General features: G+C 71.0%; 52 protein-coding genes (2 of these 52 cut by a window edge). 30 read left to right on the forward strand and 22 right to left on the reverse strand.

What is annotated here, in order from left to right; genetic code table 11:
• Nucleotides 1-2,789 carry the 5' portion of an aconitate hydratase gene (locus ACQPZF_RS18025; protein ID WP_433273051.1) on the reverse strand. Its footprint begins 79 nt before the window's first position, so 2,789 of the gene's 2,868 nt are visible here — the first part of the coding sequence; it begins with the start codon at nt 2,787-2,789; its stop codon lies beyond the left edge, outside the window.
• Between the two features lie 151 nt (nt 2,790-2,940).
• On the opposite strand from ACQPZF_RS18025, the gene ACQPZF_RS18030 reads away from it, so the two are divergent.
• Nucleotides 2,941-3,684, forward strand: a complete 744-nt coding sequence (locus ACQPZF_RS18030) for an ABC transporter ATP-binding protein (RefSeq protein ID WP_433273053.1) — start codon at nt 2,941-2,943, stop codon at nt 3,682-3,684.
• Nucleotides 3,681-4,328 carry a hypothetical protein gene (locus ACQPZF_RS18035; protein WP_433273056.1) on the forward strand — a complete coding sequence of 216 codons (648 nt, stop codon included), beginning with the start codon at nt 3,681-3,683 and terminating at the stop codon, nt 4,326-4,328. The genes ACQPZF_RS18030 and ACQPZF_RS18035 overlap by 4 nt, the downstream gene beginning before the upstream one ends.
• A 511-nt stretch (nt 4,329-4,839) precedes the next feature.
• Here the strand turns inward: ACQPZF_RS18035 and ACQPZF_RS18040 are convergent.
• Together ACQPZF_RS18040 and ACQPZF_RS18045 are read right to left on the reverse strand one after the other, a co-directional pair.
• Nucleotides 4,840-6,378 carry a flagellar basal body protein FliL gene (locus ACQPZF_RS18040; RefSeq protein WP_433273058.1) on the reverse strand — a complete coding sequence of 513 codons (1,539 nt, stop codon included), beginning with the start codon at nt 6,376-6,378 and terminating at the stop codon, nt 4,840-4,842.
• Entirely contained in the window at nt 6,362-6,802 is a 441-nt protein-coding gene (locus tag ACQPZF_RS18045) for a hypothetical protein (RefSeq protein ID WP_433273060.1), read from the reverse strand. The genes ACQPZF_RS18040 and ACQPZF_RS18045 overlap by 17 nt, the downstream gene beginning before the upstream one ends.
• 62 nt (nt 6,803-6,864) lie before the next feature.
• Here ACQPZF_RS18045 and ACQPZF_RS18050 point away from each other — a divergent pair, with 62 nt between their 5' ends.
• The 4 genes from ACQPZF_RS18050 (at nt 6,865) to ACQPZF_RS18065 (ending at nt 11,351) form a co-directional block, all read left to right on the forward strand.
• A complete protein-coding gene (locus ACQPZF_RS18050; RefSeq protein ID WP_433273062.1) occupies nt 6,865-7,638 on the forward strand; it encodes an SIR2 family NAD-dependent protein deacylase in 774 nt (257 codons plus the stop codon).
• 61 nt (nt 7,639-7,699) lie between these two features.
• Entirely contained in the window at nt 7,700-8,281 is a 582-nt protein-coding gene (locus ACQPZF_RS18055) for a carbonic anhydrase family protein (protein WP_433273065.1), read from the forward strand.
• 119 nt (nt 8,282-8,400) lie between these two features.
• Entirely contained in the window at nt 8,401-9,930 is a 1,530-nt protein-coding gene (locus ACQPZF_RS18060) for an AMP-binding protein (RefSeq protein WP_433273067.1), read from the forward strand.
• A 155-nt stretch (nt 9,931-10,085) separates the two neighbouring features.
• Nucleotides 10,086-11,351, forward strand: a complete 1,266-nt coding sequence (locus ACQPZF_RS18065) for an NlpC/P60 family protein (RefSeq protein WP_433273069.1) — start codon at nt 10,086-10,088, stop codon at nt 11,349-11,351.
• A gap of 84 nt (nt 11,352-11,435) precedes the next feature.
• On the opposite strand, the gene ACQPZF_RS18070 is transcribed toward ACQPZF_RS18065, so the two are convergent.
• Both ACQPZF_RS18070 and ACQPZF_RS18075 read right to left on the reverse strand, forming a co-directional pair.
• Nucleotides 11,436-14,243 (reverse strand): BTAD domain-containing putative transcriptional regulator, encoded by a 2,808-nt coding sequence (locus ACQPZF_RS18070; RefSeq protein WP_433273071.1) that lies wholly within the window; start codon nt 14,241-14,243, stop codon nt 11,436-11,438.
• A 40-nt stretch (nt 14,244-14,283) separates the two neighbouring features.
• Complete coding sequence (locus tag ACQPZF_RS18075; protein ID WP_433273073.1) at nt 14,284-16,740, reverse strand: ATP-binding protein; 2,457 nt, start codon at nt 16,738-16,740, stop codon at nt 14,284-14,286.
• 346 nt (nt 16,741-17,086) lie between these two features.
• Between ACQPZF_RS18075 and ACQPZF_RS18080 the strand changes: the two genes are divergently transcribed.
• The gene (locus ACQPZF_RS18080) at nt 17,087-18,067 is read left to right on the forward strand and encodes a hypothetical protein (RefSeq protein WP_433273075.1); all 981 of its coding nucleotides are present in this window, start codon (nt 17,087-17,089) and stop codon (nt 18,065-18,067) included.
• Nucleotides 18,068-18,091: 24 nt separating this feature from the next.
• On the opposite strand, the gene ACQPZF_RS18085 is transcribed toward ACQPZF_RS18080, so the two are convergent.
• On the reverse strand, nt 18,092-18,586 hold the full coding sequence (locus ACQPZF_RS18085; RefSeq protein ID WP_433273077.1) for a hypothetical protein: 495 nt from the start codon (nt 18,584-18,586) through the stop codon (nt 18,092-18,094).
• 151 nt (nt 18,587-18,737) lie between these two features.
• Here ACQPZF_RS18085 and mobA point away from each other — a divergent pair, with 151 nt between their 5' ends.
• The 5 genes from mobA to ACQPZF_RS18110 all read left to right on the forward strand — a co-directional run bounded on the left by mobA (nt 18,738) and on the right by ACQPZF_RS18110 (nt 22,922).
• Nucleotides 18,738-19,247: a molybdenum cofactor guanylyltransferase gene (mobA, locus tag ACQPZF_RS18090; protein WP_433273080.1), complete on the forward strand. Its 510-nt coding sequence runs from the start codon at nt 18,738-18,740 to the stop codon at nt 19,245-19,247.
• Between the two features lie 75 nt (nt 19,248-19,322).
• Nucleotides 19,323-20,363, forward strand: coding sequence for an AAA family ATPase (locus ACQPZF_RS18095; protein WP_433273086.1), 1,041 nt, complete (start codon nt 19,323-19,325; stop codon nt 20,361-20,363).
• 59 nt (nt 20,364-20,422) lie between these two features.
• Nucleotides 20,423-21,304 carry a DUF58 domain-containing protein gene (locus ACQPZF_RS18100; RefSeq protein ID WP_433274597.1) on the forward strand — a complete coding sequence of 294 codons (882 nt, stop codon included), beginning with the start codon at nt 20,423-20,425 and terminating at the stop codon, nt 21,302-21,304.
• Entirely contained in the window at nt 21,304-22,269 is a 966-nt protein-coding gene (locus ACQPZF_RS18105) for a VWA domain-containing protein (protein ID WP_433273088.1), read from the forward strand. Before ACQPZF_RS18100 ends, ACQPZF_RS18105 begins: the two co-directional genes overlap by 1 nt.
• 80 nt (nt 22,270-22,349) lie before the next feature.
• Nucleotides 22,350-22,922: a DUF5655 domain-containing protein gene (locus ACQPZF_RS18110; RefSeq protein ID WP_433273090.1), complete on the forward strand. Its 573-nt coding sequence runs from the start codon at nt 22,350-22,352 to the stop codon at nt 22,920-22,922.
• On the opposite strand, the gene ACQPZF_RS18115 is transcribed toward ACQPZF_RS18110, so the two are convergent.
• The 3 genes from ACQPZF_RS18115 to ACQPZF_RS18125 are packed head-to-tail and all read right to left on the reverse strand — an operon-like array spanning nt 22,919 to nt 25,839.
• A complete protein-coding gene (locus ACQPZF_RS18115) occupies nt 22,919-23,806 on the reverse strand; it encodes a TAXI family TRAP transporter solute-binding subunit (protein ID WP_433273091.1) in 888 nt (295 codons plus the stop codon). The genes ACQPZF_RS18110 and ACQPZF_RS18115 overlap by 4 nt on opposite strands.
• Complete coding sequence (locus tag ACQPZF_RS18120; RefSeq protein WP_433273093.1) at nt 23,803-25,161, reverse strand: ATP-binding protein; 1,359 nt, start codon at nt 25,159-25,161, stop codon at nt 23,803-23,805. Before ACQPZF_RS18120 ends, ACQPZF_RS18115 begins: the two co-directional genes overlap by 4 nt.
• A complete protein-coding gene (locus ACQPZF_RS18125; RefSeq protein WP_433273095.1) occupies nt 25,162-25,839 on the reverse strand; it encodes a response regulator transcription factor in 678 nt (225 codons plus the stop codon).
• A 56-nt stretch (nt 25,840-25,895) separates the two neighbouring features.
• On the opposite strand from ACQPZF_RS18125, the gene ACQPZF_RS18130 reads away from it, so the two are divergent.
• Nucleotides 25,896-26,621 carry an ANTAR domain-containing response regulator gene (locus ACQPZF_RS18130; RefSeq protein WP_433273097.1) on the forward strand — a complete coding sequence of 242 codons (726 nt, stop codon included), beginning with the start codon at nt 25,896-25,898 and terminating at the stop codon, nt 26,619-26,621.
• 60 nt (nt 26,622-26,681) lie between these two features.
• On the opposite strand, the gene ACQPZF_RS18135 is transcribed toward ACQPZF_RS18130, so the two are convergent.
• On the reverse strand, nt 26,682-27,062 hold the full coding sequence (locus ACQPZF_RS18135) for a YchJ family protein (RefSeq protein ID WP_433273099.1): 381 nt from the start codon (nt 27,060-27,062) through the stop codon (nt 26,682-26,684).
• Nucleotides 27,059-27,238 carry a hypothetical protein gene (locus tag ACQPZF_RS18140; RefSeq protein WP_433273101.1) on the reverse strand — a complete coding sequence of 60 codons (180 nt, stop codon included), beginning with the start codon at nt 27,236-27,238 and terminating at the stop codon, nt 27,059-27,061. Before ACQPZF_RS18140 ends, ACQPZF_RS18135 begins: the two co-directional genes overlap by 4 nt.
• Before the next feature lie 70 nt (nt 27,239-27,308).
• Here ACQPZF_RS18140 and cutA point away from each other — a divergent pair, with 70 nt between their 5' ends.
• Nucleotides 27,309-27,629, forward strand: coding sequence for a divalent-cation tolerance protein CutA (gene cutA, locus ACQPZF_RS18145; RefSeq protein WP_433273103.1), 321 nt, complete (start codon nt 27,309-27,311; stop codon nt 27,627-27,629).
• A 9-nt stretch (nt 27,630-27,638) separates the two neighbouring features.
• Here cutA and ACQPZF_RS18150 read toward each other — a convergent pair whose 3' ends face one another.
• The 4 genes from ACQPZF_RS18150 to ACQPZF_RS18165 all read right to left on the reverse strand — a co-directional run bounded on the left by ACQPZF_RS18150 (nt 27,639) and on the right by ACQPZF_RS18165 (nt 33,139).
• The gene (locus ACQPZF_RS18150; protein ID WP_433273105.1) at nt 27,639-27,830 is read right to left on the reverse strand and encodes a hypothetical protein; all 192 of its coding nucleotides are present in this window, start codon (nt 27,828-27,830) and stop codon (nt 27,639-27,641) included.
• A 35-nt stretch (nt 27,831-27,865) separates the two neighbouring features.
• Nucleotides 27,866-28,399, reverse strand: a complete 534-nt coding sequence (locus ACQPZF_RS18155) for a hypothetical protein (RefSeq protein ID WP_433273107.1) — start codon at nt 28,397-28,399, stop codon at nt 27,866-27,868.
• Between the two features lie 32 nt (nt 28,400-28,431).
• Nucleotides 28,432-30,342, reverse strand: coding sequence for an eCIS core domain-containing protein (locus ACQPZF_RS18160; protein WP_433273109.1), 1,911 nt, complete (start codon nt 30,340-30,342; stop codon nt 28,432-28,434).
• A 121-nt stretch (nt 30,343-30,463) separates the two neighbouring features.
• Complete coding sequence (locus ACQPZF_RS18165) at nt 30,464-33,139, reverse strand: FAD-binding and (Fe-S)-binding domain-containing protein (protein WP_433273111.1); 2,676 nt, start codon at nt 33,137-33,139, stop codon at nt 30,464-30,466.
• An 85-nt stretch (nt 33,140-33,224) separates the two neighbouring features.
• Between ACQPZF_RS18165 and fabG the strand changes: the two genes are divergently transcribed.
• From fabG to ACQPZF_RS18205, 8 genes are all read left to right on the forward strand, one after another.
• Nucleotides 33,225-33,929, forward strand: coding sequence for a 3-oxoacyl-ACP reductase FabG (fabG, locus tag ACQPZF_RS18170; protein ID WP_433273113.1), 705 nt, complete (start codon nt 33,225-33,227; stop codon nt 33,927-33,929).
• 32 nt (nt 33,930-33,961) lie between these two features.
• Nucleotides 33,962-34,729: an enoyl-ACP reductase FabI gene (gene fabI / locus ACQPZF_RS18175; protein WP_433273114.1), complete on the forward strand. Its 768-nt coding sequence runs from the start codon at nt 33,962-33,964 to the stop codon at nt 34,727-34,729.
• An 80-nt stretch (nt 34,730-34,809) separates the two neighbouring features.
• Nucleotides 34,810-35,826: a ferrochelatase gene (locus ACQPZF_RS18180; protein WP_433273116.1), complete on the forward strand. Its 1,017-nt coding sequence runs from the start codon at nt 34,810-34,812 to the stop codon at nt 35,824-35,826.
• Nucleotides 35,827-36,027: 201 nt separating this feature from the next.
• Entirely contained in the window at nt 36,028-36,501 is a 474-nt protein-coding gene (locus tag ACQPZF_RS18185) for a YcxB family protein (RefSeq protein WP_433273118.1), read from the forward strand.
• A 32-nt stretch (nt 36,502-36,533) separates the two neighbouring features.
• The gene (locus ACQPZF_RS18190) at nt 36,534-37,331 is read left to right on the forward strand and encodes a hypothetical protein (RefSeq protein ID WP_433273119.1); all 798 of its coding nucleotides are present in this window, start codon (nt 36,534-36,536) and stop codon (nt 37,329-37,331) included.
• A 166-nt stretch (nt 37,332-37,497) separates the two neighbouring features.
• Entirely contained in the window at nt 37,498-38,277 is a 780-nt protein-coding gene (locus ACQPZF_RS18195) for a TylF/MycF/NovP-related O-methyltransferase (protein WP_433273121.1), read from the forward strand.
• A gap of 82 nt (nt 38,278-38,359) precedes the next feature.
• The gene (locus tag ACQPZF_RS18200; protein ID WP_433273123.1) at nt 38,360-39,745 is read left to right on the forward strand and encodes a sigma 54-interacting transcriptional regulator; all 1,386 of its coding nucleotides are present in this window, start codon (nt 38,360-38,362) and stop codon (nt 39,743-39,745) included.
• A complete protein-coding gene (locus ACQPZF_RS18205; protein ID WP_433273125.1) occupies nt 39,742-41,676 on the forward strand; it encodes a vWA domain-containing protein in 1,935 nt (644 codons plus the stop codon). Before ACQPZF_RS18200 ends, ACQPZF_RS18205 begins: the two co-directional genes overlap by 4 nt.
• Here ACQPZF_RS18205 and ACQPZF_RS18210 read toward each other — a convergent pair.
• Nucleotides 41,642-41,983 carry a hypothetical protein gene (locus ACQPZF_RS18210; protein ID WP_433273127.1) on the reverse strand — a complete coding sequence of 114 codons (342 nt, stop codon included), beginning with the start codon at nt 41,981-41,983 and terminating at the stop codon, nt 41,642-41,644. The two genes, ACQPZF_RS18205 and ACQPZF_RS18210, sit on opposite strands and share 35 nt — an antisense overlap.
• Before the next feature lie 144 nt (nt 41,984-42,127).
• Between ACQPZF_RS18210 and ACQPZF_RS18215 the strand changes: the two genes are divergently transcribed.
• The 3 genes from ACQPZF_RS18215 (at nt 42,128) to ACQPZF_RS18225 (ending at nt 43,819) form a co-directional block, all read left to right on the forward strand.
• Nucleotides 42,128-42,973 (forward strand): helix-turn-helix domain-containing protein, encoded by an 846-nt coding sequence (locus tag ACQPZF_RS18215; protein WP_433273129.1) that lies wholly within the window; start codon nt 42,128-42,130, stop codon nt 42,971-42,973.
• Between the two features lie 16 nt (nt 42,974-42,989).
• Complete coding sequence (locus ACQPZF_RS18220; protein ID WP_433273130.1) at nt 42,990-43,166, forward strand: DUF397 domain-containing protein; 177 nt, start codon at nt 42,990-42,992, stop codon at nt 43,164-43,166.
• Between the two features lie 86 nt (nt 43,167-43,252).
• Complete coding sequence (locus ACQPZF_RS18225) at nt 43,253-43,819, forward strand: hypothetical protein (protein ID WP_433273132.1); 567 nt, start codon at nt 43,253-43,255, stop codon at nt 43,817-43,819.
• Nucleotides 43,820-43,955: 136 nt separating this feature from the next.
• On the opposite strand, the gene ACQPZF_RS18230 is transcribed toward ACQPZF_RS18225, so the two are convergent.
• Nucleotides 43,956-44,612 carry a class I SAM-dependent methyltransferase gene (locus ACQPZF_RS18230; protein ID WP_433273134.1) on the reverse strand — a complete coding sequence of 219 codons (657 nt, stop codon included), beginning with the start codon at nt 44,610-44,612 and terminating at the stop codon, nt 43,956-43,958.
• A gap of 33 nt (nt 44,613-44,645) precedes the next feature.
• On the reverse strand, nt 44,646-46,127 hold the full coding sequence (locus ACQPZF_RS18235) for a flavin-containing monooxygenase (RefSeq protein WP_433273136.1): 1,482 nt from the start codon (nt 46,125-46,127) through the stop codon (nt 44,646-44,648).
• Between the two features lie 51 nt (nt 46,128-46,178).
• Between ACQPZF_RS18235 and ACQPZF_RS18240 the strand changes: the two genes are divergently transcribed.
• Entirely contained in the window at nt 46,179-46,772 is a 594-nt protein-coding gene (locus ACQPZF_RS18240; protein WP_433273138.1) for a TetR/AcrR family transcriptional regulator, read from the forward strand.
• 456 nt (nt 46,773-47,228) lie between these two features.
• Here the strand turns inward: ACQPZF_RS18240 and ctaD are convergent, their stop codons facing one another.
• Nucleotides 47,229-49,016: an aa3-type cytochrome oxidase subunit I gene (gene ctaD / locus ACQPZF_RS18245; protein WP_433273140.1), complete on the reverse strand. Its 1,788-nt coding sequence runs from the start codon at nt 49,014-49,016 to the stop codon at nt 47,229-47,231.
• Between the two features lie 69 nt (nt 49,017-49,085).
• Entirely contained in the window at nt 49,086-49,898 is an 813-nt protein-coding gene (locus tag ACQPZF_RS18250; RefSeq protein ID WP_433274599.1) for an SPFH domain-containing protein, read from the reverse strand.
• A gap of 83 nt (nt 49,899-49,981) precedes the next feature.
• On the opposite strand from ACQPZF_RS18250, the gene mshC reads away from it, so the two are divergent.
• Nucleotides 49,982-51,220, forward strand: coding sequence for a cysteine--1-D-myo-inosityl 2-amino-2-deoxy-alpha-D-glucopyranoside ligase (gene mshC / locus ACQPZF_RS18255; protein WP_433273142.1), 1,239 nt, complete (start codon nt 49,982-49,984; stop codon nt 51,218-51,220).
• Nucleotides 51,221-51,303: 83 nt separating this feature from the next.
• Here the strand turns inward: mshC and ACQPZF_RS18260 are convergent, their stop codons facing one another.
• Nucleotides 51,304-53,112: a S8 family peptidase gene (locus ACQPZF_RS18260; protein ID WP_433273144.1), complete on the reverse strand. Its 1,809-nt coding sequence runs from the start codon at nt 53,110-53,112 to the stop codon at nt 51,304-51,306.
• A gap of 217 nt (nt 53,113-53,329) precedes the next feature.
• Nucleotides 53,330-53,809, reverse strand: coding sequence for a GbsR/MarR family transcriptional regulator (locus ACQPZF_RS18265; RefSeq protein WP_433273146.1), 480 nt, complete (start codon nt 53,807-53,809; stop codon nt 53,330-53,332).
• Between the two features lie 102 nt (nt 53,810-53,911).
• Here ACQPZF_RS18265 and ACQPZF_RS18270 point away from each other — a divergent pair, with 102 nt between their 5' ends.
• The 3 genes in view from ACQPZF_RS18270 to ACQPZF_RS18280 are tightly spaced (at most 53 nt apart) and all read left to right on the forward strand, a layout consistent with a single transcriptional unit that may run on beyond the window.
• Nucleotides 53,912-54,811 (forward strand): ABC transporter ATP-binding protein, encoded by a 900-nt coding sequence (locus ACQPZF_RS18270; protein ID WP_433273148.1) that lies wholly within the window; start codon nt 53,912-53,914, stop codon nt 54,809-54,811.
• On the forward strand, nt 54,808-56,409 hold the full coding sequence (locus tag ACQPZF_RS18275) for an ABC transporter permease (protein WP_433273150.1): 1,602 nt from the start codon (nt 54,808-54,810) through the stop codon (nt 56,407-56,409). Before ACQPZF_RS18270 ends, ACQPZF_RS18275 begins: the two co-directional genes overlap by 4 nt.
• A gap of 53 nt (nt 56,410-56,462) precedes the next feature.
• Nucleotides 56,463-56,902 carry the 5' portion of an ArsR/SmtB family transcription factor gene (locus ACQPZF_RS18280; RefSeq protein ID WP_433273152.1) on the forward strand. The gene runs 118 nt beyond the window's last position, so the window shows 440 of its 558 coding nt (coding positions 1-440); the start codon lies at nt 56,463-56,465; its stop codon lies off the right edge, out of view.

Here is a 56,902-nt window from a genome sequence, read left to right on the forward strand (position 1 = left end):
ATGCGGACGAGGGCGTCGAATTCGATCTTGGGTCCGTCGTGTTTGGTGGCGGTGACGTGCACGGTGCGTGGTGTGGTGCCGTCGTTGAGTGCGGTGATGCCGGTGAAGTCGAACGTCTCGGTGCCGTCGAGGCCCAGGTCCGCGGCGGTCTGGCCGTCGGGGAACTGGAGTGGCAGGACGCCCATGCCGATGAGGTTGGAGCGGTGGATGCGTTCGAAGGATTCGGCGATCACGGCGCGTACGCCGAGGAGTGAGGTGCCTTTGGCGGCCCAGTCGCGGGAGGAGCCGGAGCCGTATTCCTTGCCTGCGAGGACGACGAGGGGGATGCCGGCTTCGGCGTAGGCGACGGAGGCGTCGTAGATGGTGGTCTGTTCGCCGTCGGCGAGGAAGTTGCGGGTGTAGCCGCCTTGGACGTCGTCGAGCAGGAGGTTGCGCAGGCGGATGTTGGCGAAGGTGCCGCGGATCATGACTTCGTGGTTGCCGCGGCGTGAGCCGTAGGAGTTGAAGTCCTTGCGTTCGACGCCGTGTTCGGTGAGGTACTTGCCGGCGGGGGAGTCGGTTTTGATCGCGCCGGCGGGGGAGATGTGGTCGGTGGTGACCGAGTCGCCGAGCAGGGCCAGCACGCGCGCGCCGCTGATCTCGGTCACCGGCTTCGGGTCCATCTCCATGCCCTCGAAGTACGGGGGCTTCCGGACGTAGGTCGACTGCGCGTCCCACTCGAACGTCTTGCCGGTCGGCGTCGGCAGCGACTGCCAGCGCTGGTCGCCCGCGAACACGTCCGCGTAGCCCTTGGTGAAGCCCTCCGGCGAGATGGCCGACGCGACCACCTCGGAGATCTCCTGCGGCGACGGCCAGATGTCGGCCAGGTACACCGGCTCGCCGGCCTGGTCGGTGCCCAGCGGCTCGGTGGTGATGTCCTTGTCCATCGAACCGGCCAGCGCGTACGCCACCACGAGCGGCGGGGACGCCAGGTAGTTCATCTTGATGTCCGGGTTGATCCGGCCCTCGAAGTTCCGGTTGCCGGACAGCACCGACACCGCGGCGAGGTCGCCGTGGCCGATGCCCGCCGAGATCTCGTCCTGCAACGGGCCCGAGTTGCCGATGCACGTGGTGCAGCCGTAGCCGACCAGGTGGAAGCCCAGCTTCTCCAGGTACGGCAGCAGGCCCGCGCGCGCGTAGTAGTCCATGACGACCTTGGAACCCGGCGCGAGGGTGGTCTTCACCCACGGCTTGCGCTCCAGGCCCTTCTCCACGGCCTTCTTCGCCAGCAGCGCCGCGCCGATCATCACCGACGGGTTGGACGTGTTGGTGCACGAGGTGATCGCGGCGATCGCGACCGCGCCGTGGTCCAGCTCGAACTCGGCGCCGTCCAGGGTCACCTTCACCGGGTTGGACGGACGCCCGTTCGCGCCCTCGGCCGCGGAGTGGAACACCCGCGGCGCGCCGCCCGCGTCGCCGTTGGACACCGAGACCGGGTCGCTGGCCGGGAACGTCTCCTCCACGCCCTCGTCCACATTGGACTTGGAGGCGTCCTCGGTGTTGGCCACGTACGCGCCGAGCGCCTGGCGGAACGCGGCCTTGGCGTCGGTCAGCTCGATGCGGTCCTGCGGGCGCTTCGGGCCGGCGATCGACGGGACCACCGTCGACAGGTCCAGCTCCAGCGTCTCGGAGTACACCGGCTCGTGCGCCGGGTCGTGCCAGAGGCCTTGCTCCTTGGCGTACGCCTCGACCAGTTCGAGCTGGTCGGCGGTGCGGCCGGTCAGCTTCAGGTAGTCGATGGTCTCGCCGTCGATCGGGAAGATCGCGCAGGTGGAGCCGAACTCGGGGCTCATGTTGCCGATGGTGGCGCGGTTGGCCAGCGGCACCGCGCCCACGCCGGAGCCGTAGAACTCCACGAACTTGCCGACCACGCCGTGCTTGCGCAGCATTTCGGTGATGGTCAGCACGAGGTCGGTGGCGGTCGCGCCGGCGGGCAGCTCGCCGTGCAGCTTGAAGCCCACCACGCGCGGGATCAGCATGGACACCGGCTGGCCGAGCATCGCGGCCTCCGCCTCGATGCCGCCGACGCCCCAGCCCAGCACGCCGATGCCGTTCACCATGGTGGTGTGCGAGTCGGTGCCGACCAGGGTGTCCGGGTAGGCCTGCGGGAGCGTGCCTCCGCTGCCGGCGGGCAGGTCGCGGACCATCACCACGCGCGCGAGGTGCTCGATGTTGACCTGGTGCACGATGCCGGTGCCGGGCGGGACGACCTTGAACTCGTCGAACGCGGTCTGGCCCCAGCGCAGGAACTGGTAGCGCTCCTTGTTGCGCTGGTACTCCAGGTCGACGTTCAGCTCGAACGCGTCCGGGCGGCCGAAGATGTCCGCGATGACCGAGTGGTCGATGACCAGCTCGGCGGGCGCCAGCGGGTTGACCTTGGTCGGGTCGCCACCCAACTGGGTGACGGCCTCGCGCATGGTGGCCAGGTCGACCACGCAGGGCACGCCGGTGAAGTCCTGCATCACCACCCGGCCGGGGGTGAACTGGATCTCCGTGTCCGGCTCGGCGGACGGATCCCAGCCGCCCAGCGCGCGCACGTGGTCGGCGGTGATGTTCGCGCCGTCCTCGGTCCGCAGCAGGTTCTCCAGCAGGATCTTCAAGCTGTACGGGAGCCGCTCCGCTCCCTCGACCGCGCTCAGTCGGAACACCTCGTACGAGGCGTTCCCCACGGTGAGCGTGCCGCGGGCGCCGAAGCTGTCCTTACTAGTGCCCCCGGTGCCGGCAGGCACGGGCTTCCCTGGTCCAGTCACGTGAAACTCCATCTGTGACGCGCAAGTCGGTTGGGAACTTCTGCTGAGTCTTCCGCACCCTGCGGCGCGGCGCCCTCTCGCCCTAAACAGTACGCGTGTCCTGTATTCCGCTTCAACCCGGCCCTACCGAGATCAGGGCATCATCACACCCGTGGTCCGTCTTGATCGAATCGGCAAGCGGTACGGGCGGGGCCCGTGGGTGCTGCGCGACGTGTCGCTCGCGGTGCGGCCCGGCGAGGCGGTCGTGGTGACCGGCGGCAACGGCTCCGGGAAGTCCACCCTGCTGCGCATCGCCGCCGGGCTGAGCAGCCCGACGTCCGGGCGCGTCGAGCGGTCCCGGTCGGTGGGCTACCTGCCGGAGCGGTTCCCGCCCGGTGTCAAGCTGTCGGCCCGGGACTACCTGCGCCACCTCGCGGCCGTGCGGGGCGTGCCGGCGCGGTGGGACCTGGTGGAGGCCCTGGGCTTCGTCGGCGATGCGGACGCGCCGATGGCCACCCTCTCCAAGGGCAACACGCAGAAGATCGCCCTCGCACAGGCCTTGTCCGCCACCGGCTTGCTGGTGCTCGACGAGCCGTGGTCCGGCCTGGACGCCGCCGCCGGGGCGGTGCTCGCCGAACTGGTGACAGCGGGCGAGGCGGCGGTGCTGCTCACCGACCACCACGGCCACGACCTGCCCGGTGCCCGCGAGCTGCCGTTGGGCGCGGCGCGGACCGGGGTGGTGATCGAACTGGACCGGGTGGGAGAGCTGTTCGACAAGGTCAGCTCGCTGGAAGGGGTCGTGGTGGCACGGGCCGTCGGGGGAGGGGCGCGGGTGGAGGTCGAGCCCTCGTACAGCGACCTGGTCCTGGCCGAGGCCCTGCGGCTGGGCTGCTCGGTGCGGAGCGTGCGCTCATGACGGCACTGGTGCGCTACCTGCTGGCGGACGTGCTGCGCACCCAGCGTTACTTGCCGCCACTGCTGGCCTTCGCCGCCGTGCTGGCCATGTTCAACGCCGGCGACGCCGGACCACCGTTGTCCGCCTACGCCGGTCCGTCCGCGTTCTTCTACCCGGTCGCGGTGTGGCTGACCATCGTGATCGCGACCGCCGAGGACCCCGTGCGACGTGCGGTCACCGTGACGACAGCCGGCGGCTGGGGCCGGGCACAGGGAGCAGTCACCGCGCTGTCGTGCCTGGCGGTGACGGTAGTAGCGGCATTCGCGGCCTTGGTGCCAGTCCTGACCCAGTCCCGCCCTTATCCGTTGACCACGATCGCGTCCGGATTCGCCGCACTGCTGGTGTGCGGCCTGACCGGAGTCGGAGTAGGCGTCCTGTGCACCCGGCCGATCATCACCCAACACGGCTGGTCGGTACTGACCGCCGCCGCACTGATCCTGCTGACGTTCCTGTTCGGCCAAACACCCCCGATCGGCAACGTCCTGGGCGCACTCGGCCACGAAACCAACCTCGCCCAGAATCTGGCAATATCCGGGACAGCAGCCGGATTTCTCGTAGCAGCCGCCACCCTGGCCGCACGAACACTAGGCCCACGCCGAAACTGACAGACAACAGAGCAAGCAAGGCTTTTACGAAAAAGGACGGCAGAAGGGCAACCACGGACTCAAAGCGCCCTGTAAGCACGCAGGTCTGGGCTCAAGCCGGGGACAGCACGCAACGGGACCACATCATCGGGAGCCCTAAAGGCTGTCGGGGGACCGGTGTCAGCGCAACACGCCGCCCGCAGAGTGACCCGCCCAGCGTGCCAGGCCGCGTGCCTTCGGCCCGAAGAGCACGCGACCTGGCAGCCGCAAGTGCGCGATCCGTAGCGCGCGTGGCGTTCCAGCCGTCCCTGGCAGCATCAGGGCTTAGCGATGATGTGGTGCCGCTGCTTAGCGTTCCCGGCTTGAGACCAGACCTGCGTAGGTACTGGTCGCCTTGCGTTGTGGTTCCGCTGCGGTGGTGCCGTTGCGTATCTCTTCGTGCTTTTTGTGCTTTTGTGTTTTCGTGCGAGAGCCCCGCCGGGCTTGCCGGCGGGGCTCTCCGTGTTGCCTTACTTGTTGCCTTGTGGGGCTCTTACTTGGCGAGCTTGAGCAGCTCGTCGATGTCCTTCGGCTGGAGACCGCGCATCAGCGTCAGGAAGATCTCGCTGTAGCTGCGGATCGGGCTGACGTACCACTTGCCGTCGACCTCGGTGGTGACGACGCCGATGCCGTCCTTGAGCACCTGTGCACCGACGCGGGCGATCACGTCCACGGCGGCCGGTGGGATGTCGCCACCGCCCTGCTGCTCCGCGAGTTGCGCGATCTCGTCCGCGCACAGCCGCTGCGTCTGGCCGTCGGCCTTCGCGGTGTAGCAGTCGCCGTCGCGGGAGACCTCGCCCTTCTCGCCCTTGACCTCCAGGACGAGCTTGCGCACGGTTAGCTGCTTGCCGCCCGTGACGTCCTTCGAGTCGGTCTCCAGCTCGACCAGCTTCGCGCCCGTGTTGGGCACGCGGCCGATCTGGTCCAGGATCACCGGGCCGACGTCCTGGATCACGCCCATCTCGTCCGGCGGCAGGAGTGCGATGACGCCCTTGACATCACCGGCGAGCGCCTTGTCCACCATGCCCTTGGCCGCCGCCTCCGGGGAGTCCGCGCCGGCCGGCGCGATGCCCTGGGCGGGCCACTTGAGGTCTTCCTCCTCCAGCGCGGCGTTCGCGAGCGTGTAGAACAGCGACGGGTACCAGTCGCTGCCGACCTTGATCGTCGCGATGCCGATCGGCTTGCCCTTGCGCTTCTCCTTCTCCTTGGCGAAGTCGAGCGTGTCGGTCTCGGGCTCCTGGTCCAGCTTCGCGCCCAGCGCCTTGACCAGCTTGTCGGTCAGCGGGATCTGCTTGACGTCCGAGGTGACCGTGATCTTGCCCTCGACCACCTTGTTGATGGTCAGCCGGTCGTTGACCTTCTCGGCGGCGGCCTCGTCGAACTTGATGCCCTCGCTCTTGATCTGGACGCCGCTGATCTTCTGCGGGTCGGCGTCCTTCTTCAGGATCTCCAGCCGCTTGGCCTCGCTGACGGTGGCCTCGGTGTAGTCCTTGCTCAGCTTCGCCTCGGCGGGCGCCAGGCCGTTCATGATGCCCAGGACGTCACCGCTGCCCAACGCGCTGAGCAGGTTGTTCGCGGCGGTCTGCGGGTTCTCGGAGCCGGCCGCGACGGAGTCGGAGCTGCGCAGCGCGCGAACCGTGAAGAAGGTGCCGGCGGCCAGTGCCAGGACGGCCACGATCGCCGTGATCACCAGGCCGGTGCGCTTCTTCTTCGGCGGCTCGCCGCCCGCGAAGCCGTAGGGCGGCTGGCCGTACGGCGGCTGGCCACCGCCGAACTGCTGCTGGGGGTCGCCGAACTGCTGCTGGTACCCCTGCTGGGGGAAGCCCTGCGGGCCGGTCTGCGGGTAGCCCTGTTGCGGCTGCGGGCCGGTCTGCGGGTAACCCGGCTGCGGGCCGGTCTGCGGATATCCGCCCTGCTGCGGGTAGCCGCCCTGCTGGGGCTGCTGCTGCTGCCACCCGCCTTGCTGCTGGGGCTGGCCGTACGGGTTGTTCTGCGGCGGCCACTCGCCTCCGCCGCTACCTGGGTGGCTCACGGTGCTCCTCCTGGACTGATCGCTGTGCGGGTTTCGCGGTGAGCACGGTGATCGCACCCGCGACCCCCAGCACGGCACCACCGAGGGTGACGACCGGTCCGGTCAGGCTGATCCCGACCAGCGCACCCTCGTTGCCCCCTTGGACGGCGGCAAGGGCCGCCACCGTTCCCGCAATCGTGCCAAAGAGCAGAGCAAGAAAAGAGGCAAACCTGTGAAATCGCATCAACCAGAGCACCACGCAGCACACCGCCAACGGGGTGATCCCGACCCAGACACCCCGGATCACCTCGCCGGAAGGGCCGTCCAACCCGGCGAAACCACGCAGCGCGAGCACCTCGTAACTGTCTCTCGTGACCGTTCCAGAACGCAGCCACGGCAGGAAGGTTCCCGCCACCGCTGTGATCAAGCCGACAACCCCGAACACCGCGCCCCATGTCCTCCGCACGTGCCCATGCTCGCAAACACCCGACGTGGAATGGTGGGGGAATGGACGCACGGGACGCGATGGCCACCGCGCGCCGCATCACCGTGCTCACCGGCGCGGGGGTCTCGACGGACTCGGGCATCCCGGATTTTCGCGGCCCGGCCGGGGTGTGGACGGCGTTCGGGCGCGAGTTCACGCTCGACGACTACCTGACCGATCCGGCGGTGCGGCGGGCGGCGTGGCAGGCGAGGCTGCGGCATCCGGTGTGGACGGCCGCGCCGAACGTCGCGCACCTGGCGTTGGCGGAACTGGAGCGGACCGGACGGGTGCGGGCGTTGCTGACGCAGAACGTGGACGGGCTGCACCAGCGGGCCGGGTCTTCGGCGGTGGTCGAGTTGCACGGGTCTTTGGCGGGGACCGTGTGCGCGGCTTGTGGTGCCACGGGTGCGATGCGTGACGCGTTGGCGCGCGTGCGCGCGGGGGAGGACGACCCGGATTGCCTTGTGTGCGGCGGGATTCTCCGGTCCACGACGGTGGCTTTCGGTCAGGCGTTGGACGCCGACGTGTTGCGGGCGGCGCGGACGGCGGCGTTGGACTGCGATCTGATGTTGGTGGCCGGGACGTCGTTGTCGGTGGAGCCGGCGGCGGGGTTGGTCGAGTTGGCGGCGCGGGCCGGCGCGGCGGTGGTGATCTGCAACGCGGAGCCGACGCCGTACGACGGGATGGCGACCGCCGTGGTGCGCGGTCCGGTGGGGGAGTCGGTGCCGGAACTGGTCGCGGTGCCGGTCGTGGTGTCCGGGCCGGTGCGGACGTGGGGCGACCCGAGCACGTGGTGATCACCCGAACGTGATCGTCTTTCACTCACCTGGTGAGGGCGTGAGCTGGGAAGATGATGCCATGGGGGAACAACAGTCACCGATCAACATCACCACCCGCGCGGCGATCTCCACCGATGCCATCACGCTCGACGTCGGCTGGGCGGACCACGCGCAGGAGTTCGACTTTCGCGAGGTGGCGGACGGCCACCGGTTCGACCCGCGCGCCGAGAACTGGGTGCGGCTGGGAGCGGGCCGGTTCAACCTGGAGAACGTGCACTTCCACAGGCCCGCCGAGCACTGGGTCGACGGCGTGCGGAACGAAGTCGAGATGCACGCCGTGCACATCCGTGCGGACGACGGTCTCCGGATCTGTGTCGTCGCGGTCTTCCTGACGCTGCCGGAGGTGAGCCTGGCCGCCGAGGGCGAGTCGCCGTTGCCGAAGAAGTTCAACCTGCGTGGCCTGCTGCCGGCCGATCGAAGGTTCCACCTGTACGAGGGCTCGCTGACCACGCCCGGCTTCGAGGAGAACGTGAGTTGGGTGGTCATGCGGGAGTCGGTCGCGGTGACCGATGCCGATCTCGCCAGGTACATCCGCGCCCATGCGGACAAGGCTCGGGCGCCGCAACACCTCAATAGAAGGTTCGTGCTGGCCTCCCAATGAGCCGAGGCCCGGCCTCGTGCCGGCGATTCGCGTCGGTGGTCGTGTCGCCCGCCGCCCGGTTCAGGTGTCGGTGACCGATCGGTAGCCGAGTGTGAGCCCGCTCAATAAGGTCCTTGCGTATGCGCGTACCCCTGACTGTCGCCGACTTCCTCGACCGTGCCGCGCACGTCTTCGCGGACACCACCGCCACCGTGGACGAGCCCGACCAGCCCGCCACCCCGGTGCCGACCACCACCTACGGGCGCCTCGCCGACCGCGTCCGCGCCTGGCAGGCGGGCCTGGACGCGTTGGGGGTCGGCGAGGGGGAACGGGTCGCCGTGGTCAGTCACAACTCGGCCCGGTTGCTCGAACTCCTGCACGCGGTGCCCGCCGGCGGCCGGATCTGCGTGCCGGTGAACTTCCGGCTCCGGGCCGACGAGGTCGCCTACATCGTGGAGCACAGCGGCGCGTCGGTCCTCTTGGTCGACCCCGAGCTGCGCCTGGACCAGGTGACCGCCCGCCACCGGTTCACGCTCGGCGCGGAGAGCGACCAGTTGCTGCGCTTCGACACCGAGCCGCGCCCGTGGTCCGCGCCGGACGAGGACGCTACCGCCACCATCAACTACACCTCCGGCACGACGGCCCGGCCCAAGGGCGTCGAGATGACGCACCGCAACATCTGGCTCAACGCGGTCACCTTCGCCATGCACACCCGTGCCTGGGAGCGCGACGTCTACCTGCACGTCCTGCCGATGTTCCACTGCAACGGCTGGGGCATGCCGTTCGGGCTGGCGGGCCTCGGCGTGCCGCAGGTCGTGCTGCGCAAGGTCGACGGCACGGAGATCCTGCGCCGGGTCCGCGACCACGGCGTCACGCTGATCTGCGGCGCGCCCGCCGTGTGGAACGCCGTGCTGGACGCCGCCCAGACCTGGGACGGCGAGATCCCGGGCCGTGACCGGGTCCGGATCGTGTGCGCGGGCGCCCCGCCGCCCAGCCGCACCATCGCCCGCGTCGGCGACGAACTCGGCTGGGAGTTCCTCCAGCTCTACGGCCTGACCGAGACGTCGCCGCTGCTCACCTTCAACCGCACCCGTCCGGGCGATGACGCGCTGCCGTCCGACGAACGCGCCCGCAAGCTGTCCCGCGCCGGCGCGCCCGGCCTCGGGGTGCGGCTCCGGATCGCCGAGAGCGGCGAGGTGCTGGCCCGGACGAACAACGTCATGGCCGGCTACTGGGAGAACCCGCAGGCCACCGCCGAGGCGATCGAGGACGGCTGGTTCCGCACCGGGGACGGCGGCACGCTGGACGAGGAGGGGCACCTCACGATCTCCGACCGCAAGAAGGACGTGATCATCACCGGCGGTGAGAACGTGTCCTCGATCGAGGTGGAGGACGCGTTGTTCGGCCACCCCGCCGTGGCCGAGGCGGCGGTGATCGGCGTGCCGCACGACAAGTGGGGCGAGACGATCAAGGCGCTGGTCGTCCTCGCCGAGGGCGCGCGGGTCACCGAGGCGGAGCTGATCGCCCACTGCAAGGCGCGGCTCGCCGGGTTCAAGGCGCCCACGTCCGTGGAGTTCCGGGACGCCATCCCGCGCACCGCGACCGGCAAGGTGCAGAAGTTCAAGCTGCGCGAGCCGTACTGGGCGGGGCTGGAGCGCAAAGTCAACTGAAAGTGGGTTTAGCGCGACTCCTGTGACCCATGTGGTTGAAGTTCTTGCCGGGTCAATTGGAAACCTTGGTGCTGTAGTGGCACAGTCTCGGAACGTGTCCAGTTGACGCCATTCGGTGGAACGCGGATCGACCGAGCGGGTGGGAGGCGCGTGTCGTGACTCGATGGGTGATCATGGCGGTCGCGGCGTTGGTCCTGTTCCCGGGCGTGGCCTCGGCGGTCCCGCCGCCACCGCCCAACCCGGGTGACGACGCGATCAGCGCCGGTCGGCAGCAGGCCGACGCGAAGGCCGCCAGGGTCGGCGAGCTGACCAGCCAGCTCACCGAGGCGGAAGCCCGGCTGCAACGGCTCACCGACGACGTCGCGTTCAAGATGGAGCTGGTCAACAAGGCCCGCGTCGACCTGGAGGCCGCCCAGGACGAGGCGGTCCGGGCCCGGCAGGACGCCGACTTCGCCCGCACCGAGGCGGACGCCGCCGGCCGGGCCGTGGACGACGCGCGCCAAGAGCTGGACGAGTTCGCCGCCGCCAGCTTCCAGCAGGGCAGCACGATCGGGTCGCTGTCCGCGTACTTCGGCGCGGCCAGCCCCGAGGACGTGCTGGCCCGCGAGCAACTGCTGGCGGCGGTCGGCGACGCCGGCCTGAACGCGCTGGACGACGTGGAACGGGCGAGGTCGGAGAAGTCCAACAAGGACTCCGCCGCCCGCGCCGCGCTCGACCTCGCGAACCAGCGGCAGGCCGCCGCCGACCAGGCCAGGAAGGACGCCGACGCGGCCCAGCAGGAGGCCGTGCGGGCGCAGCAGGACCAGGCGGGGCAGGCCGCCGCGATCGAGGGCGACAAGGCCAGGGTCGAAGGCGAGCTGACGCAGGCGCTGAACGCCGTCGAAGGCCTGGAAGGCCAACGCGCCCAGTACCACCAGTGGCTGGACGACAAGCGCCGCGAGGAGGAAGCCGCGCTGAACGCCTCGCAGCCCTCCGCCCGCCCCGTGGTCACCGTGCCCGGCGGAGACGGCGTGGAAACCGTCGTCGGCCGCGCGCTGGCGCAACTGGGCGTGCGCTACTCGTGGGGCGGCGGCAACTACGACGGCCCGACGGTCGGCATCCGCGACGGCGGCGTGGGCGACTCGCACGGCGACTACTACAGCGTGGGCTTCGACTGCTCGGGCCTGATGATGTACGCGTTCGCGGGTGTCGGCGTCTACCTGCCGCACTACAGCGGCTACCAGTACAACGCCGGCCGCAAGGTGCCGCTGAGCCAGGCGCAACGCGGCGACATGCTGTTCTGGGGGCCCGGTGGCGGCACGCACGTCGCGCTCTACCTGGGCGGCGGGATGATGGTCGAGGCGCCGTATTCGGGTTCGTCGGTCCGCATCGCACCGGTCCGCTACGGCGGCATCATGCCGTACGCGACCCGCCTCCTCTGACACCCGCGCTCGGAGGTATCGCCCGCGCGCACGGACTTCGCCTCCACCCGGCCAGCACCTCGACGGGCGCACCGGAGCGACACGTCAGGACGTGGTGCCGGTGTGGTCCTTCTCGTCCAGGGTGTCGAGTTGGTGTTGGACGCGGTCGGCGTAGTCGTGGCGGCCTTGATCCCGGTACAACTGGAGTGCTTCTCTCCACACCGCCCGGACGTGCTCGTACTGGCCGAGGGAGGCGTGTGGGTGGCCCAGGTAGTCAAGGGTCTTGGCGGTCTCGTAGGTGCTGCGGATGCCGCGGTAGATGGTGAGGGCCTGCTGGTAGTGGGCGATGGCCTCGTGGTGGTGGCCGGTGTGGTGGTCGATGTAGCCCAGGCTGTCCAGGGTGGCCGCCTCACCATCGGGGTAATCGTGGCGGCGGTACAGGGTGAGGGCTTGTCGGCAGTGGTCGCGGGCGGTGTCGTAGTCGCCGACCTGGGCGGCGAACCATCCCACCGCGTTGAGCGCGCTGGCTTGCCACACCGGGTTGTCGATGGTGCGGAAGAGGTGCAGGGCGCGGGTGGCGTGCTCCAGCGCCTGCTGGAGATCCCCCTGCGGTCCCCGTCCCCAGGCCAGCGCGAGCGCCTGGTGGGTGTGGGCCTGCTCAACGGTGTCGTGGTGGTGTTCGGCCAGGTCGAGGGCGTGGTGCGTGTGCTCCATCGCCTCCTCCTGCCGCCCCAGGTCCCAGTAGGCGCGGCCGAGGAACCGGTGGATGTGGATGCGGGTGGTGGGGTCGGGCAGGTGGGCGGAAGCGTCCAGTGCCGCCTGCCACAACGTCAGCCTCACGTGGAGGTGTCCTCGCCGGGCGTGGTAGAGGGCCGTGGTCCGGGCCAGGTGCCAGACGGTGGGGTGCCAGGCGTGGGTGGTGGCGGTGTGCTGCGCGGCGAGCAGGTTGTGGTGTTCGGTGTCGAACCAGGCCATCGCCGCTGAAGCGTCGGGCGGGGCGTGGGGATGGGCGCCCGGGACGGGCGGGTCCAGGTGGGTGGGCGGGCGGTGCGGGCGCAGGATGTGATCGGCGGCGTCGGCGGTGTGGGTGTAGAAGTCGAGCACGCCGCGTAGCGCCTGTTCCCGCACGTCCTCCGCCAGGCGGTGGGCGGTGGTGGTGGCGTAGGCGCGGATGAGGTCGTGCATGGAGTACCGGTCATCGGAGTCGTGGTCGAGCAGGGACGCCTCGGTGAGGGTGCGCAGGAGGCGTCGGGTGTGGGCGGGTGGGTGTCCGGTGAGGTTGGCGGCGGCGTGGAGGCTGATGTCGGGTCCGGGTGCGATGCCGAGGAGGCTGAACACCTGACGTTGTTCGTCGGTGAGTGCTTCGTGGGACCAGGACAGCACGGCGGGCAGGCTGGCGGTGGGTTCGTCGTCGTCCAGCGCGTCGAGGCCCAGTTCGCACAGTTCGGCGGCGATCCGTGCCAGCGGCAGGTGCGGCTCGGCGTGGGCACGGCCGCCGATCAGGCTCAGGGCGAGGGGGAAGCCCCGGCAGTAGGCCAGGAGTTCGGTGACGGCGTCGGGTTCGGCTTCGACGCGGGTGGCGCCGGCGCGGGCGGTGAGCAGGGCACGCGCCTCCTCCTCGGTGAGGAGTTCCAGGTGCAGGTGGTGTGCGCCGTGGCGGCTGATCAGGGTGGTGAGCCGGCGGCGGCTGGTGACCACCACGGTGCAGGTCGGGCCGCCGGGCAGCAGCGGGGTGATCTGATCGGTGGTCGCGGCGTTGTCCAGCACGATCAGCATCCGCTTGTCGGCCACCAGACTCCGGTACAGCGCGGCCTGCGCCTGCGTGTCCGCCGGGATGCGGGCCGGGTCGACACCGAGGCCGTCGAGGAACCCCCGCACCGCCACACCGGGATTCACGGGTTGGCTGTCGGGGCTGAAACCACGCAGGTCCACGAACAACTGCCCGTCCGGGAACCGGTCTGCCGCGCTGTGCCCCCAGTGCAGCGCCAGCCAGGTCTTGCCGATCCCCCCGGCACCTGCCAAGGCCGAGATCAGCACGGTGCCGCCCTGCTCGGCGGCGGCCTCCAACCGGGCGGTGAGGTCGGCCAGTTCGGTCGTGCGGCCGACGAAGTGCGCCGGCGCCGGCGGCAACTGCCGCGGCACCGGATGCGGATCGGCCACCGACCCGGCCGCGGGAGTGTCCAGGGCGGTGTCGGCGGTGAGGATCCGCTGGTACAGGGCTTGCAGGCCGGGACCGGGGTCCGCGCCCAACTCCTCGGCCAACCGCTCCCGCACAGCGTGATAACGCGCCAGGGCATCGGCCTGACGACCCGACCGGTACAACGCCGTCAGGTACTGACCCGCCAACCGCTCGTCCAGAGGCCGGTCCTCCACCCGCGCGGCCAACACCGGCAACACCTCACCGTGCCGCCCCGTCCGCAACAGCAGGTCGGTGTGGTCCAACTCCGCCGCGGTGCGCTCATCACGTAATCGGGTGCGCCACTGGTTCGCCCACGGCGTGTCCAACCCGGACACCGGATCACCCCGCCACAGGCTCAGCGCCCGCTCCCACAACCCCATCGCCTCGGCATCGTCAACGGTGGCGCGGGCGCGGGCGACGAGATCGGCGAACCGGTGGACATCCACCACCGACGGATCCACCGGACACACATACCCGCCACCGTGACGAGTGATCGTCACCCCGACCGGCGCCAACACCCGGCGCAACTGCGAGACATAGGTGTGCAACGACGGCGGCACCCGCCCCGGACGCGCCTCCCCCCACACCCGCTCGACCACCGCCTCCGGGTACACCGGCCGACCCGACTCGGCCACCAGCACCGCCAGCACATGCCGCTGCCGCGGCGACCCCACCTCGACCACCCGACCGTCCGCCACGACCTCGACCGCACCCAGCAGACGGACCTCTACCACCACGGCATACCCCTGGTGCGCTCGATTCCCACAGTCGGCATCATGCTGTACGCGACCTGCCTGCTCTGACACCCGCGCCGGGCGCCGGTGCCTCCAGTGACGCGAGCCGGTGTTCGACGCTCGCGGCTTCCGCTTCCCGGTGTTGTGCGCGGTACAGGTCCAGTGCGCGGAGCCAGTTGGCTCTGGCCCGGCGGTGGTCGTGCAGAGCGGCGTGCGCTGTGCCCAGATCGTCGACGACCGTTGCCTCCTGGTGGGCGTCCTTGAGCTGCCGTAGCAGGGTGAGGGATCTCCGGAAGTGCTCGATCGCGTGGGCGTGGTCGCCGGTGACGTGTGCGAGGCAGCCGAGGCTGTGCCGGGCGTACGCCTCGCCGTCGTGGTAGTGGTGTTCCTGGTGCAGGGCCAGGGCGTTCGTGCAGTAGGCGCGCGCCTGCTCGTAGTGGCCCTGACGGGCGTGGTACCAGCCGACCGAGTTCAGGGCGTTGGCCTCGTGCACGGCGTCGCCGAGATTCCGGTACTGCTGTAGCGCTTGGTAGGCGTGCGTCAGTGCGCGGTGGGCGTCGCCGTGCCGCTCCCACGCGTCGGCCAAGGCTTCGTGGGCTCGTGCTTGACCAGCACCGTCGTCGGCGGCGGTGAAGAGCGATAATGCCTGCCGGAGGTGTTCCAGTCCTGCTCCGTGGTCGCCGGTGTCGACCAGGGCGACGCCGAGCCGCCGATGGATGCGGGCGCGGGTGACCCCGTCGCCGAGCCGATCAGCCGCCACCAGGGCGGCCCGCCACGTGGTCAGGCTGTCGTTGCGGTGTCCCTGCCGGTAGTGGAAGGTGTGCGACGCCCACGCCAATTGCCAGACGTGCGAGTGCAGGTCGTGCCGATCAGCCAGGCGCTGGGTGCTGAGGATGTTCTGGTGCTCCGCTTCGAACCACGCCAGCGCCGCCGTCTCGTCCGGCAGCGATCCGGGCCTGCTGCCGGACACCGGGTGGCCGATGTCGATGGGCGGGCGAACGGGGTCGAACACCCGCTCACCGGCGAAGGAGGTGTGCAGGTAGTGGTCGACCAGCCTCCGGGCAGCCGACGCACGGGCTCCGGGATCGAGGTCGCGGGCCGCCCGGTCGGTCGCGAAGAGCCGGACGAGGTCATGCATGCGGAAGCGGCCGGGTTGGTGCTGCTGGACGAGGTGGGCGTCTTCCAGTTCACGGAGCAGCCGCCGGGTGCGCGAGACGGTCAACCCGGCGAGGCCGGCTGCGGCGGGCACGCCGATGTCGGGGCCACCCGCCACGCCGAGCAGCCGGAACAGGGTCGCTGCCGGGGCGTTCTGCGCCTGGAGGGACGCGGCGAACACCGCCGACAGGCTCTTCGACCGATCGGCGGTGCTCAGCTCGTCCAGCCGGGCGGCCCGGTCGCGCAGGTCGTCGGCCAGTGCGCCGAGGGGGAAGTCGGGGTGGGTGACCGCGCGGGCCGCCACGATGCTCACCGCCAACGGCAACCCCGCGCAGAACCGCACCAGATCGGTGATCGCGTCGGGTTCGGCGGCGAACCTGTGCCGGCCGATGTGACCCTCCAGCAACGCTCGTGCGTCGTCGTCGCCCAGTGCGTCGACCATGACCCGGTGCGCCCCGCACACAGTCAGGCCGGCGAGGCGGCGGCGACTGGTGACCAGCACGGTGCACGACGGGCTGCCCGGCAACAGGTGCTCGACGACTGCGTCATCGGGCGCGTCATCCAGCACCACCAGCATGCGCTTCCCGGCGACCAGACTCCGGAACAGCGCGGTCCGGCCGTCGAGGTCCGGCGGAACGGCGGTCGGGGCGACACCGAGGGCGTGCAGGAAGCCACGCACCGCCGTCGTCGGCGCGACGGGGGGCTCGGTGGGAGCGAACCCGCGGAGGTTGACGTACAACTGGCCGTCGGGGAACCGGGCGAGGTTCTGGTGCGCCCACTGCAAGGCCAACCAGGTCTTGCCGATCCCGCCGAGCCCGTCGATCGCCGAGATGACCACCGTGCTGGACCTGCCCCGGTCACCGTCGGCCGCGGCGCTGAGGGCGGCGAGTTCCCTCGTGCGCCCGGAGAACAAGCGGGGAGCGGCGGGTAGCTGCCGCGGCGCCGGGACGGCCGGCGGCGGGTGTACGGGTCCGCGAGTGGTCGGTGCGGAACCGGTGTTAGTCGCGAGCGGGACGGCCGCCCGACGGTTGTTGGCGAACCCCAGTTCGGCGTCGGTGGACGCGCCCAGCACAGCGCGAAATGCCGCACGGTAGTGCGCGTTGGGCCAGCGGATCACCCCACGTTCCAGCTTCGCGACGTAGTTGGCGTCGACGTCGACGCGTCGCTGGTGGTGTCGCCAGACGTGCTCGTTCACGAGTTCGGCGAGTTCCTGGCGGGACAGGCACTCGCCGGGATGCGTCCGGGACGCGGTGCGCTCCCGTGCGGCTCTCAACGACGCGTTCCCGACACCCACCATCGCTCCCCTGGTGATCGCCCGCTGTGCGCGGCCCGATTCCAGCATGCCGGAACTGTCTACGGCCGTCCGGAGATCCGCCACCATCCCGGGTAACCACCCCGGATTCCTCCCTCCCGCCTGCTGCGGCGCCGGCGCAGGGTGACAACCGCGCACCGCGTCGGAACGCCGATCACGGCGGCACGATCCGCTTGGCGCACAACGCCTGGTGGTGGCGGCCTGGGGGCGCCACCACCAGGCGCTACGCCGTCGCACCGCGGTTGCCCGGTTCTTGCACCCGGCGTGGAGCGGGGTGGAGCAATGGGCCGTGACGGCGAGTTGCGGCGTCACCGGTGCGGTGAGGCCGAGGCCCGACGGGTGTAACAGTCGGGATTCCGCCGGCGAATGATCCCGCGTGGCGCGTTCCGTGCAGGTGCCCATGGTGGCCGTCTTCCTGGTGTTGATCATCCTCGCGTTCAGTGACGAGTTCCTCGCCGGTGTCGACGACGCGGCGGGGTTGGAGCACCGCTGGGACTGGCTGCTCGTCCCGGTGGACACGGCGATCCTGGTGGTCGTGCTGGCCGTGAAGGGTCGGTTCCGCCGGCGTGTCGGCGGCGACCGGACCCGGCGGATCACCGCGTGGTGGATCGCCGGCGCGGGGATCACGCTGGGGCTCGATGTCCTGGCCAGTGTCGTGGTGCGACAGCGGGCGGGGCACGATCCGAACGGGCTCTGGTTCGACCTGCCCGTCGCGCCGCTCTACGTGGTGGCGCTCGCGATGGTGTTGGCCGCGACGTTCGACGCCGATCCCCGGGTCCTGATCAGCCGGCGACTGCGGGCCCGGCGTCCGCAGGAGTGGGCACGGGTCCGCGCCGCGGTGCCGTTGTTGGTCGGGACGTTGGCCGCCTACTTCGCGACCACGTGGTGGGAGTACCACCTCGTCCGCGGCGGTGGGATCGACCAGGAGTTCTTCGCGCAGATGAGCCAGGTGATCGCGTTGCTCCTGGTCGCACTGGGCATCGAGGTCGGCTTCTTCCGCTCCGCGGTGACCGATCCGACTCAGCGGTCGATGGCGGTCCTGGCGGTGTCGGTGCTCTGCCTCGGCGAGATCATGGCGTTGTCCGCGCTGACCAAGGACGGCGACCTCTACGCCTGGCACATGTACGCGGCGTTCATCGCGACCGTCGAGGCCTGCCTGGTCGCGTTCGCCACGCTGATCTGGGTGCTGATCATCCGCCGCCCGGCCGACACCGCCGTCGAAGAAGCGGAACCGGCCGCTGCGCCTGTGGTTCCGCCGACCGTCAACGCCAGTGTGCCCCGCACCGCCGCTCTCGGCTTCGGCCTGGGCGTCGTGACCGCGGTACTGGTGTGGGGGAGCCTGCGGCGTCGGCGGTGACCGGTGGTCGCTGCCACGGCCGGGTCAGCGCACGATCCGGAACAGGTTGTCGGAGGGATCGACGACGACTGCGAACTCCTCGCCGAGCGAGGACACGGTGTCGAGCCGGCTGCGGTGGGTCGTCTCGAACTCCGGCACCTCCGGGCCGCTGATCCGCAAGGTCAACTCGGTGCCCGACTCCTCGCCCAGCGTGCACGAGGTCGTGCCGACGATCCGCGCGGTGGCCGGGCGTCCGTTGCGCGCCAACCGGCCCGCACGACGCTTCCCCCGGGAGGTCGAGATCCACAGCATGGCCCCGAAACCACCCACGAGGATCGTCACCACCACCCCGATCGCCACGACGACCAGCACGCCCGGCCAGGCGGGCTCGCCCGTCACGGCTGACAAGGCGATGCAGGCCGGTCCGGCCAGCATCAGAAGCGACGCGCAGAGGTAGCTGATCAAGCGCCCCACCGGCCCCTGCGGTTGCACCTGGTCGAAATTCCCGTCGTCGGCCAAGAGCAGGTCGTCACTCCCCATGCCGGAATGCTAGCGGCGCGTCACGTTGATTCGGCGTCGCGAGCATGCGGACGATTCGGGCAGGATTCGCGCCGACCGCGGTCCCACCGGGAGGATGGTGTCGTGCCGGTTTCCGTCGACCTGGAGCAGAGCGCTGGCTGAATGGGATGCCGTGATCCTCGCCGGGGGACGCGGGAGCAGGTTGGGCGGCGTCGACAAGGCCTCCGTCGAGGTCGGTGGCCGCACGTTGCTGGCCCACGCGCTCGCCGCCGTTCACGCCGCCGGGCGGGTGGTCGTCGTGGGGCCGGCGCGCGACGTCGCCGGAGTGGTCTGGACCCGCGAGGAGCCGCCGGGCGGGGGACCGGTCGCGGGTGTGGCGGCCGGGTTGGCGCATGTGCGCGCGTCCGTCGTCGTGGTGCTCGCGGTGGACCAGCCCGGGGTGACCTCGTCCACTGTGGAGAGGCTGCTGGACGTCGGGCGGCCCGCCGTGCTGGTGGACGACGAAGGCCGCAGGCAGTGGCTCGCGGGGGTGTGGCGGACCGGCGAACTCCGCGCCGCGCTGCCGGCCGACCCGCGGAACGCCTCCATGCGGTTCGTGCTCGGCCCGCTCCGACCCGTCGAGGTGGCCGCCCTGCCCGGTGAGGCGCGGGACGTGGACACACCGGACGACCTAGGTCGATAGGCCCCCTTCACAAGAGCCATACCGGCGACAGGGGAGACTCGGCACCGTCGCACAACCCTGTCGTAGGAGGACCTGTTGTCCGAGCCCGCCGCCGAGGCGCCCAACACGCCGGCTCGTGACGCCCAGTTGCTCGAACGCACCGTGTTCGAGGTCAAGCGGGTGATCGTCGGTCAGGACCGGCTGGTCGAGCGGATGCTCGTCGGCTTGCTGGCCAAGGGCCACCTGCTGTTGGAAGGCGTGCCCGGCGTGGCCAAGACGCTGGCCGTCGAGACGTTCGCGAACGTCGTCGGCGGCTCGTTCTCGCGGGTGCAGTTCACGCCCGACCTGGTGCCCGCCGACATCCTCGGCACCCGCATCTACCGGCAGGCCAGCGAGAGCTTCGACGTCGAACTCGGTCCCGTCGTCGCGAACTTCGTGCTTGCCGACGAGATCAACCGCGCGCCCGCCAAGGTGCAGAGCGCGATGCTGGAGGTCATGGCCGAGCGGCACGTGTCCATCGGCGGCAGGACGTTCCCGATGCCGAACCCGTTCCTGGTGCTGGCCACCCAGAACCCGATCGAGAACGAGGGCGTCTACCCGCTGCCCGAGGCCCAGCGCGACCGGTTCCTGTTCAAGATCCAGGTCGAGTACCCGACGGCCGAGGAGGAGCGGGAGATCGTCTACCGGATGGGCGTCGAGCCGCCGGTCCCGAGCCAGGTGCTCAGCCCCGAGGAGCTGGTCCGCCTCCAGGCCGTGGCGTCGCGGGTGTTCGTGCACCACGCGCTGGTGGACTACGTGGTGCGGCTGGTCATCGCGACCCGCGCGCCGAAGGAGCACCAGCTCACCGACGTGGCCGGCTGGGTCGCGTACGGCGCCTCGCCGCGGGCCAGCCTGGGCATCATCGCCGGCGCGCGGGCCCTCGCCCTGGTCCGGGGCCGGGACTACGTGCTGCCGCAGGACATCGTGGACGTGGTGCCGGACGTGCTGCGGCACCGGCTCGTGCTGTCCTACGACGCGCTGGCCGACGGCGTGCCGCTGGACCACATCATCACGCGCGTCCTGCAGACCGTGCCGCTGCCGCAGGTCTCCGCCCGTCCCCAGGCTCCACAGCAGCCCGCACCCGCGGGTAGGCCGTGACCTCCGAAGAGCCCACCGACCGGCCGCACTGGGCGCCGCCGGTCCTGCACGGCGGTCGGATGGAGGCCGCGCTGCGCACCCTGGAACTGGAGGTCCGCCGCCGGCTGGACGGCCTGCTCCAGGGCAACCACCTCGGTCTGGTGCCCGGTCCGGGTTCCGAGCCGGGCGAGGCGCGGCCCTACCAGCCGGGCGACGACGTGCGCCGGATGGACTGGGCGGTGACCGCCCGGACCACCGTGCCGCACATCCGCGAGACGGTCGCGGACCGCGAGCTGGAGGCCTGGCTGGCGATCGACCTGTCGCCGTCGCTGGACTTCGGCACGGCGGCCTGCGAGAAGCGTGACCTGGTGGTGGCCGCGACGGCGGCCGTGGCGCACCTGACCCGTGGCGGCGGCAACCGGATCGGCGCGCTGGTGTCCACCGGCGAGTCGCTGGTCCGGGTGCCCGCCCGCGGTGGCCTGGCGCACGCCCGCAGCCTGATCCGCAAGGTCGCCGAGACGCCCCGCGCGCCGGAGGGCACCCGCGGCTCGCTGTCCGAGCTGGTCGAGCAACTGCGCCGCCCGCCGCGCCGGCGGGGCCTGGTCGTGGTGATCTCGGACTTCCTCGGGACGACGGACTGGCAGCGCCCGCTGCGCGCGCTGTCCGCCCGGCACGACCTGGTGGCGATCGAGGTCGTGGACCCGCGGGACATCGACCTGCCGGAGATCGGCACGGTCGTGCTGGCCGACCCGGAGACCGGGAGACAGCGCGAGGTGACGGCGTCGCCGTTGCTGCGCCGCGAGTTCGCCGCGGCGGCGGCCGAGCACCGGGCGGCGGTGGCGGCCGGGCTGCGGCAGGCCGGCGCCGGGCACCTGGTGCTGCGCACCGACTCGGACTGGATCGCGGACACCGTGCGCTTCGTGGTGGCCCGCAAGCGCCGCTGGTCGGGAGGGGTGGCCTGATGAGCCTGTCGGGTTTCACCGCGCCGTGGTGGTTCCTCCTGCTGGTCGTCGTGGCGGCGGTGGCGGCGTTCTACGTGGTGTTGCAGCGCGTGCTGCGCAAGCGGATGCTGCGGTTCGCCAACCTGTCCATGCTGGAGAAGGTCGCCCCGAAGAAGCAGGGCTGGTGGCGGCACGTGCCGGCGGCCTTCCTGCTGGTGGCGTTCATCCTGCTGACTGTGGCGCTGGCCGGTCCGACGGCCGAGCAGAAGGTGCCCCGCAACCGGGCGACCGTGATGCTGGTGATCGACGTGTCGCTGTCGATGAAGGCGACCGACGTGCGGCCGTCCCGGCTGGAGGCGGCGCAGGTGGCGGCGAAGTCGTTCGCGGACGGCCTGACGCCGGGCATCAACCTCGGCCTGATCTCGTTCGCGGGCTCGGCCACCGTGCTGGTCGCGCCGACCACGGACCGGAGCGCCGTGACGCAGAGCATCGACGGCCTCAAGCTGTCCCAGTCCACGGCGACCGGTGACGCGATCGTGGCGGCGCTGGCGGCGATCGACTCGTTCGGCAAGGTGGTCGGCGGCGCGGACGGCCCGCCGCCCGCGCGGGTCGTGCTGATGACGGACGGCAAGGAGACGGTCGGCACGCGGCGGGCGTTCGACGCGGCCGAGGACGCCAAGAAGGCGGGCATCCCGATCTCCACGATCTCCTTCGGCACCGAGGACGGCGTGGTCGAGATCGAGGGCCGCCGGCAGGAGGTGCCGGTGGACGACGACTCGATGAAGGAGATCGCGAAGCTGTCCGGCGGCGAGTTCTTCAAGGCGGCGAGCGCCGAGGAGCTGCGGCGGGTCTACGACACGCTGGGCGAGCAGATCGGCTACGAGAAGAAGCAGTCCGACGCCAGCCGGCCGTGGGTGGTGCTGGGCACGCTGATCGGGCTGATCGCGGTGGCCGGCGCGCTGGTCGTGGGGCAGCGACTGCCTTAGCGGTGACCGATTCGTCCGTGTTCCAGGCCGGTGAGCCGCTTCTCGCGCGGCCACCGGCCCGACGCGGCAGGATGTGGCCCATGCTCTCGGCGAAGAACTGGCGCGAGATGGTCGACTGGTCGGCGGGGCTCCTCCGGCGCAGCACCGGGGACGGCGTGCCGGAGTGGAACCGGCGGGTGTTGGAGTCCGGGATCGACAGCGAGCCCGAACTCCGCGTCTGGCTCAAGGAGCGCGAGGTCACCGGGTACCCGCAGATGCTGCTGGTGATGGAGCGGTTCGGCTACCCGGAGTTCATGCCCGCCGGTTCCGACGAACTCGTCGACCGGCAGTACGCCGACCGGTCCGAGCTGCGGCCCATCCTGGACCGGCTGCTGGCCGAGGCGGCGCTGCTCGGCCCGATGCACGTCCAGGCCCGCAAGACCTACGTCGCCCTGGTCTCGCCGCGCCGCACGTTCGCGATCGTCAAGGCCAGCACCCGCGCCCGGGTGGACCTCGGCCTCCGGCTGGCCGGCCACGAACCGGTCGGCCGGCAGGCCGACGCCCCTTCGGTCGGTAACGGCGCGATCACGGTGCGGATTCCCATTGCCAGCGCCGACGACATCGACGACGAGACACTGGACTGGCTCCGGGACGCCTACACCAGCAACCTCTAGCCGTGCAGGTCGCGGTAGGCGACCGCGGCGCCGGGGTGGAGGGGCAGGCCGGCGGTGCCGATGAGGCTGCGGACGTCCAGGAACTGGGTGCCGAGCGCCTGTTCCGGCACGAGCGCCGCCGCCTCGTTGACCAGGGTCCGGGTGACCGCCGCGGCCACCTCGTCGGGCAGCGAAGCCCGGCACACCAACAGGTTCGCCACGCCGATGGTGGGCACCTCGCGGGCCGCGCCGTAGACCCCGACCGGCACCGGGACCTGCTCGTACACCGAACCGTGGGCCGTGCGCAGGCCATCGAGCAACTCCGCCAGCGGCAGCAGGCGGATGCCGGCGAGCTGCGCGAGGACGGGCGTCGGCACCCCGCCGGACCACAGCAGCGCGTCGATCCGCTTGTCCACCAACGCCTGCGCGGCCTCGGCGAGCCGCAGGTGCGCCACCCGCACCGAGTTGTCCAGCCCGGCGGTGACCAGCATCCGCTCGCCGGACAGGGACGCGCCCGAACCCGCCGCGCCCAGCGAGACCGTCCGCCCCGCGAGGTCGGCGACGCGGCGCGCCGGGTCGTCCGCCCGCACCACGAGTTGCAGGTAGTTCTCGTACACCCGCCCCAGCGCACGCAGTTCCAGCGCGGGATCGGCGACCCGTGCCGCGTCGGCCAGCGTCAGCGCGACCTGCACGTCGCCGGATCGCAGGAGGTCGAGGTTGGCGAGGCTGCCTTGGGTTTCGACGACGTGGCCGTGCAGGTCGGGTTGGAGTTGCGTGGCGAGCAGGGTGGCGAAGTCGTAGTACATGCCGCCTTTCTCGCCCCCCGCGATCCGCAGTTCGCCGCCCGGTCCGCCGGAGGTGCAGCCGGTGGCCAGCAGGGCGAGCAGGAACGTCCGGCGGTTCACAGCGCCGGCTCCAGCGGCAGCACGACCCGGGCCGTGAGACCGTCCACCGAGGACAGTTCGAGGGCGCCGCCGCGCGCCCGCGCAAGCTGGTCGGCGATCGCCAGGCCGAGCCCGGTGCCCGGCCGGTCCGAACGCCCGCGCCAGAACCGGGCCGTGGCGAGGGACAGTTCCTCGGCGGTCATCCCCGCGCCGTCGTCGGACACCTGCACCCAGCCCACCCCGGCCGCCCGATCGGCGCCCACCGTCACCTCCACCCGCCCGCCGCCGTACTTGATCGCGTTGTCCAGCAACACGTCCAACACCTGCGCCAGCTCCGACTCCGGACACCGCACGAGGACCGCGAGCATCGGCACGTCCGGCACCGGCACCTGCCAGAAGTCGGCCCGGTCCGCCACCACCACGCCGACATCGGCGAACTCCGGCTCACGGCCGCCCGCCGCGACCTCCGTCGCCGTGCTCTCCGCCGACGCGAGCGCCAACAGCCCGTCCAGCAACGACTCCAGCCGCTCGATCTCCGCGACGCCCGCGTCGTAGGCCCGCACACCCGCCGGCTTCACCTGACCGCCCAGCGTGTCCATCCGCAGCCGCAGCGCCGCCATCGGGTTGCGCAACTGGTGCGACGCGTCCGCGATCAACCGCCGCTGCTGGTCGGCGGCCTCGGTGACCGCGTCGGACATCCGGTTGAACGACTCCGACAGCTCCCGCACCTCCGGCGGCCCGCTGCGTTCGGGCACGTGCGCCCGCCGTTCGCCGGCCGCCACCGCGCGGACGCCGACCGCCAGTTCCGCCAGCGGTTTCAGCAGCCAGCGCGCGACGGCCAGCACCAGCAGCACCGAGCCCACCCCGGCCGCCAGCGCCCCGCCGAGCACCCACAGCCAGCGGCGCGCCACGTCCGCCGCCGCCCGGTCCACCGACGCCCGCAGCACGACCGCGCCCGCGACCCGCGTGCCGGTGCCGACCGGCCGGGCGAACACCACCGTCCCGGACGACCACGGCTTCACCGTCGGCACGGTCGGCGCGGGCTGGTTGCGCAGCGCCGCGTCCAGCACGTCGGCCAGCGCCGGGTCGTCGGCGGCGATCCCGGCCTGCGCCACCGGCTGCCGCCGCGCGTCGACCACGACGACGGGTTCGCCGTACAGCTCCACGTACGCCGTCACCTCGTCCACCAGCGCGGCGTCGTCACCGCCGGTCTCGGCCTGCTGCGCGAGCGCGGCGAACCGGTCCAGGTCGGCGTTGCGGTCGATGACGAACCGCTGGGTGCGTTCGGCGGCGGTGGCGGCCAGCAGCGGCACCGCGAACGCCGTCACGGCGGCGGCGGAGAACAGCAGCAGCACGAGCAGGAGGCGGCGGCGCATTCACGCCCCGGTCTGGTCGTCGGCCGGCGACAGCCGGTAGCCGAAGCCGCGGATGGTGGTGAGCAGGCCGGGCCGGTCGAGCTTGGCGCGCAGCCCGGCCAGGTGCACGTCCAGCGACCGCGACACCGCCAGGTACGCGTCGCCCCACACCTCGTCCATGAGCTGCTGCCGGCTCACCGCCGTGCCCGCCCGGCTGGCCAGCGCCGCCAGCACGTCGAACTCCTTGGTGGTCAACGACACCTCCGCGGCGCCGACGCTTACCCGGCGGCCTTCCAGGTCGATCTCGACGTCCCCGACGCGGACCGTGCGGTCGTGCGGCCCCACCCGGGCCGTGCGGCGCGCCACCGCGTCCATCCGGGCCAGCAGCTCGCCCAGCCGCACGGGCTTCACCAGGTAGTCGTCCGCGCCCAGCCGCAGCCCGCGCACGATGGACCGCTCGTCGCCACGCGCGGTCAGCACCAGCACCGGGGTGTGCGCGACCTTGCGGATCTTGCGCAACACCTCCAGCCCGTCCGTGTCGGGCAGCCCCAGGTCCAGCAGCAGCAGGTCGAAGTCCCGGTGGTGGCGCAGCGCGTCCGCACCCCGGCTCACCCGGTGCGGTCGGTGCCCGTTGGCCTCCAGCGCCTCCACCAAGGCGTCGGCGACACCGTCGTCGTCCTCGACCAGCAGCACGCGCAACCGGTCACCCCCTTCTGGTAGCGGCGATTATGGCGCGCGCGGTGTAAACAGTGCTGGTGACTATCGAAGACCGTGTCCCCGCGTCCCTGTTGGACGAGGCCAGCGAGGCGCTGGAGGAACTCGCCGGCGTCCTGGCCGACGAGCAGTCACTGACCGAGGTGCTGCAGCAACTGGTCGAGTCGGCGTCCAGGGTCATCCCGGATGCGGAGAACGTGTCGGTCACCGTCGTGGGTCCGGACGGCGCGTCCACCGCCGCGGCCACCGACGAGAGGGTCGTGTCGATCGACACCGACCAGTATTCCGCAGGTCAGGGGCCCTGCCTGGAGGCGGCGCGGACCCAGCGGCCGGTGCGGGTCACGGTCGAGCAGGGGCGGGAGAAGTGGCCGGAGTTCGCGGCGGCGGCGGAGCGGGCCGGGGTGCGGGCCTACCTGTCCGCGCCGCTGGTGGTGGACAACTCGGTGCTCGGCTCGCTGAACCTGTACAGCTCCGTGACCAGCGCGTTCGACCCGTTCGACGAAGCCCTGCTGCGGCTGTTCACCACCGCCGCGTCCACCTCGATCACCGGGTTCCAGCGCTATGAGCGGTCCCGCTCGCTGGTCACGCACCTGGAGCGGGCACTGGAGTCGCGGGCCGAGATCGACCAGGCGAAGGGGGTGCTGATGGCGGCGCACGGGATCAGCGCGCAGGAGGCGTTCCAGCGGCTGGTGGACGAGTCGCAGACGCGCAATACCAAGCTCCGGGTCGTCGCGCGCAATCTGCTCGACTCGGTGCGCAGACCCTAGGGATTTTCGTCACCTCCCGGACAATTCGCCCTGCCGGAGGTCACGCGAACCACGCCTGGCTCAGCTCGGGCTCACGTACAGCCAGCGCCCGTCCTCGCGCACGAATCGGCTGTTCTCGTGCAACACCTCACGCTGCTCCCGCCACCGGTAATGGGCGCGGAATTCGACGGTGCCGGTGTTCTGCAGCAGGCCGCCGCCGGTGCGCTCCAGGATCTCCAGCCCCGTCCAGCGCTGGTCGGGGTCGAAGTCAACGCGCTTCGGCCGGGTGGTCGGGTGCCACGTGGCCAGCAGGTAGGCCTCGTCACCGACCACGAACGCCGCGAACCGCGACCGCATCAGCGCCTCGGCCGTCGGCGCGCTCTTCAGCCCCGAGTGGAACGCGCCGCAGCACGTCTCGTACGGCTCGCCCAGGCCGCAGGGGCAGGTGGTCACGGCGGTCACTCCGGCCGATCGCACGCGGTGCGGTCGGAGCGGCTCCAGCGCAGCCACTTCAGCGCGGCCTCGGCCTCCGCGTCGCCGGCCGCCGCCGCTGCCGTCAGGTCGGCGTGGGCCTGGTAGCGGGCGTCCGCCGGGGTCGCCGGGTCGGAGAGGACCGACACGGCCTCGTCGGTGTGCACGTCCCCAGGATAGGAGAAGGCGGCTGTCCGCCCCCGATGACCGTCGTCCACAGTGGCTACGCTCCGCGGGATGAGCGACAACCACGTCGTGGTGATCACGACGACCGACAGCGAGGACGCGGCAGCCACCCTGGCCCGCGCCGTCGTGGAGGCCCGGCTGGCGGCGTGCGTGCAGATCAGCGCCCCGATCCGCAGCGTCTACCGCTGGGACGGTCGGGTGCAGGACGACCAGGAGTGGCAGCTCTGGATCAAGACCGCCTACGACCGCGTCGACGAGTTGACCGACTTCGTCAAGGCGAACCACTCCTACGACACCCCGGAGGTGCTGGCCCTGCCGGTGCTCGGCGGCAACCCGGATTACCTCGCCTGGGTCACCGAGGAGACCCGGTAGCACGAGCGGTCAGGGCACTCGCGGCATTCCGGTCACGGCGGCGTTGCCGACCGTGCGCTGCAACGCCGGCAGCACGTTCGGTGACAGCTCCGCCGGATGCGAGTCCGCCTCGGCCGTGCGGGCGTTCCCGGTCGACCCGTCGGTGCGCCGCGCGGGCTGTGCCAGGCGCTGCCGGCGCTCCGGTTCGTCGCGGGTGTGCATGACCGTGTCCTTCCGAGGACGAGAGGGTGGTCCGTTCACATACCGTCGTCGCGGAAGTCGTCCGGCAACGGCAACGGCAGCGGCACCATGCGGGGGTCGTGGTGTCGGGTGCGCAGGTATTCCTCAAGGTCGCAGGGCGTGAACAGCGCGAACTTCAACACCTGTCGTTCCGGGCCGATGAACAGCGTGATCCCGTTGCCGGGATAGATGTGTGCCCCTTCCGGGACGGTGAGGATGCCCCAGAAGTAGTCCAGTCGCGCGGCGGGCTCGCCCAGTTCGGCGGTGAGGTCGTCGAGCGGGGTCACCATTCTCGGCAGTTCCGTTTCCACCATGAGCAGCCGCGTGTCCCTCCGCCACGCCGTCAGGTGCTGCGGGTAGCCGTCACCGATGTGCACCGAGAAATAGGCCGGCTCGTTGGCGCTGCCGAGCAGGCCCCGGGCATCGGCGTCGACCAGGCGGGGGAACCGCGCCTGGAACTCGGCGTAGTCGGCGTCCTCCGGCAGTCCTCGCCAGCCGCGGAAGTCCCGCGTTTCGATGTGCTGCCGGAACTGCGGGTCGGGATTGCTCACCACACTGCTACCTCGCGTTCGCGTGTAGTCGGTCAGGGCATGCGGAGGAGATGGGTCTGGCCGAGGAAGAAGGCCGCCATGGCGTTGCGGATGCCGACGATCCCGACCGCCTGCCCGGCGTTCCCGATCTCGATGTACCGGGTGGGCAGCGGGATCGGGTGAGGTGGGGCGTCGGGGTCGTACAGCTCGTCCCCCTCGATCTTCCGGCGCAGGTCCGGTTCGAACGCCAAGCCGTCCCACACCATCTTCGCGAAGTAGTCCACAATGCCCTCGCGCAGCACTTTCCCACCGTGTTCGTTGCTCAACCCGAGGCGGAACGCCACGTGGTCGGGGTGTTCGAGGGTGTGCATGTACTCGTGGATCACGATGCCGAACAGCTTGTAGAGGACGTCCCGGTGAGCCGCCGCGTTCGGGCCCCGGAACCGTTGGAGGTTGATCTTCCCGTCGCCCGCCGTCCCGGGCCAGTGGTACTCGATGGCCACCAGTTCAGCCCGCCGGTCGGCCACCACCTCGGCCCTCGCCCGCGCGATGAGCGCGCGCTCGGCGTCCCGGCTCTGCACGGCCCCGTGCTCGACGTCGATCTGCCGGACCTCCGGCTGGCTGTCGAGCAGCCGCTGGAGGTGCATGTCGGGCGCCTTCTGCGCCAGCGCGGGTGACGCCTGATCCCGCGTGGCGGACAACTCGAAGTGGTCGAGCATGTTGACGCCGTACGTGAAACCCGTGTCCGGACCGGTCTTGTACCGACCGAAGACGGCATCGGTTTCCGCCTTGGCCGCCGAGGCCACCCGGTTGATCTCCGCCGGCGCCATGAGGTTCCGCTCGTCCCGGGGCAGATTCGGCTTGACGTGCTTGTCGTACAGCAGTGTGACGGCCTTTTCGAGGAAGTCGCGGATGCGGACCTCGTACGGCGGCCGACCGGGGATGTCCCGCTGGAACTCGGGCAGCGCCCCGTCCTCGCCGCGCTGTTCGATGGTGATGGCGTCGAGCAGCGCGTGACGCGAGCCGGGACCGAGGTTGCGGGTGCCTTCGTCCAACCCCCGGTCGGTGTCGGTCGCGATCATCCGTTCCGGCAGGTGGCCGGAGAGGTAGCCGTCGAGCTTCGCCATCGTCGCCCGGTCGAGGACACCGGTCGCCGGCAGGTTCAGCGCGTCCTGGAAGTTGCTGATGACCTCGCCCAGTTCCGGCTCGAACCTGCCGTTGACGGCCACCGGGAACTGCATGTCGGCGAGGGCCTGCTGGATGATCGCGACATGTGTGCCGCGGTCTCCTTCTTGCAGCGGCACCCCGGCGTTGATGGCCTCCAGCCTCGCGTTGCCGCGGAGCCGCAAGCTTTCGAAGGTCTGACCCTGCTCGTCGACCCGCTGCACGTGGATGCCGGTCGGGGTGGTGCGGGTCAGGCGTTGTGTGGTGTGGACCGGGGCGGAGAGGGCTTGGTGGGCGGTGGTTTCGGCTTCGCGTTCGAAGCGGTCGCCGGGGTCGCTGATGCCGATGCCGTCGCCGCGGTCGGTGCCGGCGACGGGTCCGTGGCGTTGCTGGATCACGTGGACCAGTTCGTGGGCGAGGGTGTGCTTGTCGGTGCCGCCGTCGCCGATGACGACGTGGTTGCCCGAGGTGAACGCGCGTGCCCCGACCTCATCGGCGGAGCGTTGGGCGGTCGTGCCGGTGTGCAGGCGGACGTCGGAGAAATCCGCGCCCAACCGGGTTTCCATCTCCGCGCGGACCGGTTCGTCCAACGGCCTGCCCGCATCGCCCAACACCTCGTGCACGGCCGACCGCTGCACCGCGTGGGGCCCGGTCAACAGCCCGGCCACGGCGGCATTGCCGACGGTGCGCTGCAACGCCAGCAGCACGGCCGCAGTCGGCGGCTCGGTGGTTCGGGGTGCCCTGTCGGTCGGCCGCCGCGCAGGCTCCTCCTGGCGCTTCGGTTCGTCGCGGATCTGCACGGCTGCCTCCGTCCGAGGACGAGAGTGTGGGTGACACGACCGCACCATTCGAACCGGACGGGACACCGTGCAACAGGCCACCGAGGGCAGTCCTCGGGCAAGGTGATTGCCCGAGGACACCTCAACGACGGGAAGTTCCGCTCCGGTCGACGCCGAGCGCCCTCGCGACCAGCGTCGCCGTGTGCACCGGTTCGGTGTCCGAGCCCTGGCGCACCTGGGTCCGGCAGCTAAAGCCGTCCGCCACCACCGTCGTCTCCGGCGCGGCTTCGCGCACGGCAGGCAGCAGGGTCTGTTCCGCCACCGCCATCGACACGTCGTAGTGGCCCTTCTCGAACCCGAAGTTCCCGGCGAGCCCGCAGCAGCCCGCCAACACCGAAGCCGACACGCCGGCCCGCTCCAACAGCGCCCGGTCGGCGTCCAAGCCGATTTCGGCGTACTGGTGACAATGCGGCTGGACGAGCGCAGAACCGTTGCGCGGCAACGGCTCCAGCAGCGGTGACAGGTGTTCGGCGAAGGTCCGCACGGACTCGGCGAGACGCACCACGTCCTGGTCGTCACCGGCCACTTCCAGTGCGTCCGACCGCAGGAACGCCGTGCAACTCGGCTCCAGGCCGACCACCGCCACCCCGGCGGCCGTCCACGGCCGCAACGCCCGCGCCGTCCGCCGGATCACCCGACGCGCCACGCCCAACTGCCCGGTGGAGAACCAGGTGAGTCCACAGCAGACCGCTGACCGGGGCACCTCCACGCCCTGCCCGGCGAAGGAGAGCACCGCCGCCGCGTCATGTCCCACCCCTGGCTCGAAGTAGTTCGTGAACGTGTCCGGGAACAGCAGCACCCGGTCCCCGCCGCCCCCGCCGGCGAACGTCCGCTGGAACGTCTGCGCCGCCGGCGTGGGCAGTGGCCGTTCGACCGCGACCCCGGCGAACCGCGCGAGCCGGGACGTGGCCCCGTTGACCAGCCGCAGCCGCAACCACAGCGGGAGCCACCCCATCGAGTAGTGCGACAGCGGCCGGACCCGCCGCCGGTAGTGGTGGTGCAGGAACTCCGCCTTGTAGGTGGCCATGTCCACGTCCACCGGGCAGTCGCGCTTGCACCCCTTGCACCCCAGGCAGAGGTCCAGCGCGTCGCGCACTTCCGGCGACCGCCACCCGTCGCGCACGACCTCCCCGTTCAGCATCTCGAACAGCAGCCGGGCCCGTCCCCGCGTCGAGTGCCTCTCCTCCCGCGTCACCCGGTAGCTCGGGCACATCACCCCGCCGGACGTGTTCAGGCACTTGCCGACGCCCACGCACCGCCGCGTCGCCGCCGCCAGGTCACCGCGGTCGGCGTGCAGCGCCAGCTTCGCCCGGGTCGGGATGGTCGGCGGCGCGACCACCACCCGCAGGTCCGCGTCCAGCGGCAGCGGGTCCACGATGCGGCCGGGGTTCATCCGGTTGTCCGGGTCGAACGCCGCCTTGAACCGCCCGAACGCCCGCAGGGCCGCCGGCGGGTACATCCGGGACAGCAGTTCGGACCGCGCCTGCCCGTCCCCGTGCTCGCCGGACAGCGAACCGCCGTGCGCCACCACGAGGTCCGCCGCGTCCTCCAGGAACGACCGGTACCCGGCGCGCAGGTCGAAGTCGATCCGCACGTGCAGGCACCCCTCGCCGAAATGCCCGTACGTCACGCCGCGCCGCCCGTGGCCGGTCAGCAACGCGTCGAACTCCCGCAGGTACGACCCCAGCCGCTCGGGTGGCACGGCGGCGTCCTCCCACCCGGACCACGCCTCACTGCCGTCGGCCATCCGGGTCGCCAACCCCGCGCCGTCCTCCCGCACCCGCCACAGCGCCCGCTGCCGTGCCGGATCGGTCACCACCACCGAGTGCGGGGCGAGCGACGCCGCCACGTGCGCCACCGCCTCGTCCGCCGTCTCCACGAACAGCCAGCTCACGCCGCGCGGCAGCAGCGCCCGCGAGCCGGGGGCCGCGTCCGCCAACGACTCGTTGATGCCCTCCACCGCCAACACGTCCAGCTCCCGGACCACGGCGGCGTGGTCGGCGGCGTCGTACGGCCCGTCGAACCCCAGCACCGCCAGCACGCGCCGTTCGGGGACCTCCACCAGCCGCAACGACGCGCCCAACACCGTGACGCAGGTGCCCTCGGACCCGACCAGCGCCCGCGCCAGGTCCGGCAGCGCGTCCAGCCGGTACCCCGACACCCGCCGGTCCAGCGACGGGAACCACGCCGGGTCCACCTCGGGCAGGTCGAGCCGCGGGGGAGTGCGCGTGTCGAACCGCCGCCCGTCCGGCAGCAGCACGTCGAGCGCCACCACGTTGTCGCTGGTCTTGCCCCACGCCACGGAGTGCGCGCCGCACGCGTCGTTGCCGACCATCCCGCCGACCGTGCACCGCGAGTGCGTCGACGGGTCCGGCCCGAACAGCAGCCCGTGCTCCCGCGCGGCGTCGTTGAGGCGGTCGAGCACCACACCCGGCTGCACGACGGCGACCCGCTCCACCGGATCGATCGAGATCACCCGGTCGAGGTACCTCGCGAAGTCGATCACCAGGCCGGGCCCGGCCGAGTTCCCGGCGATGCTCGTCCCCGCTCCCCGGTTGGTGACCGGCACGTCGAACGCCACCGCCACCTGCACGGCGGACACCACCGCGTCCAGCGAACGGGGCCGCACCACGACCCGCGGCACGTGGCGGTAGTTCGAGGCGTCCACGGAGTACAGGGCACGACTGGCCGGGTCGGCGAGCACGTCCCCGTCCACGGAGGCCCGTAGCTGTTCCAGGAATCCGGTCACCCGGATCATTGTGATCCACCCCGGCCCGTGGTGGACCGCTCCGGCGCAGGAGATAGCCTCGCCCCGCATCAACCAGCGGCGATGGGAGCACGGCGTGTCGAGGTCCGTACTGGTCACCGGCGGCAACCGGGGTATCGGTCTGGCGATCGCGCGGGCGTTCGCCGCGCAGGGCGACAAGGTCGCGGTGACCCACCGGGGCTCCGGCGCGCCCGACGGCCTGCTCGGCGTCAAGTGCGACGTGACCGTCTCCGCCGAGGTCGACGCGGCGTTCACCGAGGTCGAGGCCGCGCACGGGCCGGTGGAGGTGCTGATCGCCAACGCGGGCATCACCGACGACACCCTGCTGCTGCGGATGACCGACGAGCAGTTCACCCGCGTCGTCGACGCCAACCTGTCCGGCGCGTTCCGGGTCGCGCAGCGCGCGTCCAAGGGAATGCTGCGCAAGCGGTACGGCCGGATCGTGTTCATCTCCTCGGTGGTCGGCCTGCTGGGCGGCGCCGGCCAGGTCAACTACGCCGCCAGCAAGGCGGGCCTGGTGGGCGTGGCCCGCTCCATCGCCCGCGAGCTGGGCTCCCGCAACATCACCGCGAACGTCGTCGCGCCCGGTTTCATCACCACCGACATGACCGACGCGCTGCCCGAGGAGCGCCGCAAGCAGATCCTCGCCCAGGTGCCCGCCGGCCGGTACGGCACGACCGAGGAGATCGCCGCCGCCGTCACCTTCCTGGCCTCCGACGCCGCCGCCTACATCACCGGCGCGGTGCTTCCGGTCGACGGCGGCCTCGGCATGGGCCACTGAACATCCACTCACAACTCTCGGAGGAAACACACGTGACGGGTCTGCTCGAAGGCAAGCGGCTGCTGGTCACCGGGGTGATCACGGACGCGTCCATCGCGTTCCACGTGGCCAAGGTCGCCCAGGAGCAGGGCGCCCGGGTGGTGCTCACCGGGTTCGGCCGGATGAGCCTGGTGGAGCGGATCGCGAAGCGGCTGCCGCAGCCCGCCCCGGTGGTGGAACTCGACGTGCAGAACCAGGAGCACCTGGACACGCTGGCCGACCGGGTGCGCGAGCACGTGGACGGGCTGGACGGCGTGGTGCACGCGATCGGCTACGCGCCGCCGTCCTGCCTCGGCGCGCCGTTCATGGACGCGCCGTGGGAGGACGTGGCCACCGCCATGCACGTCTCGGCGTACTCGTACAAGGCGCTGGTGCAGGCCACCCTGCCGCTGATGGGCCGGGGCGCGTCGGTGGTCGGCCTGGACTTCGACGCCCGCCAGGCGTGGCCCGCCTACAACTGGATGGGCGCGGCGAAGGCGGCGTTCGAGTCGATCAACCGCTACCTCGCGCGCGACCTGGGGCCGCAGGGCATCCGGGTCAACCTGGTCTCCGCCGGCCCGGTGCGCACCATGGCGGCCAAGTCGATCCCCGGCTTCGCGGACCTGGAGGCGATGTGGGCCGAGAAGGCCCCGCTCGGCTGGAACGTGGACGACCCGACGCCGGTCGCGCAGTCGGTGTGCGGCCTGCTGTCCGACTGGTTCCCGGCGACCACCGGCTCGATGGTGTTCGTGGACGGCGGCGTGCACTTCCTGGGCCTGTAGCACAGCCGGCCGGGTCGGCGTGCGCTCGATCACGCCGACCCGGTTGTGCGCCACCGGCGGGGCGGCGCGAGGATGTCCGGGTGAGTTACGACGCGCTGCTCTGGCTGTCCTTCGGAGGACCGGAAGGACCGGAAGACGTCCGCCCCTTCCTGGAGAACGTGACCCGCGGCCGGGGTGTGCCGCCCGAGCGGCTGGACGAGGTCGAGCAGCACTACCTGCACTTCGGCGGGGTGTCGCCGATCAACGCGCTGAACCGCGCCGCGATCGCCGCCGTCGAGGAGCGGATCGACCTGCCGGTGTACTTCGGCAACCGCAACTGGCACCCGATGGTGGAGGACACCCTCGCCGAGATGAAGGCGAACGGGGTCCGGCGCGCCCTGGTCTTCCCGACCAGCGCGTACGGCGGCTACTCCGCGTGCCGGCAGTACGACGAGGACATCCTGCGCGCCCGCGCGGCCGTGCCGGACGCGCCCGAACTGGTGAAGCTGCGCCAGTTCTTCGACCACCCGCTGTTCATCGAGTCCTTCGCGGACGCCGTGCGGACCGCGGCGGCCGACTTCGCCGACTACCGCCTGGTGTTCACCGCGCACTCGGTGCCGATCTCGGCGGACCAGGCCGCCGGGCCGCCGGAGGAAGGCGGCCACCGGTACTCCCGGCAGGTGGCGGAGGCGTCCCGGCTGGTCGCGCGGGCGGTCGGGGTGGACGACCACGACGTGGTGTGGCAGTCGCGGTCCGGTCCGCCGCGGATTCCCTGGCTGGAGCCGGACATCGTGGACCACCTCGACGCCCTGCACGCGAAGGGCGTGGCGAACGTCGTGGTGTGCCCGATCGGGTTCGTCAGCGATCACCTCGAAGTGGTGTGGGACCTGGACACCGAGGCCCGTGACCGGGCCGCCGAACTCGGCCTGGGCTTCGCCCGCGCCGCCACGCCCAACGGCGACCCGCGGTTCGCGCGGCTGGTCGCGGAGCTGGTCGCCGAGCACCTGTCCGACGTTTCGCCGCGCAAGCTGTCCGCCTTCCCGGCCGCCGGCTGCACCGTGAACGGCGCGCCCTGCGCCCCGCTGTGCTGCGAGCCCGCGAAACGCCCCACCCGCTGAACCGTTCGCACCGAACAGCGCACGCGGTGAACTGTTCGCGGCGAACAGCTCGCGCGCTGAACCGTCCGCGCCGAATAGCAGACGCGCTGAACAGTTCGCGCAGAACAGCCCACGCGGTGGCGCGGTGAGTGCTGTACTGCCGGCTGTGACGAAGCCCGTGCGGTGGGACGCCGGGCCCGAAACCACGAGGAGGCCCGCCCGGTGAGTGTCGATTTTAGCTGGTCACCCCGGTCGGCGGACTGGGGTGACGCGTTGCGGGCCGCCGTCCCGCTCTACCGGTGGGCCCCGTGGTTCGGGCTGGCGCTGGGCGTGCTCGGGGTCGTCGTGCTGTTCCTCGGCATGACGTGGGCCGGTGTCTTCGGGATCGCGCTCGCTGTGATCATCATCGCACTCGTGCCCGTCGGCGCCGCCGTGAACTTCCACAACCACCCGCTCGCCGCCAAGACCGTGACCGGCTCGGCGGACGACCACTCGCTGCGCATGTCGGTCGGCGACGCCGCGCGCAGCGAGCTGGCCTGGGACGAGCTGCCCGGCTGGTCGGAGACGCCCCGCGGGTTCGTGCTGCGGACCGCGACCACCGCGATGTTCGCCGTGCCGCACCGGGCCTTCACCGGCGCGGACGACGTCGACCGGTTCCGGTCCCTGCTGGTGGCACACGTCGGCCCGAAGGCCTGAACTGTCGGTGGGGCCGCGTAACCTTGGTGAGCGTGTCCTGTGCGAGTGCGACGCTGGTCGTGTGGACGTCCGCCTGGCTGCATGGTGCAGCCGCGGCCGACGACGTCCTCGACGCCCTGGGGTTCTGGGCCGAGCTGCACGAAGTGGTGGCCGACGACGACGGCACCGCGACGGCGCTCGACCTGCCCGGCCCCGACGAGTCCCCGGTCGGCCTGGCCCTGCTGCTGGCCGCCCTGCGCCGGGCGTCGGCCTCCACCGCACGGCTCGTGCTGCCGGTCCCGGGTGACGTCCGCGGCCTGGGCGGTCGCGGTCCGCTGAGCCACAGCGCGCTGCGCGCCGGGCAGGCCGTCGTGCTGCCCGAGGTCGGCGTCGGCCTGGTGCCCAGGCTGGTGGCGGACGGCGTGCTGCGCTGGACGGTGTTCGACCTGCCGACCGCGACGACGACCGAGCACGTGCCGATCGGCGAGGGCGAGCACGGGCTGGCCTCGGCGATGCGCGAGGCGGCCACCGCGCTGGTGACCCTGGACGTGGCCCGGCACCGGCCGAACGTGCGGACCGAGATCGCGGAGCTGTCCACCGAGCACTCGAAGCTGGGGTGGCCCGCCGGCATGCCGCCACGCTCGCTGCGGGTGTTGCAGCGCGCGGCGGAGGTGGCTGCGATCCTCGCGGTGGCCGCGTCGGACGCGCCGGGCGGGGCCGTCTCGGCGTCCTCGCAGGCGGCCCGGGACGAGGCGCTGCGCCCGCTGTCGGAGGCCGTGCGGCGAGCCCGGGTGGCCGCCGTGGACGAGGCCGTGCGGGTGCTGTCGGACCAGGCCGCCGGCCGGCACTAGCCTGGGTGCGGCGGCTGCCGCCGGTCCACTTCGGGCCGCGGCGGTGCGTTCCGGGTGGAATCGCGATCGTTCGACCCCCCGGAACGCGCGGCATTCAGGGGTAGCGGGGTTCCGATCACCGGTCGGACCCGGTAAGTGACTGGGGGTCGTCTGAGAGGAGACCCCAGTGCTGGGCAGACTGCGCCAGGCGTTGCTCACCCGCATCACGAGCGACGTGGCGGACCGCGACGACCTCGTCCGACGGCTGCGCCTCGAATTCGAGGAGGTCGCACGGCAGGAGACGGACCGCCTGATCGCGGCGGTGCGGGAGATCGAGCACGAGGCCAGGCGGGACATCCACGCCGAGGCCGACCGTCACGCGCTGCGCACCACGGAGCGGTTCGTGCGGGAGAACCTGCTGACCGTCACCGCGTTCCCGAATCGTTTCGACACCCTCCGGCACGCGTTGACCCACGCGCCCGAGAAGGGCATGGCGCTGGAGTTCGGCGTCTTCCGCGGCACCACGTTGAAGATCATCGCGGAGGAGCGCGCGGGCGGCGTCTACGGGTTCGACTCGTTCGAGGGGCTGCCCGAGGACTGGCGGCCGAAGCGTCCCGCCGGCTACTTCCGGGCCGACCACGTGCCGCAGGTGCCGGGGGCGGAGGTGGTGCCGGGCTGGTTCGAGGACACGTTGCCCGGGTTCTTCGCCGAGCACCCCGACGAGGTGGCGTTCCTGCACCTCGACGCGGACCTGTACTCGTCCACGGTGACCGCGCTGGAGCACGCCGGCCCCCGGCTGCGGCCGGGCAGCGTCGTGCTGTTCGACGAGTACTTCAACTACCCGGGCTGGGAGGTCCACGAGCACCTCGCGTGGGGCGAGTTCGTGGCCCGTCACGGCGTGGAGTTCGAGTACCTGTGCTTCACCTCGAACAACGAGCAGTTGGCCATCCGCATCACCGCGATCTGACCCCACCCGCACAACGGCCCGGCCCGCAGGGCTGGAGTCGCTCCACATCGACCGGACGGCGGGAGTTGCGTAGCTTCGAAGGGTGACCTCTGTACTTCCCACGACCGTGGGCGAGCTGCGGGCCGCCGGGCACGTCGTCCGTGGTGTCAAGGCCGAACTGCGCGACAACCTGCTGGCCGCCCTGCGTGAGCAGCGCGACCCGTGGCCGGGCATCGTCGGGTTCGACCGGACCGTCCTGCCGCAGCTCGAACGGGCGATCCTCGCGGGCCACGACGTCGTGCTGCTCGGTGAGCGCGGCCAGGGCAAGACCCGGCTGCTCCGGACGCTGGTCGGCCTGCTCGACGAGTGGACGCCGGTCATCGCGGGCGCCGAGCTGAACGAGCACCCGCTCGACCCGATCACGCCCGAGTCGAAGCGGCGCGCCGCCGAGCTGGGTGACGAGCTGCCGGTGGTGTGGAAGCACCGGGACGAGCGGTACGCCGAGAAGCTGGCCACGCCGGACACCAGCGTGGGCGACCTGGTCGGCGACGTCGACCCGGTCAAGGTGGCCCAGGGGCGCAGCCTCGGCGACCCGGAGACCATCCACTACGGCCTGCTGCCGCGCTCGCACCGGGGCATCATCGCCGTCAACGAGCTGCCCGACCTCGCCGAACGCATCCAGGTGTCGCTGCTCAACGTGATGGAGGAGCGCGACATCCAGATCCGCGGCTACACCCTCCGCCTGCCGCTGGACGTGCTGCTCGTCGCCACCGCCAACCCCGAGGACTACACCAACCGCGGCCGGATCATCACGCCGCTCAAGGACCGGTTCGGCGCGGAGATCCGCACGCACTACCCGCTGGAGGTCTCCGCCGAGGTGGCGCTGGTGCGGCAGGAGGCGGACCTGGTCGCGGAGGTGGGCGACCACCTGCTGGAGGTCATCGCCCGGTTCGTCCGGCACCTGCGCGAGTCGTCGTCCATCGACCAGCGGTCGGGCGTGTCGGCGCGGTTCGCGGTGGCGGCGGCCGAGACGGTGGCCGCGTCCGCGTTGCGGCGCAGTGCCCTGATCGGCGAGAACCCGCCCATCGCGCGCCCGGTCGACCTCGACTCGGTGCCGGAGGTGCTGCGCGGCAAGCTGGAGTTCGAGGCGGGGGAGGAGGGCCGCGAGCACGAAGTCCTCACGCACCTGCTGCGCCGCGCCGTCGCCGACACCGCCCGGTCCACGTTCGCCGGGCTGAACCTGAGGCCGCTGGCCGAGCTGGTCTCGGACGGCCACCCCGTCGCGACCGGCGAGCAGGTGCACCCGGGCGACATCCTCGGCGCGCTGCCGGAGCTGCCCGTGCTGCACGAGGTCGCGAAGCGGGTCGGCGCGGGGCCGAAGGACCCGGTGGGGCGCATCGCGTCGGCCGTCGAGCTGGCGTTGGAGTCGCTCTACCTGACCCGCCAGCTTTCCAAGGACACCGACGACGACCGAACGATCTACGGATGAGCACCTACCGCTACGGCCGCTACGTCGACGGGCCCGACCCGCTCGCGCCGCCCACCGACCTGCGGGCGGCGATGGACGAGCTGGGCCGTGAGGTCATGGAGGGCGCGTCACCCGCGTCGGCGCTGCGGGAGCTGCTGCGCCGCGGCCTGCCGGGCACCCGCGGACTGGACGACCTGACGTCGCGGCTGTGGCGGAAGCGGTCGGCGATCCAGCGCCGGCACCGGCTGGACGGCACGCTCCAGGAGGTTCGCCGCCTGCTGGACCAGGCGCTGGAGGCCGAGCGGACGGCGCTGTTCCCGGACCCGGACGACGAGGCGCGGTTCCGGGAGGCGGAGCTGGACGCCCTGCCGCAGGGCACCGCGGCGGCCGTCCGGGAACTCGCCGAGTACGACTGGCGCTCGCCGCAGGCTCGCGAGTCCTACCAGCAGATCCGGGACCTGCTCGGGCAGGAGCTGCTGGACCAGCGGTTCCAGGGCATGAAGCAGGCCATGCGGAACGTCGGCCCCGAGGACGTCCAGCGCATCCAGGACATGCTCAAGGACCTCAACGCCCTGCTCGCCGCGCATGCCCGGGGCGCCGACACGCCGGAGCAGTTCCAGGACTTCATGCGTGCGCACGGCGAGTTCTTCCCGGAGAACCCGCGCGATGTGGACGAGCTGATCGACGCCCTCGCGGCCCGGTCCGCCGCCGCGCAGCGGATGATGAACTCGATGACCGACGAGCAGCGCGAAGAGCTGAACGCGTTGTCGCAGCAGGCTTTCGGCAACTCCGGCATCGGCTCGCAACTGTCCACCCTGGACTCGCTGCTGCAAGGCCTGCGGCCGGGCGAGGACTGGAACGGCTCGGCGCGCTTCCGGGGCGACCAGCCGCTGGGGCTCGGCGAGGGCGCGCAGGCGATGGCGGACCTGGCCGAGTTGGACGCGTTGGCCGAACAGCTCTCCCAGTCGTACCCGGGCGCGCGGCTGGAGGACATCGACGCCGAGTCGCTGGTCCGCCAACTCGGCGCGGAAGCGGGCGTGGACGCGCGACGGCTCGCCGAGCTGGAACGCGAGCTGCGGCAGCAGAACCTGCTCGAACGAGCCCCGGACGGCTCGCTGCGGCTGACCCCGAAAGCGCTGCGGCGCTTGGGCGAGACCGCGCTGCGCGGCGTGATCGACAGCGTCCGCGCACAGGGGCGGCGGGACAACACGCAGGCGGGCGCGGCGGGCGAACTGCTCGGCAGCACCCGGCCGTGGCAGTTCGGCGACACCGAGCCGTGGAACGTGCCGCGCACGGTCACCAACGCCGTGCTGCGGTCCGGTGTCGGCGAGATCCGGCTGGACGTCGCGGACGTCGAGGTCAGCGAGACCGAGCAGCGGTCGCGGGCGGCGGTCGCGCTGTGCGTGGACACGTCGTGGTCGATGGTGCAGGACGGGCGCTGGGTGCCGATGAAACGCACCGCGCTGGCGCTGCACCACCTGGTGAGCACGAGGTTCCGCACGGACGCGTTGCAGCTCATCACGTTCGGCCGGCACGCCGAGACGGTGGACATCGGGCAGCTCACGGCCCTGGAAGGCGTGTGGGAACAGGGCACCAACCTGCACCACGCGCTGCTGCTGGCCGGCCGGCACGTGCGCCGCCACCCGGACGCCCAGCCGGTGGTGCTGGTGGTGACCGACGGCGAGCCCACCGCACACCTGGAACCCGACGGCGAAGCCGAGTTCTACTACCCGCCGCTGCCGCGCACCATCGCCAAGACCATCGTGGAGGTCGACGGCCTGGCGCGGCTGGGTGCGGCGATCACGGTGTTCCGGCTCGGCGACGACCCGAGGCTTGCGCAGTTCGTGGACCTGGTGGCCCGGCGCAGCGGCGGGCGGGTCGTCGCACCCGGTGAGGACGGTCTCGGCGCGGCGGTGGTCAGCGACTACCTGAGGTCCCGCCGTCGGCGGTGACCTCGGGCACCCAGACCAGGTGCGCCGTCACGTCCTCGGTGAGGGAGAACAGGCGCAGCGCGGTGTCCGGGCTCTCGGTGCTGAGCCGGAAACCGCCTTCGACGCAGAGGACTTCGGCGCGATCGCCGAGGTCGATACCCCAGGCGGCGACCCAGGCGTCCTCGCGCACCCGGTACTCCTCCACGATCGCGAACACCCGTGGGGCGTCGCGGGTGACCAATTCCCGGAGGACCGAGGCGAACTCCTCCTCGCCGCAGAGCGGTTCCTGTTCGACCGATCGGTGCGGGTGCTCGTCCAGCGCGTTCATCTGCCGCCTTCCCGTGGAGTGAGTACAGCCACGGTATTACTGTCATGATGCAGTAGGAACTCCACGATCGGGTGTATTGCTCCGAGTGCCCGCATCCGGGTACTCCTTGCGGCGTTGGGAACGCAGGGACGAGAGGATCACCCGATGGCACACCAGCCGCCGCCGCTCGCGCGGCGCATCGAACTCGGAGCGCTGCTGCGCGCCTACCGCGAACGGGCGGGTGTGGAGGCCTCCGAGGTGGCCGACGCGCTCGGCTGGTCGTACGTGCAGAAGGTCGGTCTGGTCGAGAGCGGCAAGCGGAAGCTGGCGGCGGTCGAGGTGACCGTCCTCGCGGACCTGCTCAAGCTCGACGCCGACGAGCGCGCGAAGGTGGTCGAGCTGGGCAAGGTGGCCCGCAAGCGCGATCCCGGTCCCGCGTTCGTCGCCGACTGGGCGCAGACCTACGTCGCGCTCGAAACGGCGGCCGAGCACATCAAGGTGTTCGCCGAGGAGCTGCTGCCGGGCCTGGTGCAGACCGAGGACTACGCCCGTGCTTTGTTGGCCCAGGGCGCCGCGCTGACACCCCGGGAGGTGGAGGCGGCCGTCCGGCAACGGGTCGACCGGCAGCGGCGGCTGGTCGAATCGGGTGCGCCCAAGTTGACCGTCGTGCTCAGCGAGTCGGGTCTGCGCCGCCAGGTGGGCGGTCGTGTCGTGATGCGTGATCAACTCGACCACATCAGGCAGTTGGCTTCGCGGCGGAACATCACAGTCCGACTGCTCCCGTTCGAAGCGGGGGCCTATCTCGCTCTGGGCACCTGGTTCACCTTGATCCAACTCGGCGACCCGGTAGTGACGTTCGTGTACGTCGAAGCTCTCACGGACTCCGATATTCATGATCGTCCGCCGCACACGGACGTCTATACACTGGCGTTCGATCGAGCGCAGCGTGCGGCGTTGTCACCGACCGAAAGCCTTGCGCGGCTCGATCACCTCATCGAGGAATTCGACTAGGTGGAGGCTTCCCGCCGTGACGAGCAAGTGGCGCAAGAGCAGCCGCAGCCAGAACGGTGCGAGCAACTGTGTCGAGATCGCGAACCTGCCGCGCGCGGCGGCCGTGCGGGACTCGAAGAACCCGGACGGCCCGGTGCTGGTGTTCGGCTCGGCGGAGTTCGCCGGGTTCCTCAAGCACCTCAAGACGAGCTGAGGTCCGTCGCCGACCGTGGTGCAACCCGACACCCTCCGTGTTCCGTCCTGCTACCGACGGACGGACGCGGAAGGGGTTGGGTGCTCGTGAACCGGGTCGGACCAGTAGTCGTGCTGTTGGCCGCGTTCGCGGTGGGCGGGTGCGCCACGTCGGAGGTCGGGAAGGACGTCGGGCGGCCGTCATCCACGCAGAAGACGCTGCCCACACCGGACACGCCGACCAACGATCCGGTGCTGGAGGAGGCGGCGTCCTCCCTGGGGCCGCTGCTGGAATCCGGTTTCCCGGACACCTACTCGGGTCTGCGGCTCGACCAGGACAAGGGCGTCGTCGTCGTGTACCGCCGGCCGGACCCGGCGCTGGACGAGGCGGCCCGCGCCGCCGCGCGGGGAGCCGGGCTGGAACTGGTGGACGCCAAGCACTCCCTCAAGCGGCTGCGTGAGGTGATCGACCGGATCAACGCCGACGTCGAGTACTGGAAGACCAAGGGCGTTCAGCTCACCACGTGGGGCCCGGCGGTGGACGGTTCCGCCGTCAACGTCACGACGGTCGCGGGCAGCGAGTCGGACCGGGTCGCGCTGGCGGCGCGTTACGGCGAAGACGTCATCCGTGTGACACAGGGCGATTTCCCGACGCCCGCGCCTGCGACGACGTGACGTAGCCGGCCTCATCAACGCCTACTACGCGCGCCCCGCGATCCTGGACCTGGCCGCGTGAAATCTTCGCCGACGAGCTTGCGAGGCACGCCTCCGGGGCGTTCCTGAGCTTCCTGTTCTTCGTCCTGGAGGCCGCCTAGAGCTGCGGTGGCTTGCGAACCAGCAGTTGGGCCTGTTGGAACCGCTCGCCCTCATGGGGTTCGCGCAGCAACCGGGCGACCTCGGCCAACCCGGCCTGGCGCAACAGTTCCGCGAGCCCGTCGGGCGACCATCGGTAGGCGGGGGCGACCTTGTGGTCGAATTCCTGCGGCAGCGGGTCGTCGCCGGCGAAGAACCCGAGCAGCAGGTGGCCGCCCGGCGCCAGCACTCGGTGGAACTCGGTGAACACGGCCGGCAGGTGCTGCGGCGGCGTGTGGATGGTGGAGTAGAACGCGAGGATGCCGCCGAGAACGCCGTCGCCGAGGTCCAAGGCGGTCATCGATCCCTCGTCGAACCGCAGGTGCGGATGCGCTCGGCGGGCCAGGGCGACCATCGCGGGGGACAGGTCGATGCCGAAGGTGGTCGGCCCGAGCGCGTGCAGGTGCGCCGTCACGTGGCCGGGGCCGCATCCGATGTCCGCGACCGGTCCGGCGTCGTGGGCCTGCACGAGTTCGGCGAACGCGGCCAGCAGCGCACGTTCCATCGGCAAGGTTTCGAGCACGTTGCTGAAAAGCTCGGCGTAGAGGGACGCAACGGCGTCGTAGGCAGCCCTGGTGTCGTGCAGGACGGAGGGTTCGGTCACGGCGGAAACCATATCGAAGGGCTATCCGCCGGATCGGTGCGAACGTCATCCCCGTGACACAGGGAGACTCTCCGACGCCTGCGCCGATGGCGAGGTGACGTAGTCGGCGGGGGAGAAGTCCCTGATGCGCCTCGTCATCCGCACGGTCGACCACGGCCAGAGCGTGCTGTTGCGGCCGTTCGCGTCGAGGTAGTAGCTGACGCACCCGCCCGCGTTGTAGACGGTGGTGCGCAAGGCTTCCTGCACTTCGGTGTTGAACACCTCCTGCACGGGGCGGCGCACCTCCACGCTGTGCCAACCGTTGCGGCGCATGGACTTCAGCGCATCGAGCACGTACCGGAGTTGGGTCTCTACGATGGTGAACGCCGACGAGTGTCCGGTGCCGAGGTTGGGGCCGAGCAGCAGGAACAGGTTGGGGAAGCCGTGGATCGCGGTGCCCAGGTACGCCTGGGGGCTGCCCTGCCAGACCTCGTCCAGGCTGCGGCCGTCCGCGCCGTAGACGTGTTTGGCCACGGGCGGGTCGCTGAAGTGGAAGCCGGTGCCGAGGATGATCGCGTCCACCTCGCGCTTCGAGCCGTCCGCCGCGACGACGTCGTTCCCTTCGACGCGGGAGATGGCCTGTGGCAGCACTTCGACGTTCGGCTTGGTCAGCGCGGGGTAGTACGTGTTGGACATCAGCAGCCGCTTGCAGCCCAGGATGAAGTCCGGCGTCAACGCTTCGCGCAGCTTCGGGTCGCGGATGGCGCGGCGCAGGTTCCACCGGCCCGCCTGCTGGATCACCTTCATCACGCGCGGGTGCCGGAAGGCGAAGCTGAACAACTCCAGGCCCCCGTAGAACGCGTTGCGGTACCAGCGTTGCGTGGCCGGCAGGTGCCGGAACAGCGCCCGTTCGATCCACGGCATCCGGTGGTCGACCTTCGGCAGCACCCAGGGCGCGGTTCGCTGGAACAGGTGAAGCTTGCCCACCAACGGCTGAATCTTCGGCACGAACTGGATGGCACTCGCGCCCGTGCCGACGACGGCGACCCGCTTGCCCGCCAGGTCGTAGTCGTGGTTCCATCGCGACGAGTGGAACACCTCGCCGGGGAACTCCGCCAGGCCCGGCAGGTCCGGCAGCAACGGCTCGTGCCACGGTCCCGTGCCGGACACCAGGACCCGTGCCGTGTAGTGGCCGTCGGTGGTCGACACCTGCCAGTGCGAGCCGTCCCAACGGGCCTCGGTGACGGCGGTGTCGAACCTGATCAGCGGCTGGACGCCGAACTGCCGCACGGTCCGCCGCAGGTACTCGCGGATCTCCGGCTGCTCCGCGAACACCCGCCCCCAGTCCGGGTTCGGCGCGAACGAGTACGAGTAGAGCGACGACGGGATGTCGCACGCGCAACCGGGGTAGGTGTTGTCCCGCCACGTGCCGCCCACCTCGGCGGCCTTCTCCAGCACCAGCAGGTCGAACCCGGCCTGCTTGAGCCGGACCGCCGCGCCGATGCCCGACACGCCCGCGCCCACCACCAGAACGTCCACCGCCGTCATGGATACCGACGGTATTTCGATACCAATGGTCTGTCAACGTACGCTGCACGGGTGCCCAGACTGACCCGTGCGGAAAGCCAGGCCCGCACCCGCGAACTGCTCAGCGAGACCGCCCAGCGCCTGTTCCTGCGCGACGGCTACCACGCCACGTCGTTGGAGAAGGTCGCCGAGACGGCCGGCTACTCCAAGGGAGCGGTCTACTCGAACTTCCGCAACAAGGACGAGCTGTGCCTGGTCGTGGTCGACCGGCTGTACGCGGAACGCATCGCGGAGATCGCCAAGGCGTTCAGCGGCGGCACCCTGGACGAGCGGCTGCGCGCCTTCGAGGACTACGCCGAGGTGATGCTCGGCGACGCGCCCCGGACCCAGTTCGAGGTCGAGTTCGCGTTGCAGGCCCGCCAGAACGCCGACCTCCAGACCGAACTCGGCCGCCGCGACGCGCTGGTCGTCCGGGCATTGGCCGACCTGATCCGGTCCCAGGCGGAGGAGTTCGGCCTCACTCCGTTGCTGCCGCCCCACGACCTGGCGCGGACGCTGCTCAGCCTGGGCATCGGGCTGGGTGTGCAGCGGTTCGTGGTGCAGGGCGTCCTGCCGGTCCGCGTGCTCACCGACACGGTCAGGGTGCTGTTGGGCATCGCGCTTTGAAAAAGAACTTTATAAGCAGCTTGACGGCAGAAGAGGGACCACGGACTCAAAGTGCTCCATTAGCACGCAGGTCTGGGCTCAAGCCGGGAACATTACGGAGATGGACCACACTTTCGATAGTTCTAAAATCTGCCGGGGGACGGCTGGCAACCGCACACGCCGCCCGCAAAGCTACCCGCCCAGCGTGCCAAGTCGCGGTTCCTCTTCCCGAAGAGCGGCGCGGATCAGAAGAGCGGCGCGGATCAGAAGAGCGGCGCGGATCGGTCGGCTGGGAGGGTCGCTTTGCGGGCGGCGTGTTGCGCTGACACCGGTCCCCTGACAGATCACAGGACCTCGATGATGTGGTCCTTTTGCGTAGTGTTCCCGGCTTGAGTCCAGACTTGCGTGCTAATAGGGCGCGTTGAGTCCGTGGTTGCCCTTCTGCCGTCAAGCTGCTTAGAAAGAGGAAACCAAGCGCTAGTTGTCGTCGTTGTTGTTGTTGTCTGTTGTCTTCATGTCGCGGTCGGTTGAGGCCAAGGCCTTCTCTGTTGCGCTGTCTGCTGGTACTTCGCGCTTGCCCGGTTTGGTGAGGGAGAAGTGTGCCTCGTCGCGCATTCGTTCCACCATGTGCGGGTAGTGCAGTTCGAAGGCCGGGCGTTCCGAGCGGATTCGGGGTAGTTCGGTGAAGTTGTGGCGTGGGGGTGGGCAGGAGGTCGCCCATTCCAGGGAATTGCCGAAGCCCCAGGGGTCGTCGCGTTCCGCCGGGTCGCCGAAGCGGTAGCTGCGGAACACGTTCCACACGAAGGGCAGTACCGACGCGCCGAGCAGGAACGCGCCGATGGTCGAGATGGTGTTCAGCGTGGTGAAGCCGTCGGACGGCAGGTAGTCCGCGTAGCGGCGCGGGAAGCCGATGTTGCCCAGCCAGTGTTGGATCAGGAACGTCAAGTGGAAGCCGATGAACGTGGTCCAGAAGTGCAGCTTGCCCAGTGGCTCGTTGAGCATCCGCCCGGTCATCTTGGGGAACCAGAAGTAGATGCCCGCGTACGTGGCGAACACGATCGTCCCGAACAGCACGTAGTGGAAGTGTGCCACGACGAAGTACGTGTCGGTCACGTGGAAGTCCAACGGCGGCGACGCGAGGATGATGCCGGTCAGGCCGCCGAGCAGGAACGTGATCAGGAACCCGATGCTGAACAGCATCGGTGATTCCAGGCTGATCGAGCCCCGCCACATGGTGCCGATCCAGTTGAAGAACTTGATGCCGGTGGGCACCGCGATCAGGAACGTCATCAGCGAGAAGAACGGCAGCAGCACCGCGCCGGTGGCGAACATGTGGTGCGCCCACACCGCCACCGACAGGGCCGCGATGGCGAACGTGGCGAAGACCAAGCCTTTGTAGCCGAACAGCGGTTTCCGGCTGAACACCGGGAATATCTCGCTCACGATGCCGAAGAACGGCAGCGCCACGATGTACACCTCGGGGTGCCCGAAGAACCAGAACAGGTGCTGCCAGAGGATCACCCCGCCGTTGGCCGGGTCGAACACGTGCGCGCCGAGGTGCCGGTCGGCCGCCAGGCCCATCAGGGCGGCGGTCAGGATCGGGAACGCGATCAGGATCAGGATGCTGGTGACGAAGATGTTCCAGGTGAAGATCGGCATCCGGAACATGGTCATGCCGGGCGCGCGGAGGCAGCACACCGTGGTCACCATGTTGACGCCGCCCAGGATCGTGCCCAGGCCGCTGACCGTCAGGCCCATGATCCACAGGTTCCCGCCGATGCCGGGGGAGTGCGTGACGCTGGACAGCGGCGTGTAGGCCGTCCACCCGAAGTCCGCCGCGCCGCCGGGCGTGACGAAGCTGGCCACCACGATCGTGCCGCCGAACAGGAACAGCCAGTACGAGAACGCGTTGAGCCGGGGGAACGCCACGTCCGGCGCGCCGATCTGCAACGGCAGGATGTAGTTGGCGAACCCGAACAGGATGGGCGTGGCGTACAGCAGCAGCATGATCGTGCCGTGCATGGTGAATAGCTGGTTGTACTGCTCGGTGGACAGGAACTGGAGTCCCGGCCGGGCCAGCTCGCCCCGGATCAGCAGCGCCATCAGGCCGCCGATCATGAAGAACACGAAGGACGTGACCAGGTAGAGCAGCCCGATCTGCTTCGGGTCGGTGGTCTTGAGCAGGCCGAGCAGCACGGCGCCTTTGGACCGTCGTCGGGCCGCCCCCGGATGGGTGATCACGGGTTCCGGCTTGAGCGCGGTCATGACCGTCTCCCTCGTCCCGACGACGTGAGCAGGATCATCGTCCACCCAGTGGCGGGTGGCGGCAATCGCTCAGCCGGGCAGCCGCTCCGTCGACTCTCTGGGTTCAGGGGCTTTGACCTGCGTCGACATCTGCTCCGACGCTCGTTCGAGGAACCTCAGCAGCTCGACCGGGAACGGCAGGACGAGGGTCGAGTTCTTCTCCGCCGCCACCTCGACGATGGTCTGGAGCAGCCTGAGCTGCAACGCGGCCGGTGTCGCGGCCATCTGCGCCGCCGCCTCGGACAGCTTCCTCGACGCCTGCAACTCGCCGTCCGCGGTGATGACGCGGGCCCGCCGCTCCCGTTCCGCCTCGGCCTGCCGCGACATGGAGCGCTTCATGCTCTCCGGCAGCGCCACGTCCTTGATCTCCACCCGGTCGATCTCGATGCCCCACGACACGGCCGGGTTGTCGATCATCAGCTCCAACCCCTGGTTGAGCCGCTCCCGGTTGGACAGCAGGTCGTCCAGCTCGCTCTTGCCGATGATGGACCGCAGCGACGTCTGCGCCACCTGCAACATCGCGAACCGGTAGTCCTCGACCGTGACCACGGCCCTCACCGGATCGGTGACCTTGAAGTACACGACCGCGTCGACGCGGACCGTGACGTTGTCGCGGGTGATGCCGTCCTGCGCGGGGATCGGCAGCGTGACGATCTGGAGGTTCACCTTCTTCAGCCGGTCGACCCCCGGCACGACCATGGTCAACCCCGGCCCGCGCAGCGCCGGCAGCACCCGCCCGAACCGGAAGACCAGCCCTTGTTCGTACTGCTTGACCACACGGGCACTGGTCGCGAGCCCGAGCGCGGCCAGTGCGAGGACGCCGATCACGATGCCGAGGATCATGGCGATCATCTCCCACGGTCAGGGTACGCCGGGCGTCCCGCCAGGCGGACCGCCGCTTGGCCGGGCGAGTTAGGGTCGGACCCATGCAGACCTGGTCATCCACCCCAGTCCCGCGGGTAGCGGGGGAGCCGCGGCCCCTGCGGCTGTTCGACACGTCCACCGGCGAGGTGCGTCCCACGGCCCCCGGTGACACCGCCAGGCTGTACGTCTGCGGCATCACGCCCTACGACGCGACCCACCTGGGCCACGCCGCGACCTACCTGACGTTCGACCTGGTCCACCGGGTGTGGCTGGACAACGGCCACGAGGTGCACTACGTCCAGAACGTCACCGACGTGGACGACCCGCTGCTGGAGCGCGCCGAGCGCGACCACGACGACTGGGTGGTCCTCGGCATGCGCGAGACCGCGCTGTTCCGCGAGGACATGGTCGCGCTGCGGGTGCTGCCCCCGCGCCAGTACGTGGGCGCGGTCGAGGCGGTGCCGGAGGTGGTCGAGGCCGTGGCGAAGCTGCTGGCCGACGGCGCGGCGTACCGGGTGGACGACGCCGAGTACCCCGACGTGTACTTCGACCACGCGGCCACCGGGCGCTTCGGCTACGAGTCGAATTACGACGTGGACACCATGTCGAAGTACTTCGGTGAACGCGGCGGCGACCCGGACCGCCCCGGCAAGCGCCACCCGCTGGACGCCCTGCTGTGGCGGATGGCCCGTCCCGGCGAGCCGTCGTGGCCGTCCGAACTGGGCGCGGGCCGGCCCGGCTGGCACATCGAGTGCAGCGCCATCGCCCTGAACCGCCTGGGCACGGGCTTCGACGTGCAGGGCGGCGGCTCCGACCTGATCTTCCCGCACCACGAGTTCAGCGCCGCCCACGCCGAGGCGCTGACCGGCGAGCACCCGTTCGCGCGGCACTACGTGCACGCGGGCATGATCGGCCTGGACGGCGAGAAGATGTCGAAGTCCCGGGGCAACCTGGTCTTCGTCTCCAAGCTGAGGGCGCAGAACGTCGACCCGGGCGCGGTGCGGCTGGCGCTGTTCGCCGGCCACTACCGGGCGGACCGGCCGTGGAGCGAGGCCCTGCTGTCCGAAGCCCTGGACCGTCTGGCCACCTGGCGGCGTGCGGCGGCCTTGGACTCCGGTCCGTGCGTCGACGACACCGTGGCCAGGCTCCGCGACCACCTGGGCGACGACCTCGACACCCCGGGCGCACTGGCCGCGCTGGACGCGTGGGCTGCGGAAGCCCTGTCGACCGGCGGCAGCGTCGAGGCCGCGCCGAGGCGGTTCCGCGACGCCGTGGACGCCCTGCTGGGCGTGGAGCTGTAGCCGGCCGGGGTGCCGCTCACCCCGCCGGAAAAGGCGGTGGGGCCGACCCGCGAACGGGTGGCCCCACCGGGGGAGAACTCAGGTCACGCGTCGATCGTCCAGGTGTCGATGCGACCCGTGTCGATGGCTGCCTGGTCGCGGACACGGAGCTTCCAGGTGCCGGAAGCCGTCTCCGAGGAGGCGTTCACCGAGAAGGTCTTGCTGATGTTGTCCGCGCTGCCGCCGGACCGGTTGTGCAGGTTGTAGACGGTGCCGTCCGGCGCCACCAGGTCGACGACCAGGTCGCCGATGTAGGTGTGCAGGATGTTGACCGTCACCTGCGTGGTGGCCGACGCGTTGCCAGTGCAGCTCAGGTCGATCGAGCTGTTCACGTCGCTGTTGTCCGCGATCGCCACGTCGTTGGCGTTGGTGGCCGGGTCACAGCCGTCGCTGGTGCCGCGGATCGTCCAGGTGAACGTCGCGGTGCCGGTGCGGGAGGCCGAGTCGGTCACCGTGACGGTGACGTTGGAGGTGCCCGCTGCGGTCGGCGTGCCGGTGACCTGGCCGGACGCGTTGCCGGTCAGGCCGGCCGGCAGGCCGCTGAACGAGAACGTGTTGGGCGGGGTGCCGCCGGTCGCCGTGACCTGGAGGTTGGCCGGGGTGCCCACGGTGCCGGTCTGGTTGCCGGGGTTGTTGACGCTCGGCGGGTTGTTCGGCGTGCCGCCGATGACGAACAGCAGCTTGTTCGCCGAGCCGGAACCCGGGTTGGTGATCTTGCCCGAGGTCGCCGCGGTCACCAGGGCGGTCTCGACCTGCGCCGGGGTGGCCGACGGGTTGGACGAGACGTACATCGCCGCCGCGCCCGCGACGTGCGGGGACGCCATCGAGGTGCCGCTGATGGTGTTGGTCGCGGTGTCGTTGGTGTGCCAGGCGGACGTGATCTGCTCGCCGGGCGCGAACAGGTCGGTGCAGGTGCCGAAGTTGGAGAACGAGGCACGGGCGTCGGACCGGTTGGAGGCGTTGGTGCTGATCGCCTCGCGGACGCGGGCCGGCGAGTAGTTGCACGCGTTGGCGTTGTCGTTGCCCGACGCCACCGCGGTGGTGACGCCCGCCGCGACCAGGTTGCGCACCGCGGTGTCCGTCGCGGTGTCCGCGCTGCCGCCGAGGCTCATGTTCGCCACGGCCGGCTTGACGGCGCTCCGGGCGACCCAGTTGACGCCGTTCACGACGCCGGCCGAGGTGCCGGAGCCCTGGCAGTTCAGCACCTTGACCGCGACCAGCTTGACTTCCTTGGCCACGCCGTACCGGGTGCCGCCGACCGTGCCGGCCACGTGCGTGCCGTGGCCGTGGCAGTCGGTGTTGTTGCTGTCCACCGTGTTGGTGCCCCAGGTGGCGCGTCCCCCGAAGTCGGAGTGCGAGATCCGGATGCCCGTGTCGATGACGTAGGCGTTGACGTTGCTCGCCCCGTTGGGGTAGGTGTAGCTGTTGTCCAGCGGCAGGTTCTGCTGGTCGATGCGGTCCAACCCCCACGACGGCGGGTTGGGCTGCACGCCCTCCAACTGCACCTTCAGGTCGGCCTGCACGAAGTCGACCCGCGGGTCGGCCGCGATGCGCCGGGCCTGGACTGCCGACAGCGACGCGTGGAAGCCGTTCAACGCGTGCTGCCAGGTCGTGCGGACCTGGCCGCCGTACTTGGCGACGAGGGCGTCGGCGGCCGACGCGGACAGCGCTCTCGGCGACGCCGAGTCGCGCAGCGCGACGATGTACGAGCCGGGCACGGCGTTCGGGCTGTCGGCGGCGAGCACCTGGCCCTCGGCCGAGGCGACGCCGACGTGGCTGAACGCCACGGCCGCGGCCGATATCGCGGCCAGCCCGAGTATGGCCGTCCTTCTGATCAAGCGGGCGTGTCCCATGACGGGGTTCTCCCTTGAGGCAGGGGCGCCTACCCATCCTGGCGGATTTGCCGGACGGGTGGGCTTGCAGGGTTTGGCACGTTCGCGCGAACGGGTGGTGTGACCTGGTCCCCTGCATAGTCCGGACAAAACCCTGCGGCGAGTAGCGCCGTTGGGCGTAATCCGGTGGCCCCCGAACCGGCCACAAAACAGAAACCGCTGTTCACGGCCGATTCAGTCAGGAGTTAAAGCGCTCGTCCCGGTGCACCCGCCAGCGCTCCAGCAGGTTCGGCAGCTCGCGGTGGATGAACTCGAAGAAGGCGAGCGTCTCGGCGATGCGCCGCCCGGCGGGGGAGCGCGGGCCCAGCACGTCGATGCCTTCTTTGAGCGGGCTTTCCCAGCGTGTCATCATCTGCTCGCGGCGGAAGATGGCCTCGTACCAGACGTCCTCATACACCCGGTACACGTCGCGGCGCGACCCGGTCTTGCGCTCGCGGCTCACCAGATTCACCTGGGTGAGGTACCTGATGGCGCCCGAGATCGCGGCCGGCGACACGCGCAGCAGGTCGGCCAGCTCGGCGGCGGTGAGGCTGCCGCTGTCGGAGGCGAGCAGCGCGACGAACACCCGGGCCGGCATCCTCGGCATGCCCGACTCGGCGAAGGCCGACGCGAAGCGCTCGATGAAGCGCAGTACCGCCTGGTCGTCCCGCTCCGCCATCCGGGTCACCGCCGCATCATCCTCTCCGGTCCCACGATCGGGTGGGAGTTTATACGCTTCCTTAACTTCACGAGTTTGTGAAATCACTGTAGCTTACCGGCCATGAGCGATGCGATATCCGTATCGGGCCTGGTCAAGACGTTCGGCCCGACGCGAGCCCTGGACGGTCTGGACCTGACTGTCCGGACGGGTGAGGTGCACGGCTTCCTCGGTCCGAACGGGGCGGGCAAGTCGACCACCATCAGGGTCCTGCTGGGCCTGCTGCGCGCCGACGGCGGCTCGGCCACCCTCCTCGGCGGCGACCCGTGGCGCGACACGGCCGCGCTGCACCGCCGGCTGGCCTACGTGCCCGGCGACGTCAGCCTGTGGCCCAACCTCACCGGCGGCGAGGTCATCGACCTGCTCGGCCGGCTGCGCGGCGGCCTGGACGAGCGGCGGCGCAAGGACCTGCTCGACCGGTTCGAGCTGGACCCGCGCAAGAAGGGCCGCACCTACTCCAAGGGCAACCGGCAGAAGGTGGCCCTGGTCGCGGCGCTCGCCTCGGACGTGGAGCTGCTGATCCTGGACGAGCCGACCTCCGGTCTGGACCCGCTGATGGAGGCCGTGTTCCAGGAGGCGGTCAACGAGGAGCGCGGCAAGCGCACCGTGTTGCTGTCCAGCCACATCCTGGCCGAGGTCGAGGCGCTGTGCGACCGGATCAGCATCATCCGCAACGGCCGCACCGTGGAGACCGGCACGCTGGCCGACCTGCGGCACCTGACCCGCACCAGCGTGTCCGCCGAGCTGGCGGGGCCGCCCAACGGCCTGGCGGCGCTGCCCGGCGTGCACGACCTGAAGGTCGAGGGGCAGCGCGTGCGGTTCGAGGTCGACACCGACCACCTGGAGGCCGCGCTGCGCGCCCTGGTCTCGTCCGGTGTCCGGGCGCTGACCAGCCAGCCGCCCACGCTGGAGGAGCTGTTCCTGCGCCACTACGAGGCGCCCGTGGCGGCGGTGAAGTCATGACGGCGCTCGTGGGGACCGGCGCCCTGGTCCGCCTCGCGCTGCGGCGCGACCGGCTGCTGCTGCCGATCTGGGTGCTGGGTCTGGTCGGGATCACGCTGTCCACCGCGTCCGGCATGTACGAGCTGTACGGCACGGTGGCGTTGCGGGAGCAACTGGGGGCCGCCGCGGGGGCCAACCCCGCCTTCCTGGCGATGCTCGGCCCGATCTACGACTACACCAGCATCGGCGGCATCCTGGCCTGGCGGTGGGGCGTGTTCGGCGGCCTGCTCACCGGCCTGATGGCGATGTTCCTGGTCACCCGGCACACCAGGGCCGAGGAGGAGACCGGGCGGCTGGAGCTGATCGGCTCCACGGTGACCGGGCGGCACGCGCCGCTGGCCGCCGCCGTGGCGGTGTCCGCGCTGGCGAGCCTGCTGATCGGCGTGCTGATCGGGCTCGGCCTGGTCGGGCTGGGGGAGCAGGCGGGCGGCTCGTTCGCGCTGGGGCTGGCGTTCACGGCCACCGGCTGGGTGTTCGCCGGCGTCGGCGCGGTGACCGCGCAGCTCACCGAGAGCGCGCGGACCGCGAACGCCATGTCCGGCGCGGTGCTGGGGCTGGCGTACCTGCTGCGGGCGGTCGGCGACGCGGCGGGCGACCAGGGGCCGACGTGGCTGACCTGGCTGTCACCGATCGGGTGGCTGGAGCAGGTGCGGGCGTTCGCGGGCGACCGCTGGTGGGTGCTGCTGCTGTCGGCCGCGCTGTCCGCCGTGCTGGTGGGCGCGGCGTCGGCGCTGGTCACGCGGCGGGACCACGGCGGCGGGCTGGTGCCGACGCGGCTCGGTCCGGCCCGTGCGCCGGCGTCGCTGGGCAGCGCGTTCGGCCTGGCCTGGCGGTTGCAGCGGGGCATGCTGCTGGGCTGGACGCTGAGCCTGTTCGTGCTCGGCTGCGTGTACGGGGCGGTCGCGCGCGGCGTCGAGGAGATGTTGGAGGCCAACCCGGCGCTGGAGAAGGTCATCTCCCAGATGGGCGGCTCGGGCGCGATCGTGGACGTCTACCTCGCTTCGATCCTCGGCATCATCGGCCTGTTCAGTGCGATCTACGTGGTGCAGGCGACGCTGCGGCTGCGCACCGAGGAGGCCGGGTTCCGCGCCGAGCCGGTGCTCGCCACGCCGGTCCGGCGGATCTCCTGGGTGGCGAGCCACCTGGTGTTCTCGACGCTGGGCGCGGCCGTCGTGCTGGCCGCCGCGGGGCTCGGCGCTGGACTCGTGCATGGTGCTCGTGTCGGCGACGTCGGCGGGCAGGTCGGGCGGCTGGTGGGCTCCGCGCTGGCGCACGTGCCGGCGGTGTGGGTGGTCGCGGGCATCGCGCTCGCGCTGTTCGGCCTGTTCCCCAAGCTGACCACGGTGAGCTGGGCGTTCCTGGTGGTGTTCCTGGTGCTCGGCCAGCTCGGCGGGCTGCTGGGGCTGGGCCAGTGGGCGTTGGACCTGTCGCCGTTCACGCACATCCCCAAGGTGCCCGGGGCTGACCTGACCGCCACCCCGCTGGTGTGGCTGACGGTGGTGGCGGCGGCGCTCGCCGCAGTCGGGTACGCGGGGTTCCGGCGGCGCGACATCGGCTGAGAAAAACCGAAAGAGGTCTTTCGAAAGACCTCTTTCAGGTTTACCGTCGGGGCATGGATCTTCCCCAGCCCCGGCGGGTCTCCGACGTCGACGCGTTGAAAGCGCTGGCCCACCCGCTCCGGGTGACGCTCTTGCAGCACCTCGTGGCGGTGGGCCCGCGCACGGCCAGCGAGTGCGCCGCCGAGGTCGGCTCGACGGCGTCCAACTGCAGTTGGCACCTCAGGCAACTGGCCAAGTTCGGCTTCGTGGACCGCGCGGAAGCGGGGGACGGGCGGGAACGGCCGTGGCGGGCCACCGAGGTCGGGTTCGACATCGGCGCGTTCTCCGAGGACCCGGCGGTGCGCACCCAGCAGGACGCGTTGATCGCGTTGCAGCTCAACGAGGACAACCGGCTCGCGCAGCGCTTCCTGGACCGGCAGCACGAGCTGCCCGGCGAGTGGCTGCGGGCCGCCGCGCTGCACGGCTACACGGTGAACGTGACGGCGGAGGAGCT

Source organism: Actinosynnema sp. CS-041913 (assembly GCF_050942485.1).
Classification (GTDB): Bacteria; Actinomycetota; Actinomycetes; order Mycobacteriales; family Pseudonocardiaceae; genus Actinosynnema.

Excerpts from the sequence above, each read along its gene's own strand:
- ACQPZF_RS18120 (WP_433273093.1), bottom strand. The coding sequence starts at position 25,161 with ATGCGCCGCCGCCTCCTGCTCGTGCTGCTGCTGTTCTCCGCCGCCGCC.
- ACQPZF_RS18205 (WP_433273125.1), top strand. The coding sequence starts at position 39,742 with ATGAGCACCTACCGCTACGGCCGCTACGTCGACGGGCCCGACCCGCTC.
- ACQPZF_RS18055 (WP_433273065.1), top strand. The coding sequence starts at position 7,700 with ATGGGGGAACAACAGTCACCGATCAACATCACCACCCGCGCGGCGATC.
- ACQPZF_RS18265 (WP_433273146.1), bottom strand. The coding sequence starts at position 53,809 with ATGGCGGAGCGGGACGACCAGGCGGTACTGCGCTTCATCGAGCGCTTC.
- ACQPZF_RS18230 (WP_433273134.1), bottom strand. The coding sequence starts at position 44,612 with ATGGTTTCCGCCGTGACCGAACCCTCCGTCCTGCACGACACCAGGGCT.
- cutA (WP_433273103.1), top strand. The coding sequence starts at position 27,309 with ATGAGCGACAACCACGTCGTGGTGATCACGACGACCGACAGCGAGGAC.
- ACQPZF_RS18060 (WP_433273067.1), top strand. The coding sequence starts at position 8,401 with ATGCGCGTACCCCTGACTGTCGCCGACTTCCTCGACCGTGCCGCGCAC.
- ACQPZF_RS18215 (WP_433273129.1), top strand. The coding sequence starts at position 42,128 with ATGGCACACCAGCCGCCGCCGCTCGCGCGGCGCATCGAACTCGGAGCG.
- ACQPZF_RS18150 (WP_433273105.1), bottom strand. The coding sequence starts at position 27,830 with ATGCACACCCGCGACGAACCGGAGCGCCGGCAGCGCCTGGCACAGCCC.
- ACQPZF_RS18100 (WP_433274597.1), top strand. The coding sequence starts at position 20,423 with ATGGAGGCCGCGCTGCGCACCCTGGAACTGGAGGTCCGCCGCCGGCTG.
- ACQPZF_RS18260 (WP_433273144.1), bottom strand. The coding sequence starts at position 53,112 with ATGGGACACGCCCGCTTGATCAGAAGGACGGCCATACTCGGGCTGGCC.
- ACQPZF_RS18250 (WP_433274599.1), bottom strand. The coding sequence starts at position 49,898 with ATGATCCTCGGCATCGTGATCGGCGTCCTCGCACTGGCCGCGCTCGGG.
- ACQPZF_RS18210 (WP_433273127.1), bottom strand. The coding sequence starts at position 41,983 with ATGAACGCGCTGGACGAGCACCCGCACCGATCGGTCGAACAGGAACCG.
- ACQPZF_RS18110 (WP_433273090.1), top strand. The coding sequence starts at position 22,350 with ATGCTCTCGGCGAAGAACTGGCGCGAGATGGTCGACTGGTCGGCGGGG.
- mshC (WP_433273142.1), top strand. The coding sequence starts at position 49,982 with ATGCAGACCTGGTCATCCACCCCAGTCCCGCGGGTAGCGGGGGAGCCG.
- ACQPZF_RS18105 (WP_433273088.1), top strand. The coding sequence starts at position 21,304 with ATGAGCCTGTCGGGTTTCACCGCGCCGTGGTGGTTCCTCCTGCTGGTC.
- ACQPZF_RS18085 (WP_433273077.1), bottom strand. The coding sequence starts at position 18,586 with ATGGGGAGTGACGACCTGCTCTTGGCCGACGACGGGAATTTCGACCAG.
- ACQPZF_RS18235 (WP_433273136.1), bottom strand. The coding sequence starts at position 46,127 with ATGACGGCGGTGGACGTTCTGGTGGTGGGCGCGGGCGTGTCGGGCATC.
- ACQPZF_RS18270 (WP_433273148.1), top strand. The coding sequence starts at position 53,912 with ATGAGCGATGCGATATCCGTATCGGGCCTGGTCAAGACGTTCGGCCCG.
- ctaD (WP_433273140.1), bottom strand. The coding sequence starts at position 49,016 with ATGACCGCGCTCAAGCCGGAACCCGTGATCACCCATCCGGGGGCGGCC.
- ACQPZF_RS18075 (WP_433273073.1), bottom strand. The coding sequence starts at position 16,740 with ATGCTGGAATCGGGCCGCGCACAGCGGGCGATCACCAGGGGAGCGATG.
- ACQPZF_RS18050 (WP_433273062.1), top strand. The coding sequence starts at position 6,865 with ATGGACGCACGGGACGCGATGGCCACCGCGCGCCGCATCACCGTGCTC.
- ACQPZF_RS18165 (WP_433273111.1), bottom strand. The coding sequence starts at position 33,139 with ATGATCCGGGTGACCGGATTCCTGGAACAGCTACGGGCCTCCGTGGAC.
- ACQPZF_RS18035 (WP_433273056.1), top strand. The coding sequence starts at position 3,681 with ATGACGGCACTGGTGCGCTACCTGCTGGCGGACGTGCTGCGCACCCAG.
- ACQPZF_RS18275 (WP_433273150.1), top strand. The coding sequence starts at position 54,808 with ATGACGGCGCTCGTGGGGACCGGCGCCCTGGTCCGCCTCGCGCTGCGG.